The 53,455-nt window shown below is 34.8% G+C and carries 44 protein-coding genes, 2 tRNA genes and 1 pseudogene; 15 read left to right on the forward strand and 32 right to left on the reverse strand.

From position 1 onward, the window contains the following. Positions 1–186: 186 nt before the first annotated feature. The gene (locus tag ACMA47_RS05095; protein ID WP_413928929.1) at positions 187–1,233 is read left to right on the forward strand and encodes a hypothetical protein; all 1,047 of its coding nucleotides are present in this window, start codon (positions 187–189) and stop codon (positions 1,231–1,233) included. A gap of 58 nt (positions 1,234–1,291) precedes the next feature. On the opposite strand, the gene ACMA47_RS05100 is transcribed toward ACMA47_RS05095, so the two are convergent. The 4 genes from ACMA47_RS05100 to ACMA47_RS05115 all read right to left on the reverse strand — a co-directional run bounded on the left by ACMA47_RS05100 (position 1,292) and on the right by ACMA47_RS05115 (position 10,849). After that, positions 1,292–3,388 carry a M13 family metallopeptidase gene (locus ACMA47_RS05100; protein ID WP_413928930.1) on the reverse strand — a complete coding sequence of 699 codons (2,097 nt, stop codon included), beginning with the start codon at positions 3,386–3,388 and terminating at the stop codon, positions 1,292–1,294. Positions 3,389–3,760: 372 nt separating this feature from the next. Beyond that, positions 3,761–5,818, reverse strand: a complete 2,058-nt coding sequence (locus ACMA47_RS05105; RefSeq protein ID WP_413928931.1) for a M13 family metallopeptidase — start codon at positions 5,816–5,818, stop codon at positions 3,761–3,763. Between the two features lie 292 nt (positions 5,819–6,110). Further along, positions 6,111–9,509, reverse strand: coding sequence for a polysaccharide deacetylase family protein (locus tag ACMA47_RS05110; RefSeq protein WP_413928932.1), 3,399 nt, complete (start codon positions 9,507–9,509; stop codon positions 6,111–6,113). A gap of 89 nt (positions 9,510–9,598) precedes the next feature. Next, positions 9,599–10,849: a CinA family nicotinamide mononucleotide deamidase-related protein gene (locus ACMA47_RS05115; RefSeq protein ID WP_413928933.1), complete on the reverse strand. Its 1,251-nt coding sequence runs from the start codon at positions 10,847–10,849 to the stop codon at positions 9,599–9,601. A gap of 114 nt (positions 10,850–10,963) precedes the next feature. On the opposite strand from ACMA47_RS05115, the gene ACMA47_RS05120 reads away from it, so the two are divergent. After that, on the forward strand, positions 10,964–11,437 hold the full coding sequence (locus ACMA47_RS05120) for a hypothetical protein (protein WP_413928934.1): 474 nt from the start codon (positions 10,964–10,966) through the stop codon (positions 11,435–11,437). 64 nt (positions 11,438–11,501) lie between these two features. Here ACMA47_RS05120 and ACMA47_RS05125 read toward each other — a convergent pair whose 3' ends face one another. After that, the gene (locus ACMA47_RS05125; RefSeq protein ID WP_413928935.1) at positions 11,502–12,044 is read right to left on the reverse strand and encodes a lipocalin family protein; all 543 of its coding nucleotides are present in this window, start codon (positions 12,042–12,044) and stop codon (positions 11,502–11,504) included. 74 nt (positions 12,045–12,118) lie between these two features. Next, positions 12,119–12,853 (reverse strand): LytR/AlgR family response regulator transcription factor, encoded by a 735-nt coding sequence (locus tag ACMA47_RS05130; protein WP_413928936.1) that lies wholly within the window; start codon positions 12,851–12,853, stop codon positions 12,119–12,121. A 175-nt stretch (positions 12,854–13,028) separates the two neighbouring features. On the opposite strand from ACMA47_RS05130, the gene ACMA47_RS05135 reads away from it, so the two are divergent. Then, a complete protein-coding gene (locus ACMA47_RS05135) occupies positions 13,029–13,382 on the forward strand; it encodes a WG repeat-containing protein (protein WP_413928937.1) in 354 nt (117 codons plus the stop codon). Positions 13,383–13,407: 25 nt separating this feature from the next. Here ACMA47_RS05135 and ACMA47_RS05140 read toward each other — a convergent pair whose 3' ends face one another. Then, positions 13,408–15,201, reverse strand: coding sequence for a histidine kinase (locus ACMA47_RS05140; RefSeq protein WP_413928938.1), 1,794 nt, complete (start codon positions 15,199–15,201; stop codon positions 13,408–13,410). A 375-nt stretch (positions 15,202–15,576) separates the two neighbouring features. On the opposite strand from ACMA47_RS05140, the gene ACMA47_RS05145 reads away from it, so the two are divergent. Both ACMA47_RS05145 and ACMA47_RS05150 read left to right on the forward strand, forming a co-directional pair. Further along, complete coding sequence (locus ACMA47_RS05145) at positions 15,577–16,251, forward strand: SIMPL domain-containing protein (protein WP_413928939.1); 675 nt, start codon at positions 15,577–15,579, stop codon at positions 16,249–16,251. A 197-nt stretch (positions 16,252–16,448) separates the two neighbouring features. Next, the gene (locus ACMA47_RS05150) at positions 16,449–17,636 is read left to right on the forward strand and encodes a VWA domain-containing protein (protein ID WP_413928940.1); all 1,188 of its coding nucleotides are present in this window, start codon (positions 16,449–16,451) and stop codon (positions 17,634–17,636) included. Between the two features lie 198 nt (positions 17,637–17,834). On the opposite strand, the gene ACMA47_RS05155 is transcribed toward ACMA47_RS05150, so the two are convergent. Further along, positions 17,835–19,040, reverse strand: coding sequence for an NAD(P)/FAD-dependent oxidoreductase (locus ACMA47_RS05155; protein WP_413928941.1), 1,206 nt, complete (start codon positions 19,038–19,040; stop codon positions 17,835–17,837). Between the two features lie 116 nt (positions 19,041–19,156). On the opposite strand from ACMA47_RS05155, the gene ACMA47_RS05160 reads away from it, so the two are divergent. Beyond that, on the forward strand, positions 19,157–19,537 hold the full coding sequence (locus tag ACMA47_RS05160; protein WP_034692101.1) for an STAS/SEC14 domain-containing protein: 381 nt from the start codon (positions 19,157–19,159) through the stop codon (positions 19,535–19,537). Positions 19,538–19,603: 66 nt separating this feature from the next. Here the strand turns inward: ACMA47_RS05160 and ACMA47_RS05165 are convergent, their stop codons facing one another. Further along, entirely contained in the window at positions 19,604–20,803 is a 1,200-nt protein-coding gene (locus tag ACMA47_RS05165; RefSeq protein WP_413928942.1) for an MFS transporter, read from the reverse strand. Between the two features lie 184 nt (positions 20,804–20,987). Here ACMA47_RS05165 and ACMA47_RS05170 point away from each other — a divergent pair, with 184 nt between their 5' ends. Beyond that, a complete protein-coding gene (locus ACMA47_RS05170; RefSeq protein ID WP_413928943.1) occupies positions 20,988–21,881 on the forward strand; it encodes an AraC family transcriptional regulator in 894 nt (297 codons plus the stop codon). 257 nt (positions 21,882–22,138) lie between these two features. Here the strand turns inward: ACMA47_RS05170 and lipA are convergent, their stop codons facing one another. Then, positions 22,139–23,005 (reverse strand): lipoyl synthase, encoded by an 867-nt coding sequence (lipA, locus tag ACMA47_RS05175; RefSeq protein WP_034692098.1) that lies wholly within the window; start codon positions 23,003–23,005, stop codon positions 22,139–22,141. Between the two features lie 116 nt (positions 23,006–23,121). Here lipA and ACMA47_RS05180 point away from each other — a divergent pair, with 116 nt between their 5' ends. Beyond that, complete coding sequence (locus ACMA47_RS05180; RefSeq protein WP_034692097.1) at positions 23,122–23,754, forward strand: hypothetical protein; 633 nt, start codon at positions 23,122–23,124, stop codon at positions 23,752–23,754. Between the two features lie 169 nt (positions 23,755–23,923). Here the strand turns inward: ACMA47_RS05180 and ACMA47_RS05185 are convergent, their stop codons facing one another. Then, positions 23,924–24,484: an RNA polymerase sigma factor gene (locus tag ACMA47_RS05185; protein WP_034692096.1), complete on the reverse strand. Its 561-nt coding sequence runs from the start codon at positions 24,482–24,484 to the stop codon at positions 23,924–23,926. A 205-nt stretch (positions 24,485–24,689) separates the two neighbouring features. On the opposite strand from ACMA47_RS05185, the gene tyrS reads away from it, so the two are divergent. Beyond that, positions 24,690–25,985, forward strand: coding sequence for a tyrosine--tRNA ligase (gene tyrS / locus ACMA47_RS05190; protein ID WP_413928944.1), 1,296 nt, complete (start codon positions 24,690–24,692; stop codon positions 25,983–25,985). Between the two features lie 72 nt (positions 25,986–26,057). Here tyrS and ACMA47_RS05195 read toward each other — a convergent pair whose 3' ends face one another. Beyond that, positions 26,058–26,474, reverse strand: a complete 417-nt coding sequence (locus ACMA47_RS05195) for a hypothetical protein (protein ID WP_413928945.1) — start codon at positions 26,472–26,474, stop codon at positions 26,058–26,060. A 200-nt stretch (positions 26,475–26,674) separates the two neighbouring features. Here ACMA47_RS05195 and ACMA47_RS05200 point away from each other — a divergent pair, with 200 nt between their 5' ends. Beyond that, complete coding sequence (locus tag ACMA47_RS05200; protein WP_413928946.1) at positions 26,675–28,648, forward strand: ATP-binding protein; 1,974 nt, start codon at positions 26,675–26,677, stop codon at positions 28,646–28,648. After that, on the forward strand, positions 28,638–29,276 hold the full coding sequence (locus ACMA47_RS05205; protein WP_413928947.1) for a response regulator: 639 nt from the start codon (positions 28,638–28,640) through the stop codon (positions 29,274–29,276). Before ACMA47_RS05200 ends, ACMA47_RS05205 begins: the two co-directional genes overlap by 11 nt. Positions 29,277–29,322: 46 nt before the next feature. Here ACMA47_RS05205 and ACMA47_RS05210 read toward each other — a convergent pair whose 3' ends face one another. Beyond that, on the reverse strand, positions 29,323–29,754 hold the full coding sequence (locus ACMA47_RS05210; RefSeq protein WP_228432265.1) for a hypothetical protein: 432 nt from the start codon (positions 29,752–29,754) through the stop codon (positions 29,323–29,325). 245 nt (positions 29,755–29,999) lie between these two features. Between ACMA47_RS05210 and ACMA47_RS05215 the strand changes: the two genes are divergently transcribed. The 3 genes from ACMA47_RS05215 (at position 30,000) to ACMA47_RS05225 (ending at position 32,610) form a co-directional block, all read left to right on the forward strand. Next, positions 30,000–30,638 (forward strand): alpha/beta fold hydrolase, encoded by a 639-nt coding sequence (locus ACMA47_RS05215; protein ID WP_034692090.1) that lies wholly within the window; start codon positions 30,000–30,002, stop codon positions 30,636–30,638. 120 nt (positions 30,639–30,758) lie between these two features. Next, entirely contained in the window at positions 30,759–32,078 is a 1,320-nt protein-coding gene (locus ACMA47_RS05220; RefSeq protein WP_413928948.1) for a PDZ domain-containing protein, read from the forward strand. A 4-nt stretch (positions 32,079–32,082) separates the two neighbouring features. Continuing rightward, on the forward strand, positions 32,083–32,610 hold the full coding sequence (locus ACMA47_RS05225; RefSeq protein WP_413928949.1) for a hypothetical protein: 528 nt from the start codon (positions 32,083–32,085) through the stop codon (positions 32,608–32,610). Here the strand turns inward: ACMA47_RS05225 and ACMA47_RS05230 are convergent. From ACMA47_RS05230 to ACMA47_RS05240, 3 genes are all read right to left on the reverse strand, one after another. After that, positions 32,603–33,628 (reverse strand): L,D-transpeptidase, encoded by a 1,026-nt coding sequence (locus tag ACMA47_RS05230; RefSeq protein ID WP_413928950.1) that lies wholly within the window; start codon positions 33,626–33,628, stop codon positions 32,603–32,605. The two genes, ACMA47_RS05225 and ACMA47_RS05230, sit on opposite strands and share 8 nt — an antisense overlap. Positions 33,629–33,828: 200 nt before the next feature. Further along, positions 33,829–34,668, reverse strand: coding sequence for an XAC2610-related protein (locus ACMA47_RS05235; RefSeq protein WP_413928951.1), 840 nt, complete (start codon positions 34,666–34,668; stop codon positions 33,829–33,831). Positions 34,669–34,678: 10 nt separating this feature from the next. Then, positions 34,679–34,966 (reverse strand): hypothetical protein, encoded by a 288-nt coding sequence (locus tag ACMA47_RS05240; RefSeq protein WP_413928952.1) that lies wholly within the window; start codon positions 34,964–34,966, stop codon positions 34,679–34,681. Here ACMA47_RS05240 and ACMA47_RS05245 point away from each other — a divergent pair. Continuing rightward, on the forward strand, positions 34,965–35,153 hold the full coding sequence (locus tag ACMA47_RS05245) for a hypothetical protein (RefSeq protein ID WP_413928953.1): 189 nt from the start codon (positions 34,965–34,967) through the stop codon (positions 35,151–35,153). The genes ACMA47_RS05240 and ACMA47_RS05245 overlap by 2 nt on opposite strands. 415 nt (positions 35,154–35,568) lie before the next feature. On the opposite strand, the gene ACMA47_RS05250 is transcribed toward ACMA47_RS05245, so the two are convergent. The 16 genes and pseudogenes from ACMA47_RS05250 to ACMA47_RS05325 all read right to left on the reverse strand — a co-directional run bounded on the left by ACMA47_RS05250 (position 35,569) and on the right by ACMA47_RS05325 (position 53,350). Then, positions 35,569–35,642 (reverse strand) — tRNA-Asp (locus ACMA47_RS05250). Between the two features lie 292 nt (positions 35,643–35,934). Next, on the reverse strand, positions 35,935–37,122 hold the full coding sequence (locus ACMA47_RS05255) for a glycosyltransferase family 4 protein (RefSeq protein ID WP_413928954.1): 1,188 nt from the start codon (positions 37,120–37,122) through the stop codon (positions 35,935–35,937). Beyond that, positions 37,122–38,255 carry a glycosyltransferase gene (locus ACMA47_RS05260; RefSeq protein WP_413928955.1) on the reverse strand — a complete coding sequence of 378 codons (1,134 nt, stop codon included), beginning with the start codon at positions 38,253–38,255 and terminating at the stop codon, positions 37,122–37,124. The genes ACMA47_RS05255 and ACMA47_RS05260 overlap by 1 nt, the downstream gene beginning before the upstream one ends. After that, the gene (locus ACMA47_RS05265) at positions 38,255–39,355 is read right to left on the reverse strand and encodes a hypothetical protein (RefSeq protein ID WP_413928956.1); all 1,101 of its coding nucleotides are present in this window, start codon (positions 39,353–39,355) and stop codon (positions 38,255–38,257) included. The genes ACMA47_RS05260 and ACMA47_RS05265 overlap by 1 nt, the downstream gene beginning before the upstream one ends. Next, positions 39,339–40,259: a glycosyltransferase gene (locus tag ACMA47_RS05270; protein WP_413928957.1), complete on the reverse strand. Its 921-nt coding sequence runs from the start codon at positions 40,257–40,259 to the stop codon at positions 39,339–39,341. Before ACMA47_RS05270 ends, ACMA47_RS05265 begins: the two co-directional genes overlap by 17 nt. Next, positions 40,256–41,473 (reverse strand): hypothetical protein, encoded by a 1,218-nt coding sequence (locus ACMA47_RS05275; protein WP_413928958.1) that lies wholly within the window; start codon positions 41,471–41,473, stop codon positions 40,256–40,258. Before ACMA47_RS05275 ends, ACMA47_RS05270 begins: the two co-directional genes overlap by 4 nt. Positions 41,474–41,535: 62 nt before the next feature. After that, positions 41,536–42,534: a glycosyltransferase gene (locus tag ACMA47_RS05280; RefSeq protein ID WP_413928959.1), complete on the reverse strand. Its 999-nt coding sequence runs from the start codon at positions 42,532–42,534 to the stop codon at positions 41,536–41,538. Next, on the reverse strand, positions 42,521–42,952 hold the full coding sequence (locus ACMA47_RS05285; protein ID WP_413928960.1) for a serine O-acetyltransferase: 432 nt from the start codon (positions 42,950–42,952) through the stop codon (positions 42,521–42,523). Before ACMA47_RS05285 ends, ACMA47_RS05280 begins: the two co-directional genes overlap by 14 nt. Before the next feature lies 1 nt (position 42,953). Then, complete coding sequence (locus ACMA47_RS05290; RefSeq protein ID WP_413928961.1) at positions 42,954–44,207, reverse strand: oligosaccharide flippase family protein; 1,254 nt, start codon at positions 44,205–44,207, stop codon at positions 42,954–42,956. Further along, entirely contained in the window at positions 44,200–45,210 is a 1,011-nt protein-coding gene (locus ACMA47_RS05295; protein WP_413928962.1) for an NAD-dependent epimerase, read from the reverse strand. Before ACMA47_RS05295 ends, ACMA47_RS05290 begins: the two co-directional genes overlap by 8 nt. Beyond that, positions 45,210–46,376, reverse strand: coding sequence for a nucleotide sugar dehydrogenase (locus tag ACMA47_RS05300; RefSeq protein ID WP_413928963.1), 1,167 nt, complete (start codon positions 46,374–46,376; stop codon positions 45,210–45,212). Before ACMA47_RS05300 ends, ACMA47_RS05295 begins: the two co-directional genes overlap by 1 nt. Before the next feature lie 14 nt (positions 46,377–46,390). Next, positions 46,391–47,686: pseudogene (locus tag ACMA47_RS05305) on the reverse strand (nucleotide sugar dehydrogenase). A gap of 53 nt (positions 47,687–47,739) precedes the next feature. Next, entirely contained in the window at positions 47,740–50,085 is a 2,346-nt protein-coding gene (locus ACMA47_RS05310) for a GumC family protein (protein WP_413928964.1), read from the reverse strand. A 3-nt stretch (positions 50,086–50,088) separates the two neighbouring features. Beyond that, a complete protein-coding gene (locus ACMA47_RS05315) occupies positions 50,089–50,799 on the reverse strand; it encodes a polysaccharide biosynthesis/export family protein (protein ID WP_413928965.1) in 711 nt (236 codons plus the stop codon). Positions 50,800–51,131: 332 nt separating this feature from the next. After that, positions 51,132–53,045 (reverse strand): polysaccharide biosynthesis protein, encoded by a 1,914-nt coding sequence (locus ACMA47_RS05320; protein WP_413928966.1) that lies wholly within the window; start codon positions 53,043–53,045, stop codon positions 51,132–51,134. A gap of 231 nt (positions 53,046–53,276) precedes the next feature. Further along, a tRNA-Asp gene (locus ACMA47_RS05325) sits at positions 53,277–53,350 on the reverse strand. Positions 53,351–53,455 lie beyond the last annotated feature (105 nt).

The raw sequence follows: 53,455 nt of genomic DNA on the forward strand, positions 1-53,455 counted from the left end.
AACATAAAATCACCACATTACGATATCACTAAGCTATGAAAAAATAAATAAAGTCTTCCAAGAAAAATAAAATAAAATTTTTGTTCGCTTCACTCTTTTATAAACATGCGTGATGAATGTTAAAATGAGAATTCCTGAGATTTCACAAAAAAATATTCTTTATATTTAAACAAAGTGAACAGTGTCATGAAAGATGTAAAAATAGCGTTCAGAAAACCGATATTTCCAGTTTCAGAAGCATTACAACAATATTTGGAAAAATATAACAGAACTACCAAGATTAAGTTTCTGTATGAAGATCTTTTAAGGTTTAGTGACAGTGTGAGAATTCTGGATAAAGATGGCAAAGATACTTTGTGGCTGGGAGTACTGTATTCTGAATATGAGTTTAAAGAAATAGAGGCCAACTTAAATAAAATTTATACCCTTCTTCATTCTGATGGAGATACCGCTACTTTACCTTATCTGAAAGTGGACACCATCGACTTTTGTACTTTCGGAAATTCTAAACCTTTCCGGATTCGGGTGAGAAATGTGTTGAATGACAATTATACTTATTTCTACATTAAACAGGCCGATGCTTCCCGGATATTCGGATTGGAGCTTGAAGATCTGCTTTCTCCCAACCGGATTAACTTTCTGGTGTATAAAAATACTTTGATTGAAGAACATATTTTAGGAATTCCCGGAGATGTTTTTATTCAGAAACATTTATCCAACTGTTCAGATCTTGAAAAGGCACAGATTTCCAAAGAATTTGTGAAATTTAATGAGCGTTGTCTCATTGGGCTTCTTGGTGATATGCGTTCTTATAATTATGTGGTGATTCCCATCCATGATTTCGACCAGGTTATTTACAGAATCCGCCCTATCGATTTTGATCAGCAAACGTATGAGGGAAATCTGAAAGTTTATCTTCCACAGTATTTCAAAGAAAACAATCAAATGGTGACCATGGTATTGGAAAAACTGAAGCCAAGTTCTATAGAGCAATACCGTAAGGAGGTACGTTCACAAATTGTAAAAAGAGTAACGAGCAGTCAAAACAGATTTGATGAACTCATTTCTATTATGAAAAAAGACAATCTTGCACCGGAAGCTAATGTCATAGAACTAAGAACGGCTTTACAAAAACTCACCTATGATGTCAATTTCAAATATTGTAAAACTATGGGAGATATTATAGAAACGGGAATAAAGTTTGTGCTCCGGAACTATAAGAAAGAATATTAAAAAAGAATCCGTCTCATATTGAGGCGGATTCTTTCTTTTCTAACAATTTATGGTAAAATTACCAGATTTTTATTCTGTCCTGAGGAGCTTTATACAATTTGTCTCCCGGTTTGATATCAAATGCTTTGATGAATGAGTCCTGATTAACCAATGGACCGAAAGCTCTGAACATTCCCGGAGAGTGTGGATCTGTTTTCACCTGATTAATCATGTACTGATCGGTAGCTTTTGTTCTCCAAACAGTAGCCCAGCTCATAAAGAATCTCTGATCCTGAGTGAATCCGCTGATCTTTCCTGGGTTTCCTTTATCTTTTAAATACATCTGAAGGGCATCGTAAGCTACTGCTACTCCACCTAAGTCACCGATGTTTTCACCGCTTGTAAATTTACCGTTTACGAAGCTTCCTTTTACAGGTTCGTAAGCACTGTACTGAGCGGCTAACTGACCTACTTTTGCATCAAAGTTTTTACGGTCTGCATCACTCCACCAGTTGTTAAGGTTACCATCTCCATCGAAACGTGAACCACTGTCGTCAAATCCGTGAGAAATCTCATGACCGATAACGGCACCAATACCTCCGAAGTTTACTGCTGCGTCAGCTTTAGGGTTATAGAAAGGTGGCTGAAGAATGGCTGCAGGGAATACAATTTCGTTGTTTGATCCACTGTAGTACGCATTTACCGTTTGTGGAGACATTCCCCATTCTGTTTTGTCTACAGGTTTTCCTACTTTATCTAAACTTCTCTGATACTGCCATGCTGCAACATTCTGAAGATTAGAATATAATGTAGCACCTTCTTTTGGTGATTCTACTTTCAACTGAGTATAATCTTTCCATTTATCCGGATAAGCAATTTTCACGGTAAACTTGGATAGTTTTTCCTGAGCTTTTACTTTGGTTTCAGGAGACATCCAGTCGATATTTGCAATATGTGTCTTGAAGGATTTTAAAAGGTAATCAATATACGTTTCCATCTGCTTCTTAGCTTCAGGAGTGAAATATTTGTCTACATACAATTTTCCGAAAGCTTCACCAAGAACACCATTTACAAGGGTAAGCCCTCTTTTGTTCATCGGACGCTGTTCTTTCTGACCCTGTAAATATTTAGCATAAAAATCGAATCTGATCTGCTCTAAATTGTCATCCAGGTTGCTTGCATTTCCATTGATGATGTGATATTTCAGATAATCTTTCAGTAAAGGAAGGTTTTTCTGGGTAATGAACTGATCCATGTTCTGGTAATATTTCAGTTCTCCGATGATCACTCGGTCTGTGTTTACTCCTGCATCTTTCAGATATTTTGCCAGGTCAACGTTTTTCACAAGCCCTGATAATTCTGATACATTTTTAGGGTTGTATCTTAAATTGGCATCTCTGTTCTGCTCAAGAGTCAATAAATAATTAGCAAGCTGTTTTTCAAAATCTACCACATTCTGTGCAGCCTGAGTAGTATTTTTATATCCTAAAACTCCGAATAGTTTTCCAACGTAGGTTTGATATTCTGCTAATGTTTTAGTATTGGCATCATTTACTTTCTGATAGTAATCTCGTCCTAATCCTAAATCCGGACCGCCAAGATATACAGCATTCATATTGGAATTCTTCATATCAGCACCTACTCTCCATCCGTAGAAAGAGTTATCGCCTAATCTTGTAGCTTCCAAAAGATATTTCTGAAGATCACCAAGACTTTTAATAGCATCTACTTTGGCAAGATCAGCTTTGATAGGAGCCAGACCTTCTGCATTTCTCTTATTGGTATCCATAAAAGAGGCATACAGATTCTGGATTTTCTGTCCTTCTGACCCGGCAGGATATGATTCTGTAAGAATTTTGTTTAAGATATCTAATGAAGCATCATCTACATTTTCTCTCAATGCATTGAAAGAACCCCAGTTTGCTTTATCGGAAGGAATCTGAGTTGTTTTTACCCAATTTCCATTCACATAGCTAAAAAAGTCATCTTGTGGACGGACACTGGTATCCATATACGATAAATTGATTCCCTCTTCTTTTGCTTCTTCTTTTACCGGTTCAGCTACTTTTGCTGTAGCTTCTGTTTTATTGTCTGTCCCTGCAGTCTTAGCTGCTCCACACGAATTAAGAAATACGATACCCGAAAGGGCAAGTATTCCAATATTTAGCTTTTTCATTAAAGATAATTTTTGATTTTACACAAACTTATCAAATATACAAACTTTAATGATATGTAGTGAATGATAATTAATAATTCAAAGTTTAAAGTTCATAGTTTAAGGTCTAAAGTTATAATGTAGAGAACCACCCCGTCAAAAATTCTTTGAATTTTTGACACCCCTCCAAGGAAGGGGAATGATGGAAACCGTTATTGTAAAAATTGTCCCCTCGATTGCTTATCACAGCCCTTATTACTTATTACTTATTACTTATTACTTATTACTTATTACCTATTTTCCCTAATCCCTAAAACCCATTCCCTGCAACCTATCATCTATCACCTGCTACCTAAAAAAACAAAACCGCCCATTGCTGAGCGGTTGTTATTGTTACCAGATTTTGATTCTGTCTTCCGGAGTCTTGTATAATTTGTCTCCTTTTTTAACGTCGAATGCTTTGTAGAAAGCGTCAACGTTGATAAGCGGACCAAAACTTCTGAAATATCCTGGAGAGTGTGGATCAGTTTTCACCTGATTCACCATATATTTCTCACTTGATAATGTTCTCCAAACGGTTGCCCAACTTAGGAAGAATCTCTGATCCTGAGTGAATCCACTAATTTTTCCTGGGTTTCCTTTGTCTTTCAAGTACATTTGAAGAGCGTCATAAGCAATATTTACTCCTCCTAAGTCAGCGATATTTTCACCGTTTGTGAAAGTACCGTTTACAAAAGTTCCTTTTACAGGCTCGTATTTGTCATACTGAGAAGCAAGGGCTTTTGTAGCTTTTTCGAAGTTTGCTTTATCTTCCGGAGTCCACCAGTCTACTAAGTTACCGTCTGCATCGAACTGTGCACCTGAATCATCAAATCCGTGGCTCATTTCGTGACCGATAACCGCACCGATACCTCCGAAGTTTACAGCAGCATCAGCTTTAGGGTTAAAGAATGGCGGCTGAAGGATTGCTGCAGGGAATACAATCTCGTTGTTTACCGGATTGTAATATGCATTTACAGTCTGTGGAGTCATTCCCCATTCTGTTTTATCTACAGGCTTACCAATTTTAGCTAAATCTTTGTTATACTGCCATTCACCGATGTTCTGAAGGTTTTGATATAGATTTCCTCCTTTAGCTTCAGAAACGATATTTAATTTTGAATAGTCTTTCCATTTGTCCGGATAAGCCACTTTTACAGTGAACTTGTTCAGCTTCTGCATTGCTTTCTCCTTCGTGGTTGAAGACATCCAAGCTAAATTGTTGATGTGAACAGCGAAACTTTTCTTTAAGTAGTCGATCAATTCCACCATCTGAGCTTTTGCTTCAGCAGGGAAATATTTCTCAACATATAATTTTCCGAAAGCTTCTCCTAAAGAACCATTGATCAACTCAAATCCTCTTTTGTTAAGAGCTCTTTGTTCCTGTTGTCCTCTCAGGTATTTACCATAGAAAGCAAACTTCATGTTTCCTAAGTTTTCACTTAAGTAAGAAGCACTTCCGTGGATCATGTGGAATTTCAGATAATCTTTGATTACAGGAAGATTCTGAGCATTCACCAATTTATCGAAGTTCTTATAGAATCCTAATTCGCTGATAATTACTTTGTCAGAATTTACGCCTACTTTTTTAAGATAACCTGGAAGGTCAACATTTTTTACCAAAGCAGAAAGTTCAGCCATCGTCTTAGGATTGTACTGAAGCGTATTATCACGGCTCTGCTCGTTGGTCAGGTAAGTTTGTGCGATGCTCTTTTCATAATTAACGATACCTTTTGCTGCTTCATCAGCATTTTTGTACCCTAATTCTTTTAGCATGGAAGCTACATATTTCTGATATTCAGCAATAGCTTCAGTATTTTTCTCGTTTACCTTCTGATAGTAATCTCTTCCTAAACCTAGAGAAGCATTACCTAAGTAAACGGCATTCATTTTAGAATCTTTAAGGTCTGCATCTACTCCCCATCCGTAGAAAACGTTTTCACCTTCTTTGGTTACAGAAGTAAGGTAGTTCTGAAGATCAGCCATATTTTTAATAGCGTCAATCTTGTTCAGGTTTTCCTGGATTGGTTTAATTCCGTCAGCATTTCTCTTCTGCATGTTCATATAAGTAGCATACAGATCCTGAATTTTTTTCCCTTCACTTCCGTCAGCAAATTTATCTTTCAGAAGAGAGTTCAGGATTGTCATGGAATTGTTATCCGTATCCTCAGCCAGTTTGTTGAAGCTTCCCCAAGTTGGTTTGTCAGATGGAATTTTGGCTGTTTTCATCCAAGTTCCACTCACGTAGTTGTAAAAATCATCCTGAGGACGCACTGAAGTGTCCATCAAGCTAAGGTCTAAACCTTTGTCTGTGTTATTCACTGCTACTTTAGCAGCTTTAGCTTGTGCGCTCATCGTAGTCTGAGTGCAGATCCCTGCTATTAAAAACAAAGAAAGCGTTATTTTTTTCATTATGATAACAATTTTTAGAATATGTATGATTTATTTCGGATTTGTTACTTGAATATGAAAACAAATTTAAATAAATAACATGAAAGTATTATAAGTGAGAAGTTGGGAGCAGGAAGCTGGAAGTTATGAAAGTCATAAAACAACCTCCAGCTACCTAATTATATTTTTTTTGGTTCAAATCTTTACTGGAAAATCAGACAATAGGAGGCAGAAGCTGGAAGTTATAAGAATCGTAAAAAAATGATAACTGAGAAAACAACCTCCAGCCTCACTCTTCCAGCCTCCAACCTCATTAAGAAGTTGCTATCTCTTTTACATTCCCGGTTCTTTTCAGGAATCCCCAGGACTGCATTTCGCCTTTCAGTGCTTTTCTTAAACTTTTAAATAATACAATATACATCAGCCATCTATACCCGAATCTCTGTGGAATAATATACAGGAGATTGATCAGTTTTTCCCGCTGCATAATGAATGCTACTAATGCTAATGAAGCATCCACCAAAAGGAAGATCAGATAATAGGTGAATATTTTGTCTCCGTTTCCGGACAGGATTCCAAAGAACATAATTACATCTGCCAATGGCGAGAAAAATGGGATGATGTATTGGAATAATAAAATATTCGGCATTGCCCAAAGTCCCAATCCTTTATATTTGGGGTTAAGGAAAGTTTGTCTCTGTTTCCAGAACATCTGCATGATTCCGTAGGTCCAGCGGAAACGTTGTTTTAAAAACTGTTTCGTGGTTTCAGGAGCTTCAGTAACTGCTATTGCTCTGTTTTCGTTCGCTACAGTATATCCGGCTTTTAATATTTTCACCGTAATATCACAATCTTCTGCCAGGGTATCGGACGAATAACCTCTAGCTTCAATAATTACAGATTTTTTAAATGCTCCAATCGCTCCCGGAATTACGGTAATCGCATTGATATGAGCATACGCCAGTCTGTCAAAATTCTGACTTGTTGTATATTCTATAGCCTGCCATCTGGTAAGCCAGTTGACTCTGTTTCCTACTTTTACATTTCCTGCTACAGCTGCAATTTTTTCTTCAGGATTTGAATTTAAAAATCTTGCAATAAGATATTTCACCGCATCCTGCTGTAGTTTGGTATCGGCATCAATACATACTACATATTCTGCATCGGTCTGCGATATCCCAAAGTTCAAAGCAGTGGCTTTTCCACCGTTTCCTTTGGTAAAGATTTTCAGTTTCGGATGATCCGGAAATGCTTCCAATGCTTTTTCATAAGTAGAGTCTTTACTTCCGTCATCTACCATAATAATATTAAAATTAGGGTAAGTCTGTTTCAATAAGTTCTGCAGGGAAGAAACAATATTCACTTCTTCATTGTAAGCAGGAACTATGATGGAAACCTTCGGATAGGATTCCAACACCGGAAATCCTCCCAGTTTTTTTTCTTTTTTTCTTTCTTTAAAAGCCCAGTACGCCATTAGCAATAGTCTGATCAGTCCCAACACAATGAAAATAGTAAACAAGGCCACCAGGAAATGGCTTATTCCATAGATAACCGTTGCCAACACAAGGTTCAGCTGCATGATGTAATACGATCTTGTTTTAGGAACTTCAGGCATCAGCTCGCTTCTGCTTTTGTGCAGAATATTCGTCAGGTTTGTAAAATGATACCCTTGTTTCTGAAGAGTCGGGATCAGAATTTTTAAAGCTTTTACCGTTTCTTCTCTGGTATCTCCACCTGCATCATGGAGAAGAATGATATTTCCTCTCTCATGCTTGATTCCGGCCATTACACGTTTTACGATTTCATCTGCTTTTATTCCCGGCTGCCAGTCTTCAGGATCTATATTTTCCCCTATATCAAGATAATTTTGCTGTCTGGCCAATGCTACCGGAATAATCTCTTCTGAAGTGGTAGGCTCAGAGTCTGCGTTATAGGGAGCTCTGAAGAGAATTGTGCTGTGACCTGTAATACATTCGATTAATAGTCTTGTCAGTTTCATTTCCAGCAGAGCTCTTTCCGGGCTTACTTTTGCTACATTTTCGTGGGTAAAGGTGTGATTTCCTATTTCATGTCCTTCCCGATAAATTCTCTTTACAAGCGGAAGGTTTTTTTCTGCGTTGAGTCCTACCAGAAAGAAGGCTGCCGGAACATGGTATTTGGACAGAATATCCAATACCTGCGGCGTATAGGTTTCATCCGGACCATCGTCAAAAGTGAGGACGAGTTCTTTCTGAGGAGCACTTCCATATTTTTTTACTTCATAAGAACTTGGGTAAGTGACATAATTTTCGTCTGTGATAATTTTCTCTTTCGGATCAATTTCCAGTGCAATTTTTCCATCATGAGGGGTGTTCAGAACATCCAGTACTTCTCCGTCACCGATGTAATCCACCATGGTCTGCCCTTTTACATTTTCAAGCGATTTCAAATTCACTTTTGAAAGTCCGGCGAAAGTAAGATCTTTATCGTAGAAATTCCAGACTCTGCTGTCTTCACTTCCCAATCTCCAGAGTGCTGTTCCTGCCAGAGGATATTCTGAAGAGAAACGCATTGTATTGAAAATAGAAGCTGCGTCATTGAAAAATACGGTATGGGTTAAATTTTTAGAATCGGTATAAGAATAATTTAAATTAAAAGTATTGTCATTAAAATCAATAACCGCTTTACTTGCACTTGCTTTTGTAATTGCCTGCATATAAGTAACAGAGGTATTATCATCTTTATTGGAACTCCAGTCGTAACCATAAGCACCTAAACCAAGAATAATCTTTTGAGGAGAGGTTTGTTTTACTATTTTCCCCGTCTGCTCTTCAATCCATTTTTGAGAAGAAACCGGACCTGCATCACTTCCTGCAGAATACTCATCATAAGCCATCAGCACAAAGTAATCTACATAGGGATTCAGTCTTGGGATATTGTAATCATCATTATCCGTCATGATATCCATAGTCACCAGCAACTGATTCTTTTTGAAGGTCTCTGAAAGTTCTTTCATAAAAGCAATCAGATTATCATCAGAATTCAGGTTCATATCCTCAAAGTCAATATTAATTCCTTTGAAATGATATTTTAGACATTGCTGGGTGATTTTTTGAATCAGATGGGTTCTTTTTTGTGGATCATTAAGAACTTTCACCAGCCCTTCGGAACGGAATTCTCTGTCTGAGTTATTACTCAACATAGGCATAGCAGCGACACCAGTTCTTTTGATCACTTTATATCCTTCCGGATCTACATTGGTTTTCAGATCACCTGTTTTGGGATCAAGGAAAAACCATTCAGGAAAAACAAGATTGACGTGTCTGATATTTCTTTTCAGAGACATCAGCGATTGGGGATCCCACGCAACATAAAATGCAGAACGGATTCCTCCCGGAAACTGAGCCCAGTTTCGGTTCTGATTTTGGTATCTTTCTGCTCTTGCCTTCTCAATTTTGTCGAGGCTGGTATGGATTGTTTTTTCAGAAATAAAGCTTCTGAAACCTTTGTATTCTTTGGAAATTTTATTCTCCTGAAGATAAGGTTTATTGGCTGTAATTACCGCTTTATAATCTTCTTTAAAAGGTATTTTAGGACTTCTGTCCAGAGTCATCATCAGACCTAAAGCAAGCAGAAGCAGTATTCCTATAAAAATAAAAACACGGCTTCCCCACTGTACACTTTTCCAGCGTTTTTTGCTGCTGGTCTGAAAAATCTGTTTGGAATTTTCCACGATTTTTGAAATTTATTGTAGGGCTTTCAAAAAGCGTGAAAAACTGTATAAAAATTAATTAAAAAAAAATTAAAAAAACAGCCTCGTATTTAACTGTTTACAAGAAGGCTTACCAAATCCTGAATCACCTTTTGGGAAACAAAATCCATGAAGTCTACTCTTTCCAGATGTGGCATATATAATTTGGAGGTTACTTCCTGATCATTGATTCTTATTGTATAGTAAACCGTTCCTATATCTTTACCATCTTCTCCTTTTCCTGGTCCGGCAACGCCTGTTGTAGAAAGGGAAATATGGGTTTCAAACAATTGCTGGCAGCCTTTTGCCATTTCCTGAGCTACCAGTTCACTCACCACAGTGAACTGGTCCACAGTTTCTTTGGAAACATTTAAAATTTTAATCTTTTTCTCTGTGGCATAAGCTACCATTCCACCCAGAAAATATTTTGAACTACCGGAAACTGAAGTAATCATTTTTGCCAGTTCACCTCCTGTACAACTCTCTGCTGTAGAAATCGTCAGGTTCCTTTCAGTGAGCATTTCTGCCAGAATATTTTCAATTTTATCTTCAGATACGGCAATTACATGACCTTGTACCAACGGAAGTAATTTCTGGATTTCTTCTTCTGTTCTTTGTTTCAACTGTTCTTCATTTTCACCGGAAGCCGTCAGACGAAGCTTTACACGCGTTCCTACCGGAAGATAAGAAAGAGCAATATTTTCAGGAAGTGCCAGTTCCCAATCTTCAATTTTGTCTGCAAGGATACTCTCAGGAATTCCTACCACAGAAACAATTCTGGTATGAATATAATGAAGGCTGAATCTTTGCTGTAAATAAGGAATAATCTGATCCTTAATCAATGGTTTTACTTCGTAAGGAACTCCAGGAAGACTGTAGCACAATTTTCCGTCCTGTTCCATCATCATACATGGTGCCGTGCCGTAATGGTTTTGAAAAACGATGGATTTCGTAGGTACAAAAGCCTGTTCTTTGTTTCTCTCCAGAATATCTGCCCGTCCTCTTCTTTCCATATAGCCTTTCAAATGATTGAAGGTTACCTCATCCAAGGCAATTTCATCGTTGAAGTATTCTGCCAGTGCCTTTTTGGTTTTATCATCTCTTGTTGGTCCCAGCCCACCAGTTGTAATCACTAAGTCTCCTGTTTCAAAGGCAGTGCTTAATGCATTTTTAATGGTTTCAATTTCGTCTGAGATGGTAAGAATCTGAATAACTTTTATTCCTATATTTTTAAGTTCAGTTGCAATAAAATTAGAATTGGTATCTACCGTATTTCCGGAAAGGATTTCATCCCCGATAGTAATCAGAACAGCTTTTTCCATATGTCTTTTTGTTGAAAAAAATTCTATGCAAATGACGGAAAATTCTGTGGCAGCGGCAATATAAATTGATTTTTTCTATTTTTGCGTGAATTATCAAAAACTACAATACAAATTATGTCTAAATATGATGATGCTTCATGGCATTATGGCGGTGATTTTCCGGAAGGGCTTCCTCAGAAAAATGGGGCAACACATACAGGAATGTTCCTGAACTGGTGTATTCACAACAATCTGATCTCTGACGAACTGAAAGAAGATGCTGCAGAAGAAATAGAAAAAGTAAAACGAAGAGAAATAACTGGAGCAGAGTTTGTCATGGATTCCTGCGATGGGAAATTTTCTGAATATGATCTGAATGAACTGGGAAATCTTTTTGCCAAAGATTATTATGCAGACGACACAGATTTCGGTAACCGCTACAGCTCATTTGCTGATGATTATGTGAATATTTTTGATGCAAAAGCAGAAGAAAGTGACTATGAATACGAGACATTCTATCACATCGAAGATACCTACGAAAACTACGATCTGATGAAACAGGTTATTGATCACCGTTTTGAGGAATGGAAAGAATACATTAATAGCTAATAATGAAAAGATAAAATCGCAAAAAGGCTGATTTACAAATTGACCCTTTTGCGATTTTGTTTTTTTATTGATTATGCTTTACCCAGATCAGTTCATCGGTGTTATAGCCGATTTTTTTTGCTTTCTGAATGAAACGCTGACGGATACTTTCAGGAATATTGGTAGTACGGGAAAGTATCCATAAATATTTTAAACTGCTTCCAGCTACCAGAGCATATTGATAGTCTTCATCAATATCTATGACGTTATAACCCGCCCATATCGGTTTAAAAAATGAAACTTTAAGACGTGCTTCTGTCGGATCTTTTACAAATTTTGCCTCCCCAATAGATTCATTCCATACTTTTTTAACGTAATCATACCCTTTGTTTCTGACCTGAACTGTTCCATCCGGATTTTCTGTATACTCTGCAGTAACATTATCCATATTTTTCTCGAACCTGTAATCAAAACGGGCGATCTCATACCATCTGCCCAGGTATTTTTTAAGATCAAAATTCTTTACCGCAGATGCTCCTCTGGGAATCCTTACAGAATAGGAATTGAAAACGATAAGCCCCAATGCTCCTAACGAAACGGGAAGTATGATTTTATGAATAGTTTTCATGACAGAAAGATTTTGTGTGGTTGTTATAAAAACGTCAAAAATAATGCCTTAAGTCTGTTAAGGTACAATAAATTCTATGAAAATACTTTCAGGAAATTATCTTTAAAGCTTCCTGAAACCTCAATTTCTGTATCATCAGACAGCATCACTGTTCCACTTTTATGGTAGGATTTCACAAAACCTGTATTGATAATATGGGAGCGGTGAACCCTCACAAACGGATTTTCCAGAAGATCATCAAAGTGCTTCAGAAAGCGGCATACCATCTTCTTTGAACCGTCTGTAAGATATACCTGAGTAAAATTTCCATCCGCCTGAAGTCTTACAATATCTTCTGTTTTTACGACGTCAAATCCCTGTAAAGTAGGAAGAATGAGCTGTTGCTTTTCCGGTTTTAATTTCAGGTTTTCAAGAAGAATCTTATTCCGGTTGAGTTCATCTTTTTTCTCAAGACTTTCAGCTACTTTATTGACTGCAAGAATCAGTTCCTGAATGTCAATCGGTTTTAAAATATAATAACTTGCTGATTTATTTAAAGCCTGTAATGAATATTGTGAAAATGCAGTAATGAAAATGGTTTCATAGGAGAATTCTTTGGTAGCTTCCAGTACATCAAAGGCATTTCCAAAAGGCATTTCTACGTCCAGAAATACCAATTGAGGCTGTTTTTCAGCGATTAATGGAACAGCTTCTTTAATATTTTCAGCTTCACCCAGAATTTCCACTTGCGGACAGTATTTGGTAAGATAGCTTCGTAAAACTTCTCTTGCGATGAGCTCATCATCTACAATTACGGCTTTTATTTTCATCAGATCAGATTTTAGGTGGCAGATCATTAAGTTGCAGGTGCAAATTAGGAATATTTAACCAACCTTACAATTTGCTGACATAAGTTCTCTAGCCATACTTTTGATCACTTTTATTGCAAGAAAGATGCAAAAGAATTATTTTAGAGATCAAAATTAATAAACCATACAAAATCATATGAAATCAAAACTTCTTATTCTTTGCTGCATGAGTGTATTCAGTTTTTCTTTTTCACAGATGAAAATCTCAGAAAGAGAGGATATCAGTAAGATCAATAAAAACTGGAGACTTACAAAAACCAATTCCGGAACGTATGGAATTTCAGATATAAGCGGAAAAATCATCACTCAACCTGTATATTCCAAGATTAATAAATTCGGTGAATACTCCGAGGATCTGGCATTGGTAAAAAACATAACGGGAACCTATGGATTTATTAACCGTTCAGGTACTGAAATCATTCCTGCCCATTATGAACTGGACTATATCAAAAAGAATTTTTCTGTTTTAAAGAAAAAATATATCAAATAGAAACCACAGATCAATCCGGATTCAATTACTTCAAATTGATCTGGATTGTTACCAAAACACCACTGTTATTTTCCTTATCCTTTACAGAGCAGGTGATCTCTTTTTTGTATAAATCATTCAGCAACTGAATTCTTTCCAGCGTATTTTTCATTCCTCTGCCCTCTCTCGTTTTTTGGTGCTGGGTTTTCTGCTTTTTACTTTCTTCAATACCTATTCCGTTGTCTTCAATAAGGATGTTCAGATGAGATTCACTTTTTTCAAAGCTTAATTTTAAAAATCCTTTATCAGTTCTGTAGCGGAGTCCGTGCCAAACGGCATTTTCCAGAAACGGCTGTATCAGCATCCCCGGAACTTGCAGATTTTGCATATTCAGGCTTTCATCTACTTCAATTTCATAATCGAATTTATCTGCAAAACGTGTTTTTTCCAAAGCAAGATAATTCTGAAGAAGATCAAGCTCCTGCTGAAAGGGAATAAAATCTTCAGTGGAATTTTCCATCACACCGCGCATCAGTTTCGAAAATTTGGTCAGATACTGATTGGCTTCCAGTTCATTGTTGGTGGCTATAAAATGGTTGACACTATTTAAGCTGTTAAAAATAAAATGAGGATTCATCTCACGACGCAACGACTGCAGGGCAATTTTTTTATTTTTGGTCTGAACCTTTTTCAGGGTTCTGAAAATAAAAATGATCAATCCTGTCAGCAGAATTAAAGCACCGATCAGGCTGTAATTAAAGACATTTTTCTTTCGGATAAGCTCGTCTTTAAGCTCTTTTTCTTTTTCCAGCTGTGAGATTCGCTGCTCTGTATCTTCCAGAATTTTATTATCAACAAGGCTTCTGTCTTTGGAAACAAGATTCGGAAGTTTTCCCAAAAAATCTCTGTACAATTGAACTGAAGCATCCACATTTCCTGAAATCGCATAAAGGCTATCCAGTTTTTTTACACTTTTCTGTGCTTCCAGCGTATGACCTTTATCTAAAGCAATTCCGTAGGCATTTTTCAAAAGATCCACGGCTTCTTTAGGATCATTCTTTTTAATATAGATATCGGCCAATTCCTGAATCTGGTTGACTTTCTCCTGTGAATTTTCTTTCACAAAATCCTCCTTCAGAACTTTTTTTTTGGCTTCAATCGCTTTTTCAAAGTTCTTATTTTCCACATAAAGATCCGCCAGTTTCTGATTGATGGCAAGCGCTTGCTGAGGAGCTTCTTTTTTAGAAATTTTATAAGCAGTATTCAGATTTTCTTCGGCACTGGAAAGGTCTTTCTGTCTCAGATTAACATCTGCAAGCTGGCTGTAACTTTCTGCAAGATCGCCTTGTTCGTTTTCTTTTTTGGTCAGATTGATATTATTCTGGATGGCTTCTGCTTTAAGCTCCGGTGTGGGAGAAGAAAGTCTTGCTACATCATTAGCATTGACCGCTTTGCTTTTTTCACTGTAACTCACTTGCGCTGCCATGCTGTAATTGCTGATGGCTGGTGTTATTTTATTCTGCTTTTCCTGTGACTGGGCTAATCTTCGGGTAGCTTTTTCAATATTGGGTTTGTCGTTGAGTTTTTCATACAGCTTTTTCGCTCTTGTATAATACTCCTCACTTTTCGCAAAATTTCCGCCGTTAAAAAATGTTTCTCCAATATTATAGTATGAATCTGCCTGGGCAGGTTCATTTTTCGTGTCCATTGCTTTTTTCAGCTTCTTCGTTTCTACCTGCACTTCTTCCACAGCAGCACTGCTGTTAGTAGTGGTTTGGGAATGAATTATATTTCCCAAAAGCACAAGTAAAAAGATCGTAAAGAGTTTAAGCATTTTCATAAAACAAAGATATACATATATATAGTCTGCTCAAAAACTATTCACCAAGTGAAGTTTCCGTTTCACCAAGTTGAGTGCTTGATAGTCTGGTGGTAAGATGATTTTTTTGGAAATAAAGAGAAGGTGACCATTTAAGCATTTAAGCATTTAAGCATTTAAGCATTTAAGCATTTAAGCATTTAAGCATTTAAGCATTTAAGCATTTAAGCAAAATTAAGTCTCTTGATTCTATTAATGATTTAAAACAATATTTTTCAAAACAATACTTTTTTCAGGGCTCACCAAGTGAAAACTCCATTTCACCAAGTCTCCCGGAATCTGGTTTCGGATCAGCGTAATTTTACATCAGAATTAAAAATTTAAAAACAGGAAATTATGAAATTGAAACATTTTTTATTAATCGGAATTTTAACCCTTGGAAGCTTTGTAAATGCTCAGGAAGTAAAGAAAAACGCAATTGAAGTAACAGGTGTTGCCGAAATGGAAGTAGAACCGGATGAAATTATCTTCAGTATCGGGATAAAAGCAGATAATAAAAACGATCTGGCAGATAATGAAAAGAAGTTATTTGATATTTTAAAAAACGCAGGAGTAAAGAACGAGGATATCAAGTTCAAATCCATGTACCAGAATATCTATTCTAAAACGGCTAAGTTTTCTAAAAACTATCAGTTTAAAGCCAGTACAAAATCAAGTCTTAGTAAAATCTTTGAAGATCTGAATCAAAAATGGGTAAGCAGCCTGAACATTGCAGAGGTAAAGAATACTAAAATTGCAGATTTCAGAAAAGCAGTGAAGATCAACGCTTTGAAAGCAGCAAAAGAAAAAGCTGACTATTTATTGGAAAGCATGGGTAAAAAAACAGGAAATGCTCTTGAAATTGTAGAAATAGAAGACTACACCAGTGATATGATCATGCCGGCAGCTTACAAAGGAAGAGCAAGCAATATTCAGTTGGAAATGGCTGATGCTCCGGTAGATTTCTCTTTTGATAATATTGAAAACATCAAGCTGAAATACAGCATCAAAACAAAATACGAAATCCTTTAAAATAACAGATTAAAAAAGACAGTTCCTTTGGGAGCTGCTTTTTTATTCTTTATCTGCCACAAACTCACCAAGTCAAATTACCCTTTCACCAAGTTTCCCGATTTCCAGCCTTAAATAGGGATAATTTTACTTCAGGAATTCAAAATAATAAATGATAAAATACTATCACAACAAATAACCAATAAAAAAATAACAATATGACAACTTTAAAAATCTTAGCACTTGCAGCAGGTACAGCTTTATTAAGCTCCGGTAATATTCCGGATAACCGCTCCAATAGTAATATTGACAATAAATTACCAGTAGAAAAAACGACATTGATTCCGGTAAATTCAACGGTAAAGGATAATAAAATTCAGGTCGCGCTTTTACTGGACACTTCCAACAGTATGGACGGACTGATTGATCAGGCAAAATCCAGACTCTGGAATATTGTGAATACGTTGACCACTCTTAAGTACAACGGAAAGGCTCCTGAGATTGAAATTGCCCTTTATGAATATGGCAATGACGGAATCCGTGATGAAAACTACATCCGTCAGGTCACTCCTCTTACTCAGGATCTCGACCTGGTTTCTGAAAAATTATTTGCCTTAAGAACCAATGGCGGCAGTGAGTATTGTGGTGCAGTGATTCGGGATGCCTCTGCCAACCTCAACTGGGACGGAAATGAGAAAAGCATGAAGCTGATTTATATTGCAGGTAATGAAGCATTCGATCAGGGAAAAATAAATTATAAAGATGTTGTTTCGAAAGCAAAAAGTAAGAATATTTACACCAACACCATTTTCTGTGGAAGCCGTGAGGAAGGAATACAGACTTTCTGGCAAAACGGAGCTTCATTAGGAGGTGGAAAATATTTCAATATCGACAGCGACAGAAAAGTTCTTTATATTGAAACACCTTATGACATCAGAATTTCCGAATGCAATGCTAAACTGAATGATACGTATATCTACTACGGAAATCACGGTTCGGAATATCAACTTAAGCAGATCACACAGGATAAAAACGCAGAAGCACAATCAGCATCCAACTTAGTGGAAAGAGCGGTTGCCAAATCTAAAAAGAATGCTTACAAAAATGATCACTGGGATCTGGTAGATAAAGCTGAAAAAGATGCCGGATTTATCGCCAATGTTAAAGAAAGTGAACTTCCAGCAGAATTGAAAGGAAAAAGCAAAGAAGAAATTCAAAAAACAATTGCTGCCAAATCAGCAGCACGTGATAAAATTCAAAAAGAAATAGAGGAACTTTCCAAAAAGCGTCAGACTTATATAGATTCCGAAATGAAAAAACGGGGAACAGATGATTCTGATGATCTTGGGAAAGCCATTGAGAGTTCTATTGTTGAACTAGCGAAAAAGAATGGGTATAGTTTGTAGTGTAAGCGGGTTGAGGCCCGCTTTTTTTGGTTATTTGATGACTTTTGTGATACAAAAACACTTTGATCCAACAAATAACTTATCTGAGATTCCTACGGAATGACACAATTGGAATAACGATTTATCTACGCAGTTTGCCATTTCGTAGGAATCTAAATAACCTTTATTCTTACTAAAAAATTGTGGTAAAATAAAGTATCATCTTCCAAACTGAAAATACCTTGACAACGGATGTTTTTTTCCCTTCATAAACAAGGAAGCCATTTCCATTCCTGTAATTGAGAAAGTAATTCCGTTTCCCCCAAAGCCCAGTACGAAATAGGAGTTTTTAAATTTCTCATGTTCTCCAATATAAGGAAGCCCGTCTTTAGTCTCACCAAAAGTTCCTGCCCATACAAAATCTGTATAGAAATGATAATCGGGTTTTATTTTATTTAGGTTTTTCAGAATCTCTTTTTCTTTTTTATGGAGTATTGCATCACGTTTTTCTGCATCATAAAAGTCTTCATCTCCTCCTCCTATCAGAAGTCTACCGTCATCGGTAGTTCTCATGTAGAGATAAGGATCATCAGTATTCCAGACTAAGGTACTGCTGATATTTTTAAATTTGTCTTTGTCTATTTCAGAAACTATAGCATAAGTACTTTTCAGGTTCACAAAATTTTCTTTCACTAAGTTTTTACTTTCGTAGCCTATACAGTAAATAATTTTTTTGGTCTTAATCTCAAAATCACTATCTACAGTAACCGTATTAAAACCTCTATGCTCCTCTACTTTTATCATTTCAGTTTTATCAAATATCTTCAATCCTTTTTTCACGTTATGTATGAACAGCTCATGGGCAAACTGAAAAGCATCAATACTTGCTCCCTGTTTTGACACAATTCCGCCATAGGTATTTTCAAATTCAAATTTTTCCAGAATCTGTTCTGCTTCCAGCCATTCTACATCGAAACCGTTTTGTTTTCTGGTCTCACATTCTTTCTTCAACCATTCTGCATCTTTCTTTTTTGAGGCAAAATACAATGATTTCTTTCGTTTGAAACCCGCTTTGGACCTGATTATTTTGGTAAGCTTTTCTATAGTATCAATAGCATCACTGCAGGCTTTATAACTTAAAACCGCACCTTTCTCTCCTATTTTTTCTATTAATTGGTAAAGGGGAACATCTATTTCGTATTGAAGCATTGATGTGGTGGCAGAAGTACTTCCGTTGCAAAGTTCTCTTTTATCAATAAGAATGGTAGTATAACCGTCTTCTATCATCTGATGGGCAATCAGGCTTCCTGTAATCCCTCCGCCAATAATAAGAACATCACATTCTTCATTGGATTGTAAGGATGGATAAGATGCTAATAATCCGTTTTTTAAAAGCCAAAAAGGTTCATTTGATTTGAGATTCATATTACTATTTTACATTTAAAATAACAATATTTATACCTTTTTTAACAATTATTCATCAAATAATGGTGTAATTATTGTTGTTCTTTTAAACTCAAACCACCAAAAAAATATTTATTATGATAACAATTATTCCAGAAGCTCCGGAGAATGTTGCAGCATTTAATGCAACGGGAGAAGTAACGAAAGAGGATTTTGAAAGACTGGTTATTCCGCGTGTAAAAGAGAAGGTAGAGCAATTCGGTGAACTGAATTATTTATTGTATTTGGATACCGATCTGGATAATTTTACTGTGGGCGCATGGCTTGAAGATTTGCTGTTAGGACTGAAAAACCTTACCAACTGGAATCGTTCTGCCATTGTAACAGACAAAGAAGGCATACGTGATTTTACGAGTATTTTCAGTGTGCTTATGCCGGGAGAATTTAAATCTTTCCCCAAAGAAAATTTATACAATGCCCTTTACTGGTGCAAAAACGGAGATGAAGTAGAGGCGTAAAAACTTATGTTATAAAAAAGAGCCTGTTTCACTGAAACAGGCTCTTTTATTTTTAACTATGACTCTTTATTTATCACATGATACACATTCTGCAGCCACTTCTTCATTTTGAGTTTTTGAGCCGTACAGATACATATATCTTACACTGATAACCACTCCAATAAAAGTCATCCCCACTCCTACCAGTGATGGATAGTTGAACGAGTAGCCGTATTCCAGAGGAATTCCACCAAGGAAAGCTCCCATTGCATTGGCAATATTAAAACCTGCCTGCATAAAAGCGGCGGCCATCATTTCACTTTTCGGGGCAGCTTTCATCATCATAATATTGATGGGTGAAGCAATAGACATGGATAAAGCACCACACATGAATGTCAGTACCAGGGCTATATTTTTATATTCTGCAAGGAAGAAAACACCTCCCAGAGAAATCATCATCAGAAAAATCAGTAATGCACAGGTTTTTTCCGGACCTAATTTATCTGAAACAATACCACCAACCAGGTTTCCAACCACCATTCCTGCTCCGGCAAGAACCATTACATAAGCCATTTGGCTACTTTTGATTCCTGAAACGACAGTCATTAAAGGTGTGATATAGCTCAACCATGTGAACAATCCTCCAAACCCGATCGCTGTAATGGCCAATACCAGCCACGATTGTTTATTTTTAAGGAATTTCAGTTCTTCCATGAAATGGGTATTCTGATTGGATTCCATTGCAGGAAGCCATAGCTTTAAAAATAAAATCGCAAAAAGCCCTATTACTGCTACAATAGCAAAGTAAAATCTCCAGTGGAAAGTGTGCCCGATATAGGTGACCAGAGGTACCATTGCCAGATTGGCAACTGTGAGCCCTGTAAACATCATGGATATATAAAAAGCTTCTTTTCCTTTTCCTGCCATTCTTGAAGCCACTACTGTTCCTACACCGAAGAACGCTCCATGAGGAAGTCCGGACATAAAACGGATAACCAGCATACTGTTGTACCCGGGAGCAATAGCAGAAAGTCCATTAAATAATGTAAAAAGGATCATGAAAGCCATCAGAACTTTTTTCGGTGGAAATTTTACGGAATATCCAATCAGAATTGGTGCTCCGATAACCACTCCCATGGCATAAGCTGAAATCAAATGTCCCGCTTGCGGAATGGTGATCTGTAATGTTTTGGCAATATCCGGTAACAGTCCCATGACGGTAAATTCCGTAGTTCCTATCCCTAAACCACCGATTGCCAGTGGTATTATTCTTTTATCAATCTTCATTGTATCTAAATCTTTTTTCTGAATTAATTCTGTTCAAATTAAAGGACTCACTGAGTATCTTTATTTTGAAAGTGCAAAAATCGAAAGAAAGTTTGAATTTCACACCTCTTTGAATGATAAAAATTTGCTCCGTATTAACCTTTTTACTTAATTTTAAATTCAGAAACAATCAAATAAGAACAAAATGAAAATCCAGAAAGAAATTATTACGTTTGAAAAAGGGAAATCCTTCAAACTATTTTCTCCTTCCCTGAAAAACTGTTTTTTCTGGCATTATCACCCGGAAATTGAATTGGTCTATGTAGAAGCGGTGAATGGAATCCGTCACGTGGGAAAAAATATTTCCGGTTTTACAGACAGTGATCTTTTGCTGATTGGTTCCAATGTTCCCCATCTTAATTTTGATTATGGAATTCAGACCGAATGCAAACAGCTTGTATTGCAGATGCGGGAAAGTTTCCTTCAGGATATCATCCTTCCCGTTCCTGAATTTGAAAATATTAAAAATCTTTTAGCACGTTCATATTTGGGACTTTCATTCTCCGGAGAAACCAAAAATACTGTTGTTGAAAAGCTACAGATTATCAAGGATAAAAACTCTTTTGAATCTTTAGTTGGATTAATTGAAATACTGCAAATCCTCGCAGATTCTACCGAAGTAAAAGAACTCAATAAAGAAGATACCCGAATCAAATGGTTTTTGAATGATAAAATCAGAATGGGAACCATCTACGATTATATCCACGAAAATTACGACAGAAAGCCCAATGTAAATGAAGTAGCCCAGATTGTCAGTTTGAGTACTCCTGCTTTTTGCCGGTATTTTAAAAAACAGACGAATATGACGTTTACTGATTTTGTTAATAATTACCGGATTAATCAGGCCAAAATATTCCTGCTGAAAGACCAGTCCGTGACAGAGGTCTGTTTTCAGGTAGGCTTTGAAAGTCTTTCTTATTTTAATAAACTGTTCAAGCAGCATACGGGAGAAACACCATCTGAGTTTAAGAAGAAACATTTCAGACCTATAGAAATTAATGGGAGGATTGGAGTGATTAAGAAGGATACGACCTGTTAAGTGATTTTTGCGGTTGCGGACTAAAGTCCGCTGCTATGGATTTTTGTGAGTGTTGTATAGACCACCCCGTCAAAAATTCTTTGAATTTTTGCCACCCCTCCAAAGGATGGGAATGATGGCAGCCGTTACTGTAAAGATTGTCATATTCATTAGCTAATCCCTCATAGCTGATCCCTACAACCTATCACCTATAATCTACTACCTGATCCCTGCTACCTAAAAAACAAAAAACCGTTCATTTCTGAACGGTCTGTATTTTAATGAATATGTTTTTCTGCGTGGTAAGAACTTCTTACAAGAGGAGAACTTTCAACGTGTCTGAAACCTAAGCTTCTTGCAAAATCCCCGAATTCATCAAATTCTTCAGGAGTGATAAATTTCTTTACCGGAAGATGTTTTTTAGTCGGCTGCAGATATTGTCCAAGTGTAATTACATCTACATTGGCATTTCTGATATCTTCGATCGTCTGGAAAACCTCATCTTTAGTTTCCCCTAATCCAAGCATTACGCCTGTTTTGGTTCTTCTTTGTCCGGCCTCTTTCAGGTATCTTAATACTTCAAGGCTTCTTTCATATTTTGCCTGAATTCTTACTTCTCTGGTCAGACGTTTTACGGTTTCCATGTTGTGAGAGATCACTTCAGGAGCTACATCTACTAATCTGTCAAGGTGTTTTGTAAGTCCCTGGAAATCCGGAATCAAAGTTTCCATTGTGGTTCCCGGAGAAATTCTTCTGACAGCATTCACTGTTTCTCCCCAAAGAATAGAACCCATATCTTTCAGATCATCACGGTCTACAGAAGTAAGAACGGCATGTTTGATCTTCATTAATTTGATGGATCTTGCTACTTTTTCAGGTTCGTCCCAGTTTACATCAAGTGGTTTTCCTGTTTTTACCCCACAGAATCCACAGCTTCTTGTACAGATATTTCCTAAAATCATGAAAGTAGCTGTACCTTCACCCCAACATTCTCCCATGTTCGGGCAGCTTCCGCTTTGGCAAATGGTATTTAATTTATATTTATCAACCAAAGTTCTCAGCTCTCTGTAATTCTTTCCGGTAGGAAGTTTTACGCGGATCCATTTTGGTTTTTGAACGGTAGTGTCTTGAACTGAATTTTCCATTTCTAAAATTGAAGTTCAAAGTTAAGGATTTTTTAATGGAAACCATCAACCGGATATATTGATGAAACTTATAATTCGAAATTTCATTTGTATATTTATCTCTTCAAAATATTCTTATGAAAAAAATATTCTTCCTTTTATTCGCGGTATGCGGAACATTTTGTCTTGCCCAAAAACAGTTTCAGCCTTCGGGTTCTACTATCATTGAAACGGTAGACGGAGATCTTGATGGGGATAAAATTCCTGAAAAAGTAATTATTTACAATACAAAGGACACCACAGATATGGGAAACATCCGTGAAATCCAAATTCTGAAAAAGGCAGGCGGAGCATGGACCATCCTTGAAAAATCCAGAAATGCTGTTATGGAAAGCAATGGCGGAGGCATGATGGGCGATCCTTACAGGGAAACGAAAATAGAAAAAGGAATTCTGATTATTTCTCAAAACGGTGGAAGCAGCTGGAAATGGGATGTTACGGACAAATATAGATTTCAGAACGGGCATTTTGAACTCATAGGAACCTCCTCCACTTCAGGAAGACCTGGTGATTACTGGAAAGATATAGATTTTAATCTTTCAACAGGACAACTGAACTATTCAAAAGAGGTAGAAAATACAGCTGAATATGGTAAATCTTTGAAGGAAACCTATATTAAAAAAGGGCTGAAAATTAATCTGCAGAACAGAAATCAGGAAAAGCAGCAAAAAATAATTCTTCCAAAAACAAAAGAAGAGGTGTATTTTTAAATAAAAACCGTGGGATGTAAGTTTAGGCTAAAGCCTATTCTGAATCTTGTCATTCTGACGAAGGAAGAATCTTATTGATGAACAAATTTATGAGATTCTTCACTGCATTTCATTTCGTTTAGAATGACATTCCCCTTTCTATTGAATAGGATTTATTAAATTATTGAGTTTAATGATCATCAAATTCATTATTTTTCAACAGCTCGGCTAGGACTTTTTTGGCCCGCATGACTCTTACTTTGGTGTTGGCAACGGAAATTCCCAGCTCTTCAGCAATTTCTTTGATGCTTTTTTCTTCAAAAAATCTCAACTTGATAATGTCCTGATAGTTGGCATCCAGCGATTCTATGGTTTTGATGATTTTCTTTTGTTCTTCTTCAGAAATGAGAAGTTCTTCAGGTGATTTGGCATATTGGTTTTTGACCTCATCAAGGTTTTCGACAGCGTCTTCGTTATCCCGATTCTTCTTTCTCCAGAAATCAATAACGGTATTCTGGGCAATGGTCAATATCCAGGTTTTGAACTGAAAATGAGGATCGAACATATCCAGTTTTGACAGTACCTTTGAAAAAACATTCACGGTAATTTCATCGGCATCATTTTCATCTCTTACCTTTTTCATGACAAAAGAGAAAACATCTACCCAAAAAATATTGATGAGTTTAGTCTGGGCCTTCTGATCTTTATCTTTGGCCTTCTGGATGAGCAGGAATAGCTGTTCGTCGTTCATTAATAACAAATATAGATTATTTGGGGTGAAAAACAAAGGAGTAAAAGGGCAAAAGTCTGAACTTGTTCAATTCTTACGGTTAACATCCAAAAGGTTTTCATGATCTGTGACTTTCTTTCCCTTACATTTTTTGCTGTTTCGCTTTTACCCTTAATACTTATGAATTTACTATCTTTGCATCTTAAAATTTTAAAGTTAAAAATCAATGAATTCCTTTATAGAAGAACTTAAATGGCGTGGTCTGTTTGCCGATATGATGCCAGGAACCGATGAACAACTGAATAAAGAGGTAACTACTGCATATATTGGTTTTGATCCAACTGCCGATTCTTTACATATCGGAAGTCTTATTCAGATAAAAATTTTAGCTCACTTCCAGCTTCATGGCCACAAGCCAATTGCATTGGTGGGAGGAGCAACAGGAATGATTGGTGACCCGTCCGGGAAATCTGCTGAAAGAAATCTTTTGGATGAAGAAACTCTTTTACACTATGTAGACTGTTTAAAAAACCAGCTTTCAAAATTCTTAAATTTCGAAGGAAACGAGCCTAATAAAGCTGAGCTGGTGAACAACTACGACTGGATGAAGAATATTTCTTTCCTTGATTTTGCTAAAAATGTAGGGAAAAATATCACGGTCAACTATATGATGGCTAAAGATTCTGTGAAGAAAAGATTCTCAGGAGAATCGGGTGCAGATGGAATGAGTTTTACAGAATTTACGTACCAGCTCATCCAGGGATATGATTTCCTTCACTTATACCAAAACAATAATGTAAAGCTACAGATGGGAGGTTCTGACCAGTGGGGAAATATCACTACAGGTACAGAATTGATCCGTAGAAAAGCTCAGGGTGAAGCTTTTGCATTAACAGTTCCTTTGATTACCAAAGCAGACGGCTCCAAATTCGGAAAGTCTGAAAGCGGAGAAAATTACTGGCTGGATAAAAAGAAAACTTCTCCTTACAAGTTCTACCAGTTCTGGCTGAATGCTACTGATGAAGATGCTGAGAGATTCATTAAGTTCTACACTTTCTTAGGAAAAGAGGAAATTGAAGCTTTAATTGAAGAGCACAAAACAGCGGCACACGAAAGAAAACTGCAAAAGAAACTGGCTGAAGAAGTAACAGTTTGGGTACACGGAAGAGAAGAGTATGAAAAAGCACTGAAAGCTTCTGAAATCCTTTTCGGCCGCTCTACTGCTGAAGATCTTGTAAGTCTTGATGAAGAAACATTCCTTGAAGTATTCGATGGGGTTCCTCAGAAAGAAATTGCAAAAGCTGATGTTTTAGGAGTGAATATTATTGATCTTCTTTCTGAAAAATCAGGATTCTTAAAATCTAAGAGTGAAGCTCAAAGAGAGATTAAAGGAAATTCAATCTCTGTCAACAAACAAAAAGTAAATGATACTTTCACAGCTAATGAAACTGACCTTATCGACGGTAAGTTCTTATTATTACAAAAAGGTAAAAAAAGCTACTTTATTGTAAGAGCCAACTAGTAAAAGATACATATAAAAACGGGCGCTGAGATGAATCTCAGCGCCCGTTTTATGTCCTAAAATAATTTAATATTAAAATGTATAGCTTGTAGAAGCTGACAAATACTGTCCGCTGGAAGTTCCTTCTTTCTTCAGCTCTCCGTCTACCCAGATCTGAACCTTCAACGTTGCTGAAGCATCCGGTCCAATAGCATTTACTGCAACATTAGCGCTATATGCTCCAGGTTCTGATTTTACTTCCGGGCTTGACCATGTTGATCCGCTTAAACTTGATGCTGTAGTAGGGTTACCATCAATTCCGTACACCGCTACATCAATATTACTTCCCGAAGAAGCGATTGCTTTAAAAACCACTTTATGACTTTTTCCTGCTCCATTTACATTGTCGTCGTTATCTTTACTGCATGACGCTGTAAATCCAATAAACATTGCTGCTATTGCTGCAACCAATGCTCCTCTTAACAGCTGATTCATTTTCATTTTTTTCATAATCTTTTTGTTTAAATTTTAGTTACTATATTGAATATTCTATGATTCATGATTTGATGTTTGCAAAGCTATGAGCATCCCCTACGTCTATCAATCCTGAAAAACCAGTAATTTTTTCTACCTAAATTCAGGTATTTTTTATGCTAAAATTTTTAATTAAATTGAACGTTTTAAAAAACATTTTACAGAATTGATCCATAATGAAGAGATTACTTGTCCTGTTAAGTCTATTTTTATCTTTTGCTTTACAATCCCAACAAATCATTCCGCTTAATGAGAAAGCTTATATAGACAGCTTACAAAGCGTTACAAATGGAAATTATCCCAATACTTCAAAAGCAACAGCGTCTCTCCTTTTATCCAATTATTACAGGAACAGCGATTCCGTTTTGAGTAAAAAATATCTTGCAAATGGAAAAAGACTGGCACAAAACAATCCTTTTATTTCAGCAAAATATTATTATTACGAAGGACAGTATAATCTGGATAGGAATAAGAAGAAAGCAGCTGTTTCCTATCAGCAGGCTATTCGGTCTTTATCGAAATTCAAAAATGAAGAGTCCGATTTCTTTCAGGCTCTTGCCTGGTATAGCTACGGAGTTTCTCAAAAGGATAAAGAGGGCTATATTCCTTTGGTCAAGATAATGCTTGAAAAAAGTATCCCCTTGGTTAAAAAATATGAAAACAGCAGAAATCTGGGTTTCTTATATACTCAGCTTGCAGTTATTCTTACCTATAATGCTCAGTTTAAGAAAGCTGAAGAATACAATAAAAAAGCCCTGGAAATTCTTGAAAAAAACTATCCTAACTCTGCTGAATTGTTTTTCACCTATCTCAATTCTGCCAACAATTTCTGTTACGAGGCCAATGGAGATGAAGCTGAAAAGTTTTTAAATAAAGCTGAAAAACTCATCAAGGGTTATCCGGAATCTTCATCCAATGCATTTTATTATTACAGTAAAACGCTATTATATATTACCCGTCAGAAAAATGAAGAAGCCCTTCCTGTGATAGAAAAAGGAATTTTTTATACCAGAAAGTACAATCAGAATCTTCTGGCTCAAATGTTTTATTTCAACAAGTATGATATTTTAAAGAAGCTTAAAAGATATAAGGAAGCTAAAACTACTTTAGAAAATGTTTTAACGGAAAAGTCTCTGGCCATTGATCTTAATAACAGGAAAACCTTTTACAAACAGCTTTCTTTACTCAATGAAGAATTAGGAGACACCAAAGAAGCTCTTGTATGGGAACAGAAATATTCAAAGCTGAATGACAGCCTTAATACGGAGAATGTAAAAATTGAAATCAACAAACTGGAATCTAAATTCAATACTGCTGAAAAAGAAAGAAAAATAGCAACTTTAAATGCTGAGAAAAACCAAAAAGACCTGGAAGTCAACAAGAAGAATTCCTATTTATGGGGAATGGGTCTTGTTTTATTGCTCGCGTTAAGCCTTCTGATCTTCCTGTTTATTATTTTCAGAAAAAACAAAAAAATAAACGAGCAGAAACTCAATGATATTAAGCAAAAAGAAGAATTATCATTAACCAAAGCTATTCTTGATGGTGAAGAAAGGGAAAGAGAACGTATTGCAAGGGATCTTCATGATGGCTTGGGCGGAATGCTTGCCGGAGTAAAGATCAACTTTTCTACCTGGTCTTCCAGTCATTTAAACCCTGAAAAAGATCAGGAGTTTTATAAGATATTGGGTCAGCTGGACAGCTCTGTAAGTGAGCTTAGACATGTTGCCAGAAATTTAATGCCGGAATCATTGCTTAATTTTGGTTTGGAAACTGCTCTACTCGACCTGTGTGAATTTTACAACAGAAAAAACCTTGAAATTGATTTTCAGGCTATTGATATTGACAAAAAATTACCTTTAAATATCCAGCTTAATATTTACAGAATTGTACAGGAGTTATTAGCCAATGCTGTAAAACATGCCGAAGCCAGCAGTATTCTGCTTCAATGCTCCCAATCCGGCGAAAATTTTCTGATCACGATTGAAGATAACGGAAAAGGATTTGATAAAAATATAGAAAACACTACTAAAAGTCTGGGACTTCGTAATCTGAAAAACAGAGTCAACTACCTGAAAGGAAAAATGGAAATCAATTCTGATGATCAAGGAACAGCAATTAATATAGAACTCAACATCCATGGAGAATGAGAAAATAAATATCGTCATTGTAGACGACCACCCTATAGTCATTGAGGGACTGAGAATGATGCTGAAAAGCCAACCTTTCTTTCATGTAGCAGGAAGTTTTGCATCCGGTGCAGAAACACTGAGTTTCATCCGGTCTGAAATGGTAGATATTGTTCTTCTGGACATTACGCTCCCAGATTCCAACGGAACGGAACTCTGCAGAGAAATCAAAAAAATATCGCCAAGCACCTCTGTAATAATGTTCAGTAACCGTTCAGAACGAAGCATTATTATGCAGTCTATACAAAACGGAGCAAGCGGTTATCTTCTCAAAAATACTTCTATTGATGATCTTGTGATTGGGATCAGAGGAGCCCTTTCTGGAGATATTGTTTTCTGCAATGAAACCAAGCAGATTATCAGTCTTCCGTCTCAGACTAATCTTCCTATTCCAAGACTGACTAAAAGGGAAAAACAAATTCTACAGATGGTAGCACAGGGAAAAACAAGTAATATAATTGCTGAAGAACTGTTTTTAAGTCCTCTTACCGTGGACACTCACCGTAAGAATCTTCTACAGAAATTTCAAGCAAAGAACTCAACAGAATTGATCAACCTCGCTGTACAGCAACATATGATTGAAGAATAAAAAAACCGCTTCGAAAGCGGTTTTTTTTATATATTGTTAAAGTAATTTAAGGTTCTAAGAAGCTATAATCAATAGAAGCAACCAATACCCCTTTACCTTTCTTCTTCACTGTTCTTGCTATTTCACCATCAATGTAAAGATTGATCGTCAATTCAGAATTATCATCCGGCATTGACGCGTTAGCATCAAGATTCAGTTGTGCCTGGCTGGAATTCACAAAGAATTCTCCACTTGTCCACGGTGAAGTTACAGGAGACTGCGGAGTATTGTATATGGTATTCTGAGCTGTACCTACCTGTGTTACAACACTTATAATGTTTCCTCCGGCAGTGGTCTTCACTTCGAATTGAACCACATGATCCTGAAATTCTTCATCGTCATCTTTTTTACAAGAATTAACAACGGTGATTACAGAAAATAATAAAACGAATAAAAAAGAAAGTCTAAGTAAACTTTTTGAATTGTAAAATTGCTTCATTTCTCCAAATAGATTTTTTAATGTTTCAAATATAAGTTTTTTATTAATATAAAAATAACTTTTATGAAAAATTTCCAATAAAGATTTCCAAATAATATCAAATCAATAAAAACAGAAAGCATCGGAAAAATTCAAAAATATACTCCAAATAATTAATCATTACACATAAAACATCATACAACAGAAGTTCATTGTATGAATAATAAAAGTTAAGATTCTGTAGGTAATTTAATTATCTTTGCTGTATGAATTTAGATTATCTAGTAAGAGAGCCGGAAAATATTACTTCCCAAACTCCCATTCTTTTTATGCTTCATGGATATGGCAGCAATGAACAGGATCTTTTCAGTTTTAGAGAAACTCTTCCCAATGACTGGATCATTGTAAGTTTCAGAGCTCCACGTGATACTCAATTTGAAGGATACTCATGGTATGATATCAATTTTAATGATCCCGAAAACTTCATCGATGTTCCTCAGGCCAACGAATCTTTACATGCAGTTCTGGAAAGTATGCTAAAGATTATCAACCACTATGGACTTACGGAAAGCAAAGCTCATCTTTGTGGCTTCAGCCAGGGTGGTATATTATGTTATGCTTTGGCTTTAAAACACCCTGAGCTTTTCAATCGTGTTGCCTGTATGAGCAGTTATCCTGAAGATAAAATTCTGGATGGTATTGTAAAAGATAAAAAGAAACTGGAGGGACTTCGTTTCTTTATTTCTCATGGTACGGATGATGCTGTGATTCCACTGGAATGGGGAAGAAAAGCGGCAGATCTTCTTTATGATCTTAGCTGTTACTTCACGTTCAGAGAATATATGAGCGGACATGGTGTCAATCAGAAGAATTATATGGATTTGATGGACTTCTTTTCAAAATAAATAAAACCTATTTTGAAACAAATTCAATAAAAAACACGACTTCATTGTAACTTATATAAACATTCCAGCTTTTGGAATGTTTTTTTATTATCATATAGATAAATTCACTAAATTCAGTAAATGAAATTTAAATTGCTTTTACTAGGATTATTTCTAAGCATTTTTGTAAATGCCCAGAATACTTTTGAGCTGATCAATACTAAAAAAGCAGTTATTCCTTTTCAGTTTATCAACAATCTTATCTTTATTCCTATCAATGTTAATGGTGCTGAACTTACTTTTCTTCTGGATACGGGAGTTTCTGAAACCATTCTTTTTAGCCTGGAAAACAAGGAAGTGAAGCTAAGCAATGTTGAAAAAGTCAAATTTTCCGGGCTCGGAGGTAGTTTAAGTATTGATGGGCTGAAATCCGAGCGCAATATAGGCAAAATAGGAAGTGAAATTGTAAATACTTCGATGTCCCTTTATATTATTCTTGATGAAGAGTTTAACATTTCTTCACATGTAGGAATTCCGGTAAACGGAGTGATTGGCTATCATTTTTTTAAAGACCATCCTATTTATATCGACTATACTTCAAAAAAATTGACGGTCTACGAAAATTCTGATCTTTTAAAAAAGAAAATCAGAAAATTTGAAGAATTCCCTATTACAATTGAAAGAGATAAGCCTTATCTCTATGCAGGTGTAGAAATGACAAATGAGAAGAAAGATTCAAAATTGTTGGTAGATCTTGGAAATAATGATGCTATTTGGCTCTTTCCAACCCTGATTAAAAATTTTGTATACAATAGACCTAATATTGATGATTTTCTTGGACGGGGTTTCAACGGAGATATTTTTGGTAAGAGAAGCCGTATTCACAATTTTTATCTTGGTAGCTTTAAATTTGAAAAACCTCTTACTGCTATGCCGGATGAATTCTCCATACAGCATGTCACTTTAGTGGAAAACAGAAAAGGTTCTGTAGGCAGTGAAATTATGCGAAGATTTACGGTGGTTTTTGATTATCCTGCTAAAAAAATATATTTGAAAAAAAACCGTTTTTTTAATGATCCTTTTCATTTTAATATGAGTGGATTAGATTTTAAACAGGACGGATTGGAATGGCAGGAAGACAGGGTAAACATTGAAACTCAAAAATCTGCCACAGTAGTAAATGAAGTTTATAAAGATGCATTTCAATATAAATTCAGTTTAAAACCTATATTTTCTATTGCCGGAGTAAGGAAAGATTCACCAGCCTATGAAGCAGGTCTGAAAAAAGAAGACAGAATTTTAAGTATTAATGGAGACTCTACTTCTGAGATGACCCTGGAAAAAATTGTAGAGCTTATGAAATCTAATGAAGGTAAAAATATTACCATGGTTATTCAAAGGAAAAATGAAAAACTCACATTAAGTTTCACCCTTCAGGATCCTATTCCTTATCAAGAATAATAATATGAATACCGAAGAAACCACTTTAGACAGAATAAGAACCAGACCCAGGTTTAAAATGTTTACTCATCTTACCAAGGAAGAGTATGCTGAGAATCTGAAAAAATATATGGAAGAGCATAAAGATGAGTTTTCAGGCAACATCAATAAAGAAGTGGCTACCATCTGGGTAAAAACAGAATATGATAATTACTGGAAACCCAGCCTTGCCTTACGGATAGAAATGGAGGATGAGCATACAACAATACGTGGAGTGTTCGGTCCCAGTTCTGCAGTGTGGACATTCTTTATGTTCCTGTATTTTTCTTTTTCTATTCTCTGGATGACCTTTTTCACCATGTATTACGTAGAAAAGCAAATAAAAAGCGCCGAATACCCTTGGGCACTGAGCGCTTCTTTTATTATGTTATTATTTATTCTTCTTACTTATATTGCTGCCAGATTCGGACAACATAAAGGTAAAGAGGAAATGCTTAAACTGAGAAAGTTTGCTGAAGAATCTACTTTACAATTTGAAAAGAAAATTAATTAGACATAGGTTCCACAGGCTTCTCATTTTGAATAGGAGCTGCTGCTTTTGCTGCTTTGATAGAATCTGCTACTTTTTCTCTATTGCTTTGTTCCTTGAGCATTTTCGGAACATCCGGTTCTAAAAGTTTCGTCAGTTCTTCAACGGAAATATTGTTGGCATTAGGATCATCCAAAAGATTTCTCCATGGTTTTCTTCCTCCCCATTTATAATCTCCGAATACCATTACTGCTGTACCTCTGGCTTTAGTGGTAGCACCACCCGGATTTAAAATCCATGTATCTGCATAGGAATACAGCCACTGGGCATCTTTTCTCAGCAATCGTAAACATGAGTGTGAGGCAGGATATCCGGGAAGCGTATATTCATGCCATCCGATTCCTCCTATATTGTGAATATTAAAGTTATAAGGAAGTTTCCATTCGCTGCTCACGGTGGAAATAGCCAGTTTCTTTTTCCAGTTGGCAAAAGTAAGGCCTCTTGTAGTCTGGGCTGCTTTTTTACCCATACTTGTTGGGCCCCATTTTATAAGACTTCCATTAGAGTATACAGCAAAAGCCTGTATAGGATATGAGAAAATGACAAACTTTTTCACTCCGCTTAATACATCCAGCTGCATTGGAAACGGTGAATAGGCCATCAATGTTGTATCTATTTTCGCAGGAACTACCAAAGTGTCGGCATTCCATTTACTTTTAGAATCCAATCTGTTTAAGGCTAAAATAGCTGTTCTTTCTTCTACACTGTATTTCTTGCTGAATTCTGCGTAAATAGAATCACGCATTTTTTTATCTTTTGGAAGAACAAAGGCATTATAAAAGCCATTCTCCTGCATGACAGGCGGAACAGATTCTTTTTTAACGACAGGAACAGAATCTTTCTTTATAGAATCCTTTTCTACCTCCGGAACTTCCGAAGAAGAAACAGTATCTTTAAAAGTATCACTTATTTTTTCTATTTCCTTTTTACAGGAAACCAGAAAAAAAGCACATAAACAGATATAAAAAAAGGATTTTTTCACAGATATGTTTTTCATAAATAAATCGGCCATTTAGTTTGGCTACCCAGTACAAATATCAGACCTAAATTTGAATCCTAAAAGACATTCTTAAAAATACCGTAAAAAAACGGAGGCTTTATCACTGTAAATGAGGAGTTATAGTTTACAATTTCAAAAAAAACATAGATTTTAAAGGTATTCCCAGATATTGAAAAAAAGCATTATTCGTCCGTATTTTCTTTTGTAGAAATCCATTCTAAAATTCCGTTTTTACCAAAGCGATAAACATCCTGATGCCATCTTGCACCACCTCTGCATCCTGTTATTAAAAACTTTTTCTCTTTTTCTACTGTGACATCACATAAACATGAACAGCTTGAACGGGAAAAATCTGGTTCTTTAAGCTTTTCAAAACGTTTGCTTTGTGGATTATACAGATAAATTTCAAACATTCTGTAAACACCCATTCCGTCATCGGGAACAGAAAATGCGATATCATCATAACCGTCAAAATTATAGTCTTCGATAATACTCTGTCTTGCAAAAGAAGGTTTATCGGGAGACTGAAGTTCTATGGCTGTCTTTTTTCCATCGGAATAAGTAATGATAAAATGATTATTATAAAAATGGTTAAAGGTAAGGAGTGCAGCATGCAGAAGATATGTATTGCTTCCGTTATATTTTTTTTCATCCTCCATCATTTCCATCTTAAACTTTCTGTTGTCTTTTGCTCTTGTATAGGTAATGTTCGAAGCAGTATGATGCATCATTTCGAACGTATATATTCCAGTGACTTTACCATCAATTATTTCATTCCAGACGTAATAATTAATATCCAGCTGCCCGTCACTTCTTCCACTGTCATCTACTTTAAAACTTTTAATCTGTAAAGGAATAATTTCTTTCTTCCCGGAATATTGTACAAAAGCTCCTTTTCCCTTAGTTCCGTAATAAAGTGTCAATCTAAACTCTTTTGCTTCTCCTACTGATTTTAGAATGAATGGCTGTGCAGAGATTACTACAGAAAAAATTATAAAACAGAATAAAAACAGTTTTTTCATATGGTTCAGTTTAGATAAAAAGGTTCAACACAAATCTTACAATCCATAAAAAAACTATAAACAACAGGATTGCAAACTGAACTTTATTGACATTTTTATTCCCGAATTTCCATACGAGAATACGATCTATAATCATCACCAGCAATAAAGGAACTAAACTAAACAGGATATACATTCCAAATAGAGCATCAGGTGCGGATGGCCCATTCATCATAACGATGGCTGCAATCAATCCGGCAATCATAGCTATGATACCTGTAATAAAAAAGAGGGTCCAGTTTTGAAATTGTTTTTTCATGAATATACGATCAGTGGTTGGTTATGTTGAAACGAATATTGAATCTGTAATAATACAATATCCAAAAAGCCAGCCACGGCAGATTCATAATCAGAAAAACGATCGTTTCTTCACCGTCAATCTTTCCATCAGTGATCGTGAAAAAGGAAAAAACAGAAGCTGTAAGAGGCAGCAGAAACCAACATAAAGCCGTTTGTATTTTACTATGAAATTTTTGTAAGAGAGAAAGGAAGCTGCTTAAAGATAATATGCTCAGAAATAATATCCAGAAAATGGTAAACCCATACACTAACCCACTCATATCACAATTCCTCGGCCTGTCTCCTACTTCTTTCGTAAGACTTAAAAACAAGATTAAAAGCACAAAAGAAAGCAGTGTGGAGATTAGCCACGTTTTAAGTATTGAGAATAAAATAAATTTTCCTTTTGACATTCAACTTATGCTTATTCGCTAAAGTAACAATAACCATTCAATATACAAAACCGGAAAATCCCTGAAAAACCTGTCAGTAAGTTACTTCTGATAATAATCGGCTATTATTTCCAATCTGTTTATCAATAAGGGAAAATAAAAAAGTCTTCTATTTCTAGAAGACTTTTTGCGATCCGGACGGGACTCGAACCCGCGACCTCCGCCGTGACAGGGCGGCATTCTAACCAGCTGAACTACCGGATCAATTTTTTAAGGTAGCATTTGCTTTTTAACTGGTGCAAATATATAGCTTTTTTTAACTTTTCCAAAGAAACGTATTTCTTTTCTTTCAAAGCTATTGTTAAGATACAGATTTTCAAATATAAAAAATTTAATATAGCGCTGCACTTAATACTCTTCTGCCCTATTTTACTTAGAAAATTTAAGAAAGTCGATTATAAAAACACACACAAAATCAACATTCTTGTTACTTTAAATTCTAAGATGACCCGCTATCTATCATTTGTAAATACAACAGGTTCTTTCTCTTGATCATTTATTCTGTTTGCTCGATAACTTCAACAAATTTTTTACACAAAATGGATTTGTCATAAACTGTTTCAGCTAATTCCCTTGCATTCTGTCCCATTTCCTTTACCAATTCAGGATTGTCTTTCAGATAGAGTACTTTTTGTACAAGTTCTTCCGGACGGTTTGGGTTTACATAATATCCGCAATGGTATTTTTCGGCTATATCTTTGGTCCATCCGGCAGAGTTTACAATAATTGGTTTTCCGGCAGACAACGAATCGAAAAGCTTGTTTGGAGAGTTGGTATACAAAATCGGAATATCCAAAAAGGAAATCATCGAAACATCCGAAAAATTGACAATCTCAGATACGTCAGTCATAGGAAACTTTCCAAGAAATTTCACGTTTTTAAGATTGTTTTTTTCTACTTCTTCTACCAAATCTTTTTCGGTAGAACCTCCTCCTACAAACAAAAATTCTATATCTTCTCTATTGTTTAATAATTTGGCAGATTCAACAATTGTCTGAGCACCATTTGCCAATCCCAGAGAACCAAAATGAACTAGTTTGAAAGAATCTTTTTTTAAGCCGAGCTTTTCCATCAATTGATCATTTTTCCCCCTAGGCCAGAATTCATCCATTTTAGCCATATTAGGAATCATTGATGTTTTTTCTTTTGGAATATACTTTACAACTCCAGCCTGCATACCGGGAGAAAGAGCAATAACACGGGAAGCATTTTTATAAATCACTTTTTCCAGCAGACGAGTCGTTTTTATTGTCCAACTGTTTTTTATGGCTCCCATCTGTATTGGCACCTCCGGCCAGAGGTCTCTTACTTCAAAAACAAAAGGTTTCTTTTTAAACCACTTTAATATAAGTGCCGGAATACCTATTGTAAGAGGAGTAGATGTAGCAATCACCAAATCGATATCTTTCTGTTTCAATCCTAGCACAGACGATTTGTACATAAATTTCAAGAAAGCCTTTAACCTTCTGGAAACACTCATATTCTGGTCGTAGTCTTCTTTTATATAAACGACTTCAATACCATCAATTTCTACAATTTTAATATCCTCTGAAAATTTGGATGATGAGGTGAGCATGGTAACTTTATGCCCATTTTTAATAAGTTCTTGTGCTAGCCAGTACGATCTTGTTCCTCCGGGTTCCTGGGGAGTTACGAAATATTGGTGGATGTATAATATATTCATTATTTTTTTTCTGTATATAATTGTTGATAAACTTCAGCTATTCTCTTCCAGTCATGATTTTCTAACAATTGTTCAATATCAAAACTATAATGATCTCGTTTTTGGATTAAACGTTCAAGTCCTCGTTCAATCGCAGAAACAGAAGTGTCTTCCACTTTTTCTCCAATAGAATCATCATAAAAACCGTCGATCCCTTCATTTTGCGTGTACATCACCGGTAAGCCTTGCAGAAGCGCTTCTATATAGACCAAGCCAAAGGTTTCTGCTTTGGAAGGCATTGTAAAGAAGTCGCTTCGTTCGTAATAGGATTTTAGAACAGGCAGACTGTCTACTTTTCCTACAAACTCAAAGGAATGATCATTTTTAATAGAATCCAAGATTCTTTTCTCGTCATTTCCTCCTCCTCCAATCAGTGTTAATTTTATTTTATTCTGAATTTTGTGATTATGATTCTTAACAGCGCTAATAAGGTTAAAGACATTTTTGCCCTTATTGAATTTCCCTATATAAAGCATCTGAATGCTTTTTTCATTCTCAACAATTTTCCTGTTCACAACCTTTGATTCTATCCAGAAAGGGTCTACACCATTTGGAATCACCATTAGTTTTTGCTGTACATCGCTCATGATATGAGACAGGCGTGGATCTTCAAGCATTCTTTTTTTATAGACTGCAGAAATGGTTATGATCTTATTTGCATTCTGAAGTATTTTTTGTCCGTAGCCTCTTTCGTGCAGAAAATACTTCAAAAACACATTAAGATCCGTATTGCGTACTGCTAATATGTATGGAATATTATATTTTTTATGAAGCTCATAGGCCACTCCACCATCGCTGTACCATGTATGAGCATGAATAAATTTGACGGTCTTGAGGTCTATTTTTGCTTCAATGTCTTGTACTATTTTTTTAATTTTTTTCTTATACAAAACCCGATCTGCATATTTTGATAAAATATGGCTGTAGATAATCTGAGAGCGGGTACTTTTAAAATCTATTTTATTTTTCCCTATTCTGGAAGATTCTCTAAATGGATTATATACAATCTGCTCTACCCCGTTATTATCCAGTTCCCTCACTAAATTTTTATAAACTGTAGATCCTGAGTAATCGTTTGTAATGTGAAGTATCATTATGGATAAATTGAATTAAACTGCAGCTCTAAAGAAGAGTTGCTAATTTTATTACTATAATTTGCAAGGTTTTTTTCGAACAGGGGATATAAACTTGCATCAAAATAGATAAGTTTCATCCAGCCATCCGATATTTTCCAACCTGTATTCTGAACACTTGGATCTGTAGTACCATCTACATTATCGGCAATACTGTCTCCTTTCAGAATTTTAAGTTTCAAGGTATTACAGAGGTAATTGAAATTAAAGTTAGCCCAATTGGCATTTCCCAATTCTTTTGCCTTTATTAAATATAATACGACATGATTTCCATGTGATACATCCTGTACGACCGGTTTATAATTCTTAATTTTCTGTAATGCCTTACAAAAAGTATCAGGATACGTACTGTTCCACGTGTAATACAAAACGCTACCTGCGCTCTTGTTTAAAACCAACGCTTTTTTCAGCTGCTGATCAAACTGATTTACAAATAAGCCATATGAATTTTTATTGGATTCATCATACTTCATCAGATAGAGTGCAACAATGGCCCAGTTTGCTCCTGTATGAAGCCTCTGATGAAACAATAATGAATAATCTCCATATTGGCTGAAGCTTCTGTCTTTCCATTTATCAAACGAGTATTTTAAACCATTTTCTATCGCCGGCTGGTAATTTGTATACAGCTTATTCTTGGCTAAAATATCCAAAAACTCACCAATGTATCTGAAAAAATATCCCTCTGAAATTAAATGTTCCTGTCCGTTCGCTTTTGCATTCTGATTGCCTTTTCCTGCATTCATCACCCAACCATTTTTCTGGTATGAGGCATTCGAATTGGTATCAATCAGAATTGGTTTAATGACAGAAATATTAGTATCAATATATTTTTTATCTTTTGTTTTAAGATACATATTGTTATTTGCATTGATAAAATATCCCAATGCCATGAAATCGTAAGTATTTTTACTCACCGATGACAATTCCATTTTCCGCAGACCAAAACTTTTGGATGCCTGCATATCTGCATTATACCTGCTTACTCTGTTTTGCTGAGCAAAAGAAAAGCTAAATAATAATAACGCGCTAAGCTTTATAAAATCACTTAAATATTTCATAATTATTAATATTATAATTTTGAATCAGATTCTGTAACTGCTTATCATTACCTCCATCTGCCACGTTTTCCTGGCTTAGCTTAAAGAGGGAATTTTTATTTTCAATGGGAATTAAGTTTGAAAAATAATTGGATTTCACGGTCTTTGTCTTATTCAACTGAGCCATCATATTCAGCCAGACATCGTCTGCCATAAAACATAAGCTGACAAAAGCATCTTTGTTTAAAACTTCTTCACTAAAAAAATTAGTCTTATACAAAGTTCCTCCCCCACTTGTGTGAAATAGATCAAATGCCGGTCCAAAATTTCCAAAAACTTTTTTCCATTTGGAATATTTGCTTATTGTATTATCCTTATTTCTAACAATCTTATGCGCTCTATGGCAACAAATTGTATCAGGAAATTTTTCATGTAAATCCATTAAATCTTTAATGATATTCGATGGATAAAAAATGTCATCATCTATGGTTATGATAACGTCGTTTTGATATTCCTTAAACGCATAGTAATATTTTTTATGAGACCTTAAATCTTCATCTACAAATCTTATTTCCAATTGTTTCTTTTTATAGTAACCAATAAGATTATCCGGTATATCTTTCAATTCATTCGGAAATTGATCTTTTGCCAGATACAATACAATTTTGTTTGGCAGCAGACTTTGTCGTAGCATACATTCTACAACCATCCATAATTTGGATATCCTTCCTGGAAATGTTGTCAATGATACGATAATATTTTCCTTATCACTTAAATGCAACCTTGAATCTTTTTTTGTAAAATTAAGATATAGTGGTAATATCAGATTGCTTAGTTTTCTAATAATAAACCGGAATAATGATTCGATCTTATTTTCTTTAGATCTTAATGAAGAATAAACCCTATCTAAAAAATCAATTATCATGTTATATTTTTATTTTTGATCATGCTACTTTGTTTAGCAACCACATTATTAACACCTAGCCCAATAAAAAGCAACAACAAATACATGTTCAAATTTGCTAACCCTTTAAAATTTAAAACAATAATCCAGGATAATACGATTAAACAAAATGCTTTGAAGATCCACGAAGGGCTTTTTTTTGACAATAAATAACATAAGTATGCCTGATACATCATATAGAGTACAGTGAAGATTATCCCAAAATAGAAAATCATTCGAACATACCCTATATCTGATCCCATATAATATGAACCATTTGGATTTTGCATCCTTCCATCTCCAATGATCCATGTTTTTAATGTCTTTGGAAATTTATACATACTTATAGACCCTTCAGTTGAAGAACTTGTAAGTTCTCCACTCTTTTGATAATTAATAAATAATTCAAAAACAAAATTAAAAACTCTGTCAATACGCTCTTGATTTCCTATTGAAATCATTATTGAATATATTAACATTGTTAATATAAAAATTGATGGGATAACCTTATATATAAGTCTAAGCGTATTTCGAGGATCAATCAAAAGATATAAAACTAATCCTAAGCAAATGGCAACAAAAAATGTTCTTCCTGTCATCAATCCAGCAATTGTGATTAACACAAAGGCTATTATATAAATTGTTTTTCTTTTATATAAATCAGTTTTTAAATAGGGAAGAATAATAGCTATAAAAAAAGCAACAGCATATTTTATTACACCAGTAAAAAAAGCACTTCCAACACCTATTAATCTTTTTTCAACCTGTCCTAACCTACTTGTTAAACCTTGACTCGCATTTTGAGATAATAAAGAAGTATAGGCATCAAATATAGATGGTACGAAAAAGAAAACCAAAGAAATAATAGCCTGTAACGCTGCAATAATAACAATTGAATCTAATAAATTATTAACAATTTTATTCTTATTAATTTTATATAAAATATAAATGATAAGATAAGCTGGAAAAAAATACAAAAAGATATCAAAATGATCTTTAAAATAGTAAAGATCAAGTGAACTATAGTTCCAGTTCTGAACAATTAATATTACAACTAAAATTAATAAGGAAGCAAAATAAAATGAGCTGAGATTTTTAATACTAAAGACTAATTTTCTGTATGGAATATCCATGAAAATAAATCCTAACCCCAATATTTGAATAATTCTATCTGTTGGGATAGGAAAAAATTTCATATATATAGGATATATATAGCAAAATAATAATACATATAAGAATATTTTATATTTCATTTATTTTACTGAATAATTTTTGGATTTTTTCTAATATGATTTAAGATTATAGTTTTCTTAAGAGAATTAGGTATTCTATTATTAAAAAAATCGTGTGTTATGAAATAAAACAGACTAGAAAAACTATAATTATCTAATGATAAATAAAAACAAATAATAAAATTTGTAAGTTGATTTCTAAATAATAATTCACTTCTATCTTGAAAAACTTTTAGTTGTTTGATTTCGGTAATTGTTATTGTAGAAGGAATTTTATAACTTCTTTTAGTATTTTTACTAATAAAAAACTCGATATGATCTCTTATTATTTTACTTTTATTAGTTCTCTGTAATTGTTTTTTATTACTAGTGATTTGATTATTTGTTATTCTATATTTTAATAATATATCTTCAAGATTACCGATCTTTCCAATCTTAATAATAGTATTCCACAACTCATAATCTTGAGTCACTAAAAAATCCTCATTATAACGAACTCCCATTTCAAAAAAAACCTCTCTCCTAATGATAGCAGTAGGATGTGGTAATGGAGGATAAAGTGGACTGGGTATAACAAATTTTTCTAAAATTTTTATCGAATCCGTCTCTATTTTTAGGAGTTCACTTGTATTACCAAATTTTTCTATGCTACCACCTGAAGCTAAAATGTCTTTATTTGAGTTCATAAAGGCTATTTGCTTTTCAAACCTATCTTTAAAAGAAATATCATCAGCATCCATTCTGATAATATATTGCCCCGTAGACATGCTGATGGCTTTATTTAGTGACTTGGTTAAACCTATATTAGATTCATTAATAATGAAAATAACTCTGTTATCACTTTCACAAATTGAATGTATATATTCTTTTAATTCAATATTATCTGGTTTATCTAAAACTATTAAAAACTCAAAGTCTTTAAAAGTCTGATGAATAATGGATTCGATTGATTCCTTAACCCAATCAATCTTTTCATTATAAACAGACATTATTACACTTGCATTAACCATACTATTTTTTTTCAATCTTTTTTGCAGGTACTCCTGCTACTATAGCGTTCTCTTCTACATCAGTAAGAACTAACGAACCCGCACCGATGATGGCATTGTTTCCAATTGTTACATTACCAATTATTATACTGTTAGGATATACCGTTACATTATCACCTAAGGTTGGATATTTACTAGTCTTATAGTTTGCCGTATCTTTAGATCCAATGGTAACATTTTGATATATTGTACAATTATTTCCTAAAACAACTTTCTGTCCTATAACAATTCCTATTGGGTGAGGAAAGTTTGTTTTTTGTTTTTTTATATACTTAAGACCTACTGTAATGTGATTATTAATAAAAATTCTTACATTATTAAGGCAAAATATACTGTAAAATAAATTATACACATATTGATATAGCTTTATTAAATTTCTATATAACTTCTTCATATTAAATTAGTTTTTCTTTTTTACAGATAATATATCTATAGAAAGTATCAACAAAAAACGATAATAAATAAACACCAACAAATACATATATATTAAAGTCTATTTTTAGAATAGTTTTAAGTAATAAGTAAACTAGAATATATATGAAGCTTGATATAATCATACTATAAAGGACATGTCTATCATATCCATAGACGTTCAAACAATTTCTTCCCAACATTGTTCCAATGGAATATATTGGAACCATCACACTCATTAAAATCAAAACAGGATATGCATTTTTTATTTGATTATTTGAAAGAAGATCAATTGCTATATTTCCAAAAGCTATATATAAAATAGTCATTGCTATAGATATTACTGTAACGAATTTCAAAAGCTTTAAAAAGAATTTTTTATTTTTTTCCTTCGCTAGCTTTGGAAAAACCGTTTGGCTAATTAAATCTATAACAGTATTTGCTATATTTAACAACTTTGAAATTAAATCAAACACAGCAACCTCATTAAAGCTAAGAACATTCTTAATTAAAATAAGATTTAAATTTGATTTCAAAGAATTAGAGCCAAGTGCCAATCCCATTATATAGGAACTTTTTATATGATAAATAGTCTCTCTAAACGAGGGCTTTATTAATCTAATTCCGTCTTTATAAAGAATATAAAGTGAACAGATAATCCCAACGAGTGAACCAGCTAAATTTATTATAGGAAAAAGTATATAGTCATTTTTTGATTTGATAAAAATAAAAATACAAATAAAGAAAATCACCCTGCTGGCAAGAGTAATCATCGTTATATATTTCATTTTTTCAACTCCCTGAAAATAATATATTGGGAAAAAAACTTCAAATAATCCTAGCCATAATAAAGTATATAAAAATAAAGAAAAGTGTTGATGAATATCATTTATATATATGCTCAACAAATACAAAATTAAAAGCGAAATAACAAAAAATAAAACTTTAGCGAAGTAAGTAGCTGATATTATTTCTGATATTCTTAATAAGTTATCTCTATTTTGGGATATTTCTCTAGTTGTCGTAATACTGAATCCAAAGTTTACGAAAATAACAAAATATCCAACAACCGCCTGAGAATATATTAATAATCCATAATTACTTTGACCTAAGGTTTTCAATAAATAAGGATAAGTAAAAAGCGGTAAAAACAATGTTACAATTTTTATAATTGATAAATAAGAAAAATTCTTTACCAATCTTTCGTTGTTTTTAATTATGCTGATTACCTTATTCATTTGTATAATCACTAAACCATTCAACAAATTTTGAAACGCCTGTTTCTATGGGTACAATACACTTATATCCTAATTCATTCAACTTAGTAGTGTCTGCCCAAGTTCTTACAACGTCTCCCGCCTGCATTGGCATCATTTTTTTACTTGCTTTTAATCCTAGAGAATTTTCCATGCACTCAATAAAATATAATAATGATACAGGAGATCCATTTCCAATATTGAATAATTGATAAAAATTATCTTTATTAGGGTGGTTAAGAGTAACGATGATTCCCTCTACAATATCATCGATATAGGTAAAATCTCTACTCATTTCTCCATTATTGAAAACCTTTATTTCTCTATTATTGGTCATCGCATCAGCAAATAGCATAGGTGCCATATCTGGTCTTCCCCAAGGTCCATATACTGTAAAAAATCGCAAACCAGAGGTTGGAAGTTTATATAAGTGACTATAAGTATGTGCCATTAATTCATTTGCTTTTTTAGTTGCAGCATACAAACTTACTGGCTGATCTACTTGATCGTTTTCACAAAACGGAATCTTATCATTTTCACCATATACAGACGAACTTGATGCATATACTAAATGTTTGATTTTGTTGTGTCGACAGCATTCTAACACATTTACAAACCCTACCAAATTACTGTCAACATAAGCCATCGGATTTTCTAAGCTGTATCTAACACCTGCCTGGGCAGCCAAATTAATTACATAGTCAAAATTTTGTATTTTAAAAAGATTTGGCAAATTTTCTCTATCCTCTAAATTCAAACGTATAAAACTAAATTTTGAAAATGTAAAGGATTCAACTAAATTATTTTCCTTTTCGGCTTCTGATCTATGTATACCTAATTCTTTTAAACGGTCATATTTCAGGTTTATATCATAATAATCATTGATATTATCCACACCTACAACGACATAACCAAGATTTAAAAGTGCTTTACTTAAATGAAAACCAATAAATCCAGCGCAACCTGTTATTAATATTTTTCCCATTAGTTATTTCCAAATAAATCTCTAGTATACACTTTACTTTGAACATCCGATAGTTCAGTAGTATTACGGTTAGATATAATTACGTCACACTCTTCCTTAAATTTCACTAAATCTTTTACCACTTTGGAACCGAAAAAATATTCTTCCTTAAGAGCCGGTTCAAACACTTCAACTTCCACACCTTTAGCTTTAATCCTTTTCATTACACCCTGTATGGCAGATGCTCTGAAGTTGTCTGAGCCTGCTTTCATAATCAGACGGTAAACGCCCACTTTTTTGGGTTTTTTAGCAAGTACAGAATCTGCTATAAAGTCTTTACGTGTTCTGTTTGCATCTACAATTGCCTGAATAATATTATTAGGAACAGCATTATAATTTGCCAAAAGCTGTTTGGTATCTTTAGGCAGACAATATCCTCCGTAGCCAAAAGACGGATTATTATAATGTGAGCCAATTCTTGGATCCAGACCAACACCTTCTACAATCTGGCGGGTATCCAGTTCATGGATCTGTGCATAGCTGTCTAATTCGTTGAAATAAGCCACACGCAATGCTAAGTAGGTATTTGAAAACAATTTAATGGCCTCTGCTTCTGTAGGATTTGTAAATAATACTGGAATATCCTTTTTTATGGCACCTTCTTTCAGTAATTCTGCAAAAATTTTAGCGCGCTCGCTCTGTTCTCCCACAATAATTCGGGAAGGATATAAATTATCATAAAGGGCTTTACCTTCTCTTAAAAATTCAGGAGAAAACACCACATTATTTATATTTAGTCTGCTTTTTAAATCTACAGTATAACCCACCGGAACCGTAGATTTAATAATAATTACAGCTTCAGAATTATATTCTGCAATTTCATTTATTACATTTTCAACACTGCTTGTATCGAAGTAATTTGTTGTAGGATCATAATCTGTGGGTGTGGCAACAATAATATATTCAGCTTTATCATAAGCTTCCTTTCTATCTAAAGTAGCTTTAAAATTAAGCTGTTTCGTACTTAAAAATGTACTGATTTCTTCATCCTCAATTGGAGATTTTTTAGAATTAAGCAATTCTACTCTTTCCTGAACAATATCTAAAGCTACAACTTCATTATGCTGGGCCAATAAGACGGCATTAGACAAACCTACATATCCTGTTCCTACTACTGCTATTTTCATTTTCTAATTTCTTTTTATAAACGATTATCGTATTTCTCTAAAATTCCTTTAACATCATATACAATTCCTCCTTCCTTCAGATAATGAGAAAGATCAATATTCAGGAACTCATTATGAGAAACAGTGAGAACAACTGCATCAAACTTCTCTTTGACATCTTCCACAGAATTTGTAGATTTAATGCCATATTCATGCATTACTTCTTCCGGGTTCGCCCACGGATCATACGTTGTCACATTGATAGAATAGTCTTCCAGTGCATTAATAACATCTGCTGCTTTCGTATTTCTTACATCCGGGCAGTTTTCCTTAAAGGTGATCCCAAGATTCAGCACTTTGGCATCCGGAATGTTGATTCTTTTCTTAATCATCGTTTTTACGACCTCGGAAGCTACAAACTGCCCCATAGAATCATTCAGTCTTCTTGCCGTAAGGATAAGCTCAGAATAATATCCTACATCCTGTGCTTTCTGGGCAAGATAAAAAGGATCTACCCCAATGCAGTGACCTCCTACCAATCCGGGCTTGAATTTCAGGAAATTCCATTTCGTTCCTGCGGCTTCCAAAACTGCGTGTGTATCAATATTCAAGAGATTAAATATCTTTGCAAGCTCATTCACAAAAGCAATATTAATATCACGCTGTGAATTTTCAATTACTTTTGATGCTTCAGCTACTTTGATAGTCGGTGCCAAATGTGTACCCGCTGCAATTACAGATTTATATAATTCATCTACTTTTTTACCAATTTCCGGTGTAGAACCTGAAGTTACCTTTAAAATCTTCTCTACGGTACGTTCTTTATCTCCCGGATTGATTCTTTCAGGAGAATATCCTGCAAAAAAATCTTCGTTAAATTTCAATCCTGAAACTTTTTCCAGCACAGGGATACATTCTTCTTCTGTAACACCAGGATAAACAGTAGATTCATAAATAACAATATCTCCTTTTTTCAATACCTTTCCCACTGTTTCAGATGCTTTATATAAAGGTGTTAGATCGGGACGGTTATGTTTGTCTACCGGTGTAGGAACAGTTACAATATAGATGTTCGCATCTTTAATATCTTCTAGATCAGCTGAGCAAAGTAATCCTTTTGATGAACCTGAAAATGGATTCTCTTTTACTAAAACTGGCTGCTATACTTCATCTTCCACCTCCAAAGTAGAATCTTTTCCGCTATTAAGTTCTGCAATTCTGGCCTGATTAATATCAAAACCAACAACCGCGTATTTTGTTGCAAATAAACGGGCCAGAGGTAATCCTACATACCCTAATCCGATTATCCCAATTTTGTTCTGTATATTCATATTATATGTGATGTTCTTACTTTATTTAAGGTTTATTTTTGAAGGTAAATTGATTATTTATTAAAAAGCTTCTGCCACCAGTTTTTCTTCTTATCAGCTGTATATCCATAACCGTAGCCATAGTTGTAACCGTAGCCATATCCTCCTACATTTTTAGCAACATCATTAATTACGAAAGACATGTTTCTTATTTTTGATTCTTTTACGAGCTTATTTGCAAATTCTATTAATATTCTTCTTGATACTCCTGATCTTACAACATATAAAGAAGCATCGGCTGTATCTGAAATACTCAATGTATCTGAAACAAGCATCAGAGGAGCCGAATCGATCACAATATATTCGTAACGGGAGGACATCTCACTGATAAGCTTCTGATAACGACCGTTAGAAAGAAGTTCCTGAGGATTCGGAGGGATAGATCCCGCATAAATTACATCACATTCAGGGTTGGTATCGGAAGTATGGATAAGATCTTTTATGTCTGTTGTCTCATCATATAAATATTCCGTAAGACCAGCATTCTTAACACGCTCGTCATCATATCTCTGTATCTGCGGATTTCTAACATCCGAACCGATTAGTAATGATCTTCCGTTTTTACTTCCCAATGTCAGAGCAAGATTCACTGAAACCAATGTTTTTCCTTCTCCTTTCACTGAAGAAGTTACCAATATAACTTTCGCCGAGTCTTTCTTAGGAAGTAAAAATTTAAGATTGGAAACCAATATTCTGAATGCTTCAGCCAATTCTGAAAAATCATTTTTCTGTACAAGGTGAAGCTGAGTATCTTTAAGAGCAGGAATATCTGCCAGTACACCAAGCGATGAATTTTCTGAAATATCTGTACGGTTGTAGATTTTATCATCCCACATAAAGAAAAGATAAAATATCCCTGCAGGTAAAAGCAACCCTAATATAAGTGCAGCCAAAAGAATTATAATCTTCTTTGGAGAAACAGGCCCATCAATCGTATAAGCAGGATTTACAATTTTAGCTTTAGGAACATTAACAGAAAGATTGATCGCATTTTCTTCTCTTTTCTGTAAAAGGAAAAGGAAAAGCTGTTCTTTAAGATTCTGCTGACGTTCTATACCTCTGTAAACTTTCGACTGTCCGGGAACTTTTTCAATCATTCCTGTATTGGCAGAAATCTGACTGTTTATCTGCGCAATAGATGCCTGAATTGTAGCCTTTTGCTGGCTTATATTATCTCTTACAATTTCTTTCAATGAAGAAATTTCTTTATTCATTTCTATTACCGCAGGATTCTCATTGGTTGCCTGCTTCAAAGTTTTGTTTCTACTGATAACAAGACTATTATATTGTGAAATTGCCTGTTCCAAAGAAGGGTTTAATCCTAAATTAGAAGGCATAAGCTGATTGGAACCCTTTGAAGCTTCAGATTGAAGAGAGTTAAGGAGATCCAGCTGCGTTTGCTGAAGAAGAAGTTGTTTTGTATTGTCGGTCGTATTTTGAAGTGCCAACTGCGCCTGTGCCTGCAAGTCGACAATTCGGTTACGGTTCTGGAAATCTTCTTTCTGATTTTCAACTCCGGAAAGATCCCGTGAGATAACTTCTAATCTTTTATCAATAAACTCCTGAGTATTTTGAGCTTGCAAGTTTTTATCTCTTAGCCCGTCCAGATTATACTGTTTGGTTACTTCATTAAGAATAGCTTCTGATTTTTCAGGAACAGTTCCTATAATGCTTATGTCCATAAGCATCGCTTTCTGATCCGGAAGATCAACCTGAATCTTTTTTTCCAAAGATTTTACCTTCTCCAGAGGATTCCAGAACACAATTTTATATTTATCTTTAAAGATAAGTCCCGGAACTTTTTGGAGAACTACAGTTCCGAAATTAAGAGCCAGATTTTTATTGAAACTGCCTTTTACTGTTTTCTTATCCTTATCCTCTAAAACGAAATCATTTCCATTGACTTCTTTTACAAGATATTCGGACGAAACAAATTTCTTGATATCAGTTCTATAAGATATAATTTTGGCTTCGATAGGTATTTTTGTGAATAATTCAGAATCCCTTATTTCCCCAGAATTATAATACTGTACATTGAGATTAAGGTTTTCTACAACCTTCATCAGAATAGGTCTGGAACTTACTACAGCAACCTCACTTTTAAGCTCATCTGCATTTCCCAAGCCAAGCCCAAGATTGTCAAGATCAATCAAAGCACCACTTAGATCAGATTGTTTTTTATCAAATTTTAGAGTTGTGGTAGACTGATACTGAGGTATAGCATACCGAAGATACACAAAAGCTACGATAACAAATAATAATACAGATGCTATAAACCAAGGCCATTTGCTTAAATACTTTCCAATGATCTTTCTAAGATCTAAAGACTCTTCACTTTCCTGAAATTCTATCTGCTGCATATTTTATTTTCGAGTTAAAGCAATAATAAGTGTACCAGCTGTCAGTAATGCACCAATAATCTGGAATGTAAGGGCTCTGTTTGGATTAGAGTTGGCCTGAACCTGTTTGTTTTTGTCCGGCTGTACATACAATATGTCGTTCTGCCTCATATAATAGTATGGTGAATTTACAATATCTGATCTTGTAAGGTCAACGTTGACAACCTGATCTGATCCATCATCTCCGGAACGGATCAATTTTACATTGGTACGGTCTCCAAAATCTGTCATATCACCTGCAAGACCAAGAGCCTGGAAAATGTTGATCTTTTGGGAAACACTTTCTTTCTGTCCAGGATTCTTTACTTCCCCTAAGATGCTTACATTAAAATTTTTCAGGGTAATCGTAACCAAAGGGTCTGTCAGGTATCTTCTGAGCCTGGTTTCAAGGTCCTGTTTAAGCTGTATCTGTGTCATTCCTTTTGCGAAAACATTTCCCAATACCGGGAAGTTTATATATCCTTCCTCATTCACGAGATATTCGCTTGGCTGTACATATTGATTAACTCCAGTACTGCTTGCACTTCCAACTTTATTAGCAGTATTAAGATTGAAGGGTTTTACAGCAATTTCATCTAATGCAGAAACAAGGATTAACAGCACGTCACCTTCCTGAATATGCAAGCCCTGAAATTTTGCTTTCGCAACCTCCTCTTCCATATTATGTTTCGACATATATACCATATTCTGCTTCGGTCTGCATGATAACAAAATAACCGATAGCAATGTTATATATGTAATAATCTTTTTATTCATATGTTGTTTATTCTAAGTCTACTTGTGTTATTATTTAAAATCTATCTGAACTAAATTTAATTTAAGATACCTAATCGTAAGAAAATTAACCACATAAGTATTCCATATTTACAAGGAAATTAAGTAGGTGAGAGGTATTTTAATCTTTATATTTAAATTAATTCTTTCTCTAGCAATTTTCATTCCGTTTGGAATTAAAATAGCAAAATTATTATTTTATATTAGTTTTTTATGTATTTTATTCTTTAATTTCATTCATATGCTTTATGTTCAGATATTTTGTCAAGAATTTCAAATTCAGAATTATTGCTTTTAAATTCCGGTACAATTATTTTTAATATGCTCACAATCTGCAAACTATCTTTATTCATGGCTGAAAGAATGATTTGCTTGCACAAAATATCTATATCTTCAAACTTCATCAATGGATCTCTGGATATCATAATTTTCTCATGATGGGTAGGAATAGTCGTAGAATTATCCGTTAAAAGTTCCTCATACAGTTTTTCCCCAGGTCTTAACCCAATAAAATCAATTTTAATATCGATGCCTGGAGTATATCCTGATAATTTAATCATTCTTTCCGCTAAATCCAGAATTTTAACCGGTTTACCCATATCAAAAACATAAATCTCTCCTCCCTGCCCCATTGTTCCTGCCTGAAGTACCAATTCGCAGGCTTCAGGAATCGTCATAAAATAACGAATGATATCGGGATGAGTAATCGTTACCGGACCTCCTTTTTCAATTTGTTTTTTGAAATGTGGTATTACTGAGCCATTGGAACCTAATACATTTCCAAAACGCGTTGTTATAAATTTTGTTGTATTCTCCGAAGAATTTTGTAGCGACTGTACAAAAAGTTCAGCTGCTCTTTTAGAAGCTCCCATTACGTTGGTGGGATTTACAGCTTTATCTGTAGACACCATCACAAAACGATTTACATTATATTTTTTCGATAAGAGTGCTACATTTTTAGTTCCCCCAATGTTGACAAAAATAGCTTCATGCGGATTATCTTCTATTAATGGTACGTGCTTGTAGGCTGCTGCATGATAAACTATTGAAAACTGATAATCATCAAACAGTTTTTCCATTCGGGAATAGTTTGAAATATCAGCCAGTATAAATTTAAACCTTTGGTTTGGGAACCTTTCTAATAATTCGAGCTGCAACTCATATAAAGGAGACTCAGCCTGATCTACCACAACAATCAATGATGAATTTAACTGAGCAACCTGCCTTACAATCTCACTTCCTATAGAGCCGGCTCCTCCGGTTACCAGAATATTTTTATTAACATGAAAACATTTTACCTCATTGTTTTCTATTTTAATTGTAGGACGGTTCAGTAAATCTTCAATCTGAAGAGGGCGGATACTTCTCACCTTATCATCCTCTTTTATGATATTGGCTACTGGCACTTTTAACACTTTCAATCCTTTATCCAATGCAAAGCTAGTCCATTCTTCTATCTCTCGCTTTGTCATCACATCTTTGATTAAAACCGCATCAAATTGTTCTTTCAGATTATCGTTCTTAAGAAATTGTTTTTTATTATAAATTTTATGGCCAAGCAACCTTGCTTTTTTAGAATCCGATCTTGCACTAAGAAATCCTGCCAGCTGATAGGGATGATCGGGATTGTGAATAATAGCCTTTGCTAATGACACGGAAGTATCCTCTACCCCTACAATAGCAATTCTAGCTTTGGATGGAGTATCTTTAGAATCTATTAAGACACCGAAAAGCTCTTTGATTGCCATTCTGAAAAAGAACATCAGAAAAATAGAGATAAAGAAAAATAAAAAAAGGACAGGATATAAAAATACTGGTTTACCCAATATCAGTTCTGACATAAAATTCAGTCCCAACAAGACAATAAGAGCACTGCCTGAAGACCATACAATTTTAAAAAAATCAAAAAAAGTAGAATGTCTGATAATTCCTGCATAAGTTTTGAACAGAACTATACACAGAATATTAATAAGCACCACAGAAAATATTTTTTCCTTTTGATACTTAATAAAGTTGAGTTTTACCTCCAGACTATTCAGAAGAAAATATGAAACTAAAATTGAAAAAAAAATGACTGAAACATCAATAAGAAAAACCGACCACCTGGGTATATACCTTAACTCCCTGATTTTAAAAACATTCCCCATACACAAATAAACCTAAAGTATCTTTTTCATTATTTCAACAATTGGTGGTTTTTATTATCGAGCGAAGATAATAATTATTATTAATATTTTTAATAGCATACGTTAATTTTTATTCAAAATATAAATTGCTAGTGCCAAGATATTTTAACCTAAAATTCATACGCATACTCCAAAAAAAAATACTGTAAAATTTGCATTTTACAGTATTTCGACTACTTTAATTGGTAGTTGCGATCCGGACGGGACTCGAACCCGCGACCTCCGCCGTGACAGGGCGGCATTCTAACCAGCTGAACTACCGGATCAATTTTTTTTAAAGAAATTGAGAAAACTTCTGCGATCCGGACGGGACTCGAACCCGCGACCTCCGCCGTGACAGGGCGGCATTCTAACCAGCTGAACTACCGGAT

The organism is Chryseobacterium sp. T20 (assembly GCF_047345655.1).
Classification (GTDB): domain Bacteria; phylum Bacteroidota; class Bacteroidia; order Flavobacteriales; family Weeksellaceae; genus Chryseobacterium.

What these genes read in the sequence shown, in the direction of transcription:
- ACMA47_RS05095 (WP_413928929.1), top strand. Translation starts at nt 187, where the DNA reads ATGAAAGATGTAAAAATAGCGTTCAGAAAACCGATATTTCCAGTTTCA.
- ACMA47_RS05100 (WP_413928930.1), bottom strand. Translation starts at nt 3,388, where the DNA reads ATGAAAAAGCTAAATATTGGAATACTTGCCCTTTCGGGTATCGTATTT.
- ACMA47_RS05105 (WP_413928931.1), bottom strand. Translation starts at nt 5,818, where the DNA reads ATGAAAAAAATAACGCTTTCTTTGTTTTTAATAGCAGGGATCTGCACT.
- ACMA47_RS05115 (WP_413928933.1), bottom strand. Translation starts at nt 10,849, where the DNA reads ATGGAAAAAGCTGTTCTGATTACTATCGGGGATGAAATCCTTTCCGGA.
- ACMA47_RS05120 (WP_413928934.1), top strand. Translation starts at nt 10,964, where the DNA reads ATGTCTAAATATGATGATGCTTCATGGCATTATGGCGGTGATTTTCCG.
- ACMA47_RS05125 (WP_413928935.1), bottom strand. Translation starts at nt 12,044, where the DNA reads ATGAAAACTATTCATAAAATCATACTTCCCGTTTCGTTAGGAGCATTG.
- ACMA47_RS05130 (WP_413928936.1), bottom strand. Translation starts at nt 12,853, where the DNA reads ATGAAAATAAAAGCCGTAATTGTAGATGATGAGCTCATCGCAAGAGAA.
- ACMA47_RS05135 (WP_413928937.1), top strand. Translation starts at nt 13,029, where the DNA reads ATGAAATCAAAACTTCTTATTCTTTGCTGCATGAGTGTATTCAGTTTT.
- ACMA47_RS05140 (WP_413928938.1), bottom strand. Translation starts at nt 15,201, where the DNA reads ATGAAAATGCTTAAACTCTTTACGATCTTTTTACTTGTGCTTTTGGGA.
- ACMA47_RS05145 (WP_413928939.1), top strand. Translation starts at nt 15,577, where the DNA reads ATGAAATTGAAACATTTTTTATTAATCGGAATTTTAACCCTTGGAAGC.
- ACMA47_RS05150 (WP_413928940.1), top strand. Translation starts at nt 16,449, where the DNA reads ATGACAACTTTAAAAATCTTAGCACTTGCAGCAGGTACAGCTTTATTA.
- ACMA47_RS05155 (WP_413928941.1), bottom strand. Translation starts at nt 19,040, where the DNA reads ATGAATCTCAAATCAAATGAACCTTTTTGGCTTTTAAAAAACGGATTA.
- ACMA47_RS05160 (WP_034692101.1), top strand. Translation starts at nt 19,157, where the DNA reads ATGATAACAATTATTCCAGAAGCTCCGGAGAATGTTGCAGCATTTAAT.
- ACMA47_RS05165 (WP_413928942.1), bottom strand. Translation starts at nt 20,803, where the DNA reads ATGAAGATTGATAAAAGAATAATACCACTGGCAATCGGTGGTTTAGGG.
- ACMA47_RS05170 (WP_413928943.1), top strand. Translation starts at nt 20,988, where the DNA reads ATGAAAATCCAGAAAGAAATTATTACGTTTGAAAAAGGGAAATCCTTC.
- lipA (WP_034692098.1), bottom strand. Translation starts at nt 23,005, where the DNA reads ATGGAAAATTCAGTTCAAGACACTACCGTTCAAAAACCAAAATGGATC.
- ACMA47_RS05180 (WP_034692097.1), top strand. Translation starts at nt 23,122, where the DNA reads ATGAAAAAAATATTCTTCCTTTTATTCGCGGTATGCGGAACATTTTGT.
- ACMA47_RS05185 (WP_034692096.1), bottom strand. Translation starts at nt 24,484, where the DNA reads ATGAACGACGAACAGCTATTCCTGCTCATCCAGAAGGCCAAAGATAAA.
- tyrS (WP_413928944.1), top strand. Translation starts at nt 24,690, where the DNA reads ATGAATTCCTTTATAGAAGAACTTAAATGGCGTGGTCTGTTTGCCGAT.
- ACMA47_RS05195 (WP_413928945.1), bottom strand. Translation starts at nt 26,474, where the DNA reads ATGAAAAAAATGAAAATGAATCAGCTGTTAAGAGGAGCATTGGTTGCA.
- ACMA47_RS05200 (WP_413928946.1), top strand. Translation starts at nt 26,675, where the DNA reads ATGAAGAGATTACTTGTCCTGTTAAGTCTATTTTTATCTTTTGCTTTA.
- ACMA47_RS05205 (WP_413928947.1), top strand. Translation starts at nt 28,638, where the DNA reads ATGGAGAATGAGAAAATAAATATCGTCATTGTAGACGACCACCCTATA.
- ACMA47_RS05210 (WP_228432265.1), bottom strand. Translation starts at nt 29,754, where the DNA reads ATGAAGCAATTTTACAATTCAAAAAGTTTACTTAGACTTTCTTTTTTA.
- ACMA47_RS05215 (WP_034692090.1), top strand. Translation starts at nt 30,000, where the DNA reads ATGAATTTAGATTATCTAGTAAGAGAGCCGGAAAATATTACTTCCCAA.
- ACMA47_RS05220 (WP_413928948.1), top strand. Translation starts at nt 30,759, where the DNA reads ATGAAATTTAAATTGCTTTTACTAGGATTATTTCTAAGCATTTTTGTA.
- ACMA47_RS05225 (WP_413928949.1), top strand. Translation starts at nt 32,083, where the DNA reads ATGAATACCGAAGAAACCACTTTAGACAGAATAAGAACCAGACCCAGG.
- ACMA47_RS05235 (WP_413928951.1), bottom strand. Translation starts at nt 34,668, where the DNA reads ATGAAAAAACTGTTTTTATTCTGTTTTATAATTTTTTCTGTAGTAATC.
- ACMA47_RS05245 (WP_413928953.1), top strand. Translation starts at nt 34,965, where the DNA reads ATGAATATACGATCAGTGGTTGGTTATGTTGAAACGAATATTGAATCT.
- ACMA47_RS05240 (WP_413928952.1), bottom strand. Translation starts at nt 34,966, where the DNA reads ATGAAAAAACAATTTCAAAACTGGACCCTCTTTTTTATTACAGGTATC.
- ACMA47_RS05255 (WP_413928954.1), bottom strand. Translation starts at nt 37,122, where the DNA reads ATGAATATATTATACATCCACCAATATTTCGTAACTCCCCAGGAACCC.
- ACMA47_RS05260 (WP_413928955.1), bottom strand. Translation starts at nt 38,255, where the DNA reads ATGATACTTCACATTACAAACGATTACTCAGGATCTACAGTTTATAAA.
- ACMA47_RS05265 (WP_413928956.1), bottom strand. Translation starts at nt 39,355, where the DNA reads ATGAAATATTTAAGTGATTTTATAAAGCTTAGCGCGTTATTATTATTT.
- ACMA47_RS05270 (WP_413928957.1), bottom strand. Translation starts at nt 40,259, where the DNA reads ATGATAATTGATTTTTTAGATAGGGTTTATTCTTCATTAAGATCTAAA.
- ACMA47_RS05275 (WP_413928958.1), bottom strand. Translation starts at nt 41,473, where the DNA reads ATGAAATTTTTTCCTATCCCAACAGATAGAATTATTCAAATATTGGGG.
- ACMA47_RS05285 (WP_413928960.1), bottom strand. Translation starts at nt 42,952, where the DNA reads ATGAAGAAGTTATATAGAAATTTAATAAAGCTATATCAATATGTGTAT.
- ACMA47_RS05290 (WP_413928961.1), bottom strand. Translation starts at nt 44,207, where the DNA reads ATGAATAAGGTAATCAGCATAATTAAAAACAACGAAAGATTGGTAAAG.
- ACMA47_RS05295 (WP_413928962.1), bottom strand. Translation starts at nt 45,210, where the DNA reads ATGGGAAAAATATTAATAACAGGTTGCGCTGGATTTATTGGTTTTCAT.
- ACMA47_RS05300 (WP_413928963.1), bottom strand. Translation starts at nt 46,376, where the DNA reads ATGAAAATAGCAGTAGTAGGAACAGGATATGTAGGTTTGTCTAATGCC.
- ACMA47_RS05310 (WP_413928964.1), bottom strand. Translation starts at nt 50,085, where the DNA reads ATGCAGCAGATAGAATTTCAGGAAAGTGAAGAGTCTTTAGATCTTAGA.
- ACMA47_RS05315 (WP_413928965.1), bottom strand. Translation starts at nt 50,799, where the DNA reads ATGTCGAAACATAATATGGAAGAGGAGGTTGCGAAAGCAAAATTTCAG.
- ACMA47_RS05320 (WP_413928966.1), bottom strand. Translation starts at nt 53,045, where the DNA reads ATGGGGAATGTTTTTAAAATCAGGGAGTTAAGGTATATACCCAGGTGG.